Source organism: Bradyrhizobium sp. I1.14.4 (genome assembly GCF_050435825.1).
Lineage (GTDB): Bacteria > Pseudomonadota > Alphaproteobacteria > Rhizobiales > Xanthobacteraceae > Bradyrhizobium.
The window spans coordinates 1-55,159 of sequence record NZ_JBNDLA010000021.1 but is presented as its reverse complement, the minus strand read 5'-3'; the positions used below and the strand labels follow the sequence as shown (position 1 = coordinate 55,159).

General features: G+C 64.7%; 54 protein-coding genes, 1 tRNA gene and 1 pseudogene (1 of these 56 cut by a window edge). 29 read left to right on the top strand and 27 right to left on the bottom strand.

The window, feature by feature from the left end; genetic code table 11:
• A protein-coding gene (gene dapB, locus ABIB78_RS29905) for a 4-hydroxy-tetrahydrodipicolinate reductase (RefSeq protein WP_429031049.1) crosses the window boundary here: on the top strand, window positions 1–589 show its 3' portion. 224 nt of this gene lie to the left of the window's left edge; the window shows 589 of its 813 coding nt (coding positions 225–813); its start codon lies beyond the left edge, outside the window; the stop codon is at window positions 587–589.
• A 46-nt stretch (window positions 590–635) separates the two neighbouring features.
• Entirely contained in the window at window positions 636–1,259 is a 624-nt protein-coding gene (locus ABIB78_RS29900; protein ID WP_429031047.1) for a 2,3-bisphosphoglycerate-dependent phosphoglycerate mutase, read from the top strand.
• A 1-nt stretch (window position 1,260) separates the two neighbouring features.
• On the opposite strand, the gene ABIB78_RS29895 is transcribed toward ABIB78_RS29900, so the two are convergent.
• A complete protein-coding gene (locus ABIB78_RS29895) occupies window positions 1,261–2,157 on the bottom strand; it encodes a methylated-DNA--[protein]-cysteine S-methyltransferase (RefSeq protein ID WP_429031178.1) in 897 nt (298 codons plus the stop codon).
• A 112-nt stretch (window positions 2,158–2,269) separates the two neighbouring features.
• Window positions 2,270–2,830: a DUF2244 domain-containing protein gene (locus ABIB78_RS29890; RefSeq protein ID WP_429031044.1), complete on the bottom strand. Its 561-nt coding sequence runs from the start codon at window positions 2,828–2,830 to the stop codon at window positions 2,270–2,272.
• Between the two features lie 22 nt (window positions 2,831–2,852).
• Here ABIB78_RS29890 and nth point away from each other — a divergent pair, with 22 nt between their 5' ends.
• From nth to ABIB78_RS29860, 6 genes are all read left to right on the top strand, one after another.
• On the top strand, window positions 2,853–3,650 hold the full coding sequence (nth, locus tag ABIB78_RS29885) for an endonuclease III (protein ID WP_429031043.1): 798 nt from the start codon (window positions 2,853–2,855) through the stop codon (window positions 3,648–3,650).
• A 68-nt stretch (window positions 3,651–3,718) separates the two neighbouring features.
• A complete protein-coding gene (locus tag ABIB78_RS29880) occupies window positions 3,719–4,870 on the top strand; it encodes an HlyD family secretion protein (protein ID WP_429031040.1) in 1,152 nt (383 codons plus the stop codon).
• Window positions 4,857–6,485, top strand: a complete 1,629-nt coding sequence (locus ABIB78_RS29875) for an MFS transporter (protein WP_429031038.1) — start codon at window positions 4,857–4,859, stop codon at window positions 6,483–6,485. Before ABIB78_RS29880 ends, ABIB78_RS29875 begins: the two co-directional genes overlap by 14 nt.
• Window positions 6,486–6,650: 165 nt before the next feature.
• Window positions 6,651–7,712, top strand: coding sequence for a type III polyketide synthase (locus ABIB78_RS29870; RefSeq protein WP_429031037.1), 1,062 nt, complete (start codon window positions 6,651–6,653; stop codon window positions 7,710–7,712).
• Window positions 7,709–8,221 (top strand): isoprenylcysteine carboxyl methyltransferase family protein, encoded by a 513-nt coding sequence (locus ABIB78_RS29865; protein WP_429031035.1) that lies wholly within the window; start codon window positions 7,709–7,711, stop codon window positions 8,219–8,221. Before ABIB78_RS29870 ends, ABIB78_RS29865 begins: the two co-directional genes overlap by 4 nt.
• Window positions 8,218–9,786: a DHA2 family efflux MFS transporter permease subunit gene (locus ABIB78_RS29860; RefSeq protein ID WP_429031032.1), complete on the top strand. Its 1,569-nt coding sequence runs from the start codon at window positions 8,218–8,220 to the stop codon at window positions 9,784–9,786. Before ABIB78_RS29865 ends, ABIB78_RS29860 begins: the two co-directional genes overlap by 4 nt.
• Here the strand turns inward: ABIB78_RS29860 and ABIB78_RS29855 are convergent.
• The 3 genes from ABIB78_RS29855 to ABIB78_RS29845 form a co-directional block, all read right to left on the bottom strand.
• Window positions 9,783–10,535, bottom strand: coding sequence for a sulfate transporter family protein (locus ABIB78_RS29855; RefSeq protein ID WP_429031029.1), 753 nt, complete (start codon window positions 10,533–10,535; stop codon window positions 9,783–9,785). The two genes, ABIB78_RS29860 and ABIB78_RS29855, sit on opposite strands and share 4 nt — an antisense overlap.
• 180 nt (window positions 10,536–10,715) lie before the next feature.
• Window positions 10,716–12,128 (bottom strand): MFS transporter, encoded by a 1,413-nt coding sequence (locus ABIB78_RS29850; RefSeq protein WP_429031027.1) that lies wholly within the window; start codon window positions 12,126–12,128, stop codon window positions 10,716–10,718.
• 127 nt (window positions 12,129–12,255) lie between these two features.
• Window positions 12,256–13,179: a LysR family transcriptional regulator gene (locus ABIB78_RS29845; protein ID WP_429031176.1), complete on the bottom strand. Its 924-nt coding sequence runs from the start codon at window positions 13,177–13,179 to the stop codon at window positions 12,256–12,258.
• Window positions 13,180–13,300: 121 nt separating this feature from the next.
• Between ABIB78_RS29845 and ABIB78_RS29840 the strand changes: the two genes are divergently transcribed.
• From ABIB78_RS29840 to ABIB78_RS29830, 3 genes and pseudogenes are all read left to right on the top strand, one after another.
• Window positions 13,301–14,470 carry a CaiB/BaiF CoA transferase family protein gene (locus ABIB78_RS29840; RefSeq protein WP_429031025.1) on the top strand — a complete coding sequence of 390 codons (1,170 nt, stop codon included), beginning with the start codon at window positions 13,301–13,303 and terminating at the stop codon, window positions 14,468–14,470.
• 8 nt (window positions 14,471–14,478) lie between these two features.
• Complete coding sequence (locus ABIB78_RS29835) at window positions 14,479–15,426, top strand: hydroxymethylglutaryl-CoA lyase (RefSeq protein ID WP_429031023.1); 948 nt, start codon at window positions 14,479–14,481, stop codon at window positions 15,424–15,426.
• 45 nt (window positions 15,427–15,471) lie between these two features.
• Window positions 15,472–16,524, top strand: a pseudogene (locus tag ABIB78_RS29830) (TonB-dependent receptor); the annotation flags it as partial.
• On the opposite strand, the gene ABIB78_RS29825 reads toward ABIB78_RS29830, so the two are convergent.
• The gene (locus ABIB78_RS29825; protein WP_429031020.1) at window positions 16,525–18,123 is read right to left on the bottom strand and encodes a glycosyltransferase family 39 protein; all 1,599 of its coding nucleotides are present in this window, start codon (window positions 18,121–18,123) and stop codon (window positions 16,525–16,527) included.
• A gap of 179 nt (window positions 18,124–18,302) precedes the next feature.
• Complete coding sequence (locus ABIB78_RS29820; RefSeq protein ID WP_429031018.1) at window positions 18,303–19,184, bottom strand: YiiX/YebB-like N1pC/P60 family cysteine hydrolase; 882 nt, start codon at window positions 19,182–19,184, stop codon at window positions 18,303–18,305.
• A gap of 198 nt (window positions 19,185–19,382) precedes the next feature.
• Here ABIB78_RS29820 and ABIB78_RS29815 point away from each other — a divergent pair, with 198 nt between their 5' ends.
• Complete coding sequence (locus tag ABIB78_RS29815; RefSeq protein ID WP_429031016.1) at window positions 19,383–20,795, top strand: flavin monoamine oxidase family protein; 1,413 nt, start codon at window positions 19,383–19,385, stop codon at window positions 20,793–20,795.
• A 150-nt stretch (window positions 20,796–20,945) separates the two neighbouring features.
• On the opposite strand, the gene ABIB78_RS29810 is transcribed toward ABIB78_RS29815, so the two are convergent.
• Entirely contained in the window at window positions 20,946–22,637 is a 1,692-nt protein-coding gene (locus ABIB78_RS29810) for a sensor domain-containing diguanylate cyclase (protein ID WP_429031014.1), read from the bottom strand.
• Between the two features lie 108 nt (window positions 22,638–22,745).
• Here ABIB78_RS29810 and ABIB78_RS29805 point away from each other — a divergent pair, with 108 nt between their 5' ends.
• The gene (locus ABIB78_RS29805; protein WP_429031012.1) at window positions 22,746–23,450 is read left to right on the top strand and encodes a YggS family pyridoxal phosphate-dependent enzyme; all 705 of its coding nucleotides are present in this window, start codon (window positions 22,746–22,748) and stop codon (window positions 23,448–23,450) included.
• 52 nt (window positions 23,451–23,502) lie between these two features.
• Here ABIB78_RS29805 and ABIB78_RS29800 read toward each other — a convergent pair whose 3' ends face one another.
• The gene (locus tag ABIB78_RS29800) at window positions 23,503–24,288 is read right to left on the bottom strand and encodes a 2-keto-4-pentenoate hydratase (protein WP_429031009.1); all 786 of its coding nucleotides are present in this window, start codon (window positions 24,286–24,288) and stop codon (window positions 23,503–23,505) included.
• Between the two features lie 165 nt (window positions 24,289–24,453).
• The gene (locus ABIB78_RS29795; protein ID WP_429031006.1) at window positions 24,454–24,993 is read right to left on the bottom strand and encodes a L,D-transpeptidase family protein; all 540 of its coding nucleotides are present in this window, start codon (window positions 24,991–24,993) and stop codon (window positions 24,454–24,456) included.
• A 242-nt stretch (window positions 24,994–25,235) separates the two neighbouring features.
• Between ABIB78_RS29795 and ABIB78_RS29790 the strand changes: the two genes are divergently transcribed.
• The gene (locus ABIB78_RS29790) at window positions 25,236–25,922 is read left to right on the top strand and encodes a response regulator transcription factor (RefSeq protein WP_016841446.1); all 687 of its coding nucleotides are present in this window, start codon (window positions 25,236–25,238) and stop codon (window positions 25,920–25,922) included.
• Between the two features lie 57 nt (window positions 25,923–25,979).
• Complete coding sequence (locus tag ABIB78_RS29785) at window positions 25,980–26,420, top strand: cyclic nucleotide-binding domain-containing protein (RefSeq protein ID WP_429031002.1); 441 nt, start codon at window positions 25,980–25,982, stop codon at window positions 26,418–26,420.
• A 145-nt stretch (window positions 26,421–26,565) separates the two neighbouring features.
• Here ABIB78_RS29785 and ABIB78_RS29780 read toward each other — a convergent pair whose 3' ends face one another.
• The 4 genes from ABIB78_RS29780 to ABIB78_RS29765 form a co-directional block, all read right to left on the bottom strand.
• Window positions 26,566–27,381, bottom strand: coding sequence for an exodeoxyribonuclease III (locus ABIB78_RS29780; RefSeq protein WP_429030999.1), 816 nt, complete (start codon window positions 27,379–27,381; stop codon window positions 26,566–26,568).
• A gap of 235 nt (window positions 27,382–27,616) precedes the next feature.
• Window positions 27,617–28,429 carry an outer membrane lipoprotein carrier protein LolA gene (locus ABIB78_RS29775; protein WP_429030997.1) on the bottom strand — a complete coding sequence of 271 codons (813 nt, stop codon included), beginning with the start codon at window positions 28,427–28,429 and terminating at the stop codon, window positions 27,617–27,619.
• Between the two features lie 100 nt (window positions 28,430–28,529).
• On the bottom strand, window positions 28,530–31,013 hold the full coding sequence (locus ABIB78_RS29770) for a DNA translocase FtsK (RefSeq protein WP_429030994.1): 2,484 nt from the start codon (window positions 31,011–31,013) through the stop codon (window positions 28,530–28,532).
• Between the two features lie 16 nt (window positions 31,014–31,029).
• On the bottom strand, window positions 31,030–32,256 hold the full coding sequence (locus ABIB78_RS29765) for an aminotransferase class I/II-fold pyridoxal phosphate-dependent enzyme (RefSeq protein ID WP_429030992.1): 1,227 nt from the start codon (window positions 32,254–32,256) through the stop codon (window positions 31,030–31,032).
• A 408-nt stretch (window positions 32,257–32,664) separates the two neighbouring features.
• Here ABIB78_RS29765 and ABIB78_RS29760 point away from each other — a divergent pair, with 408 nt between their 5' ends.
• Window positions 32,665–33,438 carry a GGDEF domain-containing protein gene (locus ABIB78_RS29760; protein WP_429030990.1) on the top strand — a complete coding sequence of 258 codons (774 nt, stop codon included), beginning with the start codon at window positions 32,665–32,667 and terminating at the stop codon, window positions 33,436–33,438.
• A 65-nt stretch (window positions 33,439–33,503) separates the two neighbouring features.
• Here the strand turns inward: ABIB78_RS29760 and ABIB78_RS29755 are convergent, their stop codons facing one another.
• From ABIB78_RS29755 to ABIB78_RS29720, 8 genes are all read right to left on the bottom strand, one after another.
• Window positions 33,504–33,908: a GFA family protein gene (locus ABIB78_RS29755; protein WP_429030987.1), complete on the bottom strand. Its 405-nt coding sequence runs from the start codon at window positions 33,906–33,908 to the stop codon at window positions 33,504–33,506.
• A gap of 201 nt (window positions 33,909–34,109) precedes the next feature.
• Window positions 34,110–35,558 (bottom strand): ammonium transporter, encoded by a 1,449-nt coding sequence (locus ABIB78_RS29750; protein ID WP_429030985.1) that lies wholly within the window; start codon window positions 35,556–35,558, stop codon window positions 34,110–34,112.
• Window positions 35,559–35,597: 39 nt separating this feature from the next.
• Window positions 35,598–35,936, bottom strand: a complete 339-nt coding sequence (locus tag ABIB78_RS29745) for a P-II family nitrogen regulator (protein WP_029080945.1) — start codon at window positions 35,934–35,936, stop codon at window positions 35,598–35,600.
• A 320-nt stretch (window positions 35,937–36,256) separates the two neighbouring features.
• The gene (locus ABIB78_RS29740) at window positions 36,257–36,859 is read right to left on the bottom strand and encodes an ATP-dependent Clp protease proteolytic subunit (protein WP_429030983.1); all 603 of its coding nucleotides are present in this window, start codon (window positions 36,857–36,859) and stop codon (window positions 36,257–36,259) included.
• A 38-nt stretch (window positions 36,860–36,897) separates the two neighbouring features.
• A complete protein-coding gene (locus tag ABIB78_RS29735; RefSeq protein ID WP_429030980.1) occupies window positions 36,898–37,251 on the bottom strand; it encodes an SRPBCC family protein in 354 nt (117 codons plus the stop codon).
• Window positions 37,248–37,562: an ArsR/SmtB family transcription factor gene (locus tag ABIB78_RS29730; protein WP_429030978.1), complete on the bottom strand. Its 315-nt coding sequence runs from the start codon at window positions 37,560–37,562 to the stop codon at window positions 37,248–37,250. The genes ABIB78_RS29735 and ABIB78_RS29730 overlap by 4 nt, the downstream gene beginning before the upstream one ends.
• An 80-nt stretch (window positions 37,563–37,642) precedes the next feature.
• Entirely contained in the window at window positions 37,643–38,962 is a 1,320-nt protein-coding gene (locus tag ABIB78_RS29725; protein WP_429030976.1) for an ammonium transporter, read from the bottom strand.
• A 121-nt stretch (window positions 38,963–39,083) separates the two neighbouring features.
• Entirely contained in the window at window positions 39,084–39,422 is a 339-nt protein-coding gene (locus ABIB78_RS29720; protein WP_028335836.1) for a P-II family nitrogen regulator, read from the bottom strand.
• A 308-nt stretch (window positions 39,423–39,730) separates the two neighbouring features.
• Here ABIB78_RS29720 and ABIB78_RS29715 point away from each other — a divergent pair, with 308 nt between their 5' ends.
• Window positions 39,731–40,621, top strand: a complete 891-nt coding sequence (locus ABIB78_RS29715) for a DUF4339 domain-containing protein (protein ID WP_429030975.1) — start codon at window positions 39,731–39,733, stop codon at window positions 40,619–40,621.
• Between the two features lie 4 nt (window positions 40,622–40,625).
• On the opposite strand, the gene tesB is transcribed toward ABIB78_RS29715, so the two are convergent.
• Entirely contained in the window at window positions 40,626–41,486 is an 861-nt protein-coding gene (gene tesB / locus ABIB78_RS29710) for an acyl-CoA thioesterase II (protein ID WP_429030973.1), read from the bottom strand.
• Between the two features lie 186 nt (window positions 41,487–41,672).
• Here tesB and ABIB78_RS29705 point away from each other — a divergent pair, with 186 nt between their 5' ends.
• On the top strand, window positions 41,673–42,893 hold the full coding sequence (locus tag ABIB78_RS29705) for a ubiquinone biosynthesis hydroxylase (protein WP_429030970.1): 1,221 nt from the start codon (window positions 41,673–41,675) through the stop codon (window positions 42,891–42,893).
• Between the two features lie 87 nt (window positions 42,894–42,980).
• Here ABIB78_RS29705 and ABIB78_RS29700 read toward each other — a convergent pair whose 3' ends face one another.
• A complete protein-coding gene (locus ABIB78_RS29700) occupies window positions 42,981–43,178 on the bottom strand; it encodes a Trm112 family protein (RefSeq protein ID WP_018269337.1) in 198 nt (65 codons plus the stop codon).
• Window positions 43,179–43,224: 46 nt separating this feature from the next.
• Window positions 43,225–43,761: a TetR/AcrR family transcriptional regulator gene (locus ABIB78_RS29695; protein ID WP_429030968.1), complete on the bottom strand. Its 537-nt coding sequence runs from the start codon at window positions 43,759–43,761 to the stop codon at window positions 43,225–43,227.
• A gap of 100 nt (window positions 43,762–43,861) precedes the next feature.
• Here ABIB78_RS29695 and ABIB78_RS29690 point away from each other — a divergent pair, with 100 nt between their 5' ends.
• The 6 genes from ABIB78_RS29690 (at window position 43,862) to ABIB78_RS29665 (ending at window position 49,220) form a co-directional block, all read left to right on the top strand.
• Window positions 43,862–44,212, top strand: coding sequence for a hypothetical protein (locus ABIB78_RS29690; protein WP_429030966.1), 351 nt, complete (start codon window positions 43,862–43,864; stop codon window positions 44,210–44,212).
• 11 nt (window positions 44,213–44,223) lie between these two features.
• On the top strand, window positions 44,224–45,030 hold the full coding sequence (locus tag ABIB78_RS29685) for a crotonase/enoyl-CoA hydratase family protein (RefSeq protein ID WP_429030965.1): 807 nt from the start codon (window positions 44,224–44,226) through the stop codon (window positions 45,028–45,030).
• Window positions 45,027–45,449: a PaaI family thioesterase gene (locus tag ABIB78_RS29680; RefSeq protein ID WP_429030963.1), complete on the top strand. Its 423-nt coding sequence runs from the start codon at window positions 45,027–45,029 to the stop codon at window positions 45,447–45,449. Before ABIB78_RS29685 ends, ABIB78_RS29680 begins: the two co-directional genes overlap by 4 nt.
• Window positions 45,450–45,611: 162 nt before the next feature.
• Window positions 45,612–48,146 carry a bifunctional diguanylate cyclase/phosphodiesterase gene (locus ABIB78_RS29675; RefSeq protein ID WP_429030961.1) on the top strand — a complete coding sequence of 845 codons (2,535 nt, stop codon included), beginning with the start codon at window positions 45,612–45,614 and terminating at the stop codon, window positions 48,144–48,146.
• 224 nt (window positions 48,147–48,370) lie between these two features.
• Window positions 48,371–48,655 carry a PepSY domain-containing protein gene (locus ABIB78_RS29670; RefSeq protein WP_429030959.1) on the top strand — a complete coding sequence of 95 codons (285 nt, stop codon included), beginning with the start codon at window positions 48,371–48,373 and terminating at the stop codon, window positions 48,653–48,655.
• Window positions 48,656–48,665: 10 nt separating this feature from the next.
• Window positions 48,666–49,220 (top strand): cytochrome b/b6 domain-containing protein, encoded by a 555-nt coding sequence (locus ABIB78_RS29665; protein ID WP_429030957.1) that lies wholly within the window; start codon window positions 48,666–48,668, stop codon window positions 49,218–49,220.
• 87 nt (window positions 49,221–49,307) lie between these two features.
• Here the strand turns inward: ABIB78_RS29665 and ABIB78_RS29660 are convergent, their stop codons facing one another.
• Window positions 49,308–49,982, bottom strand: a complete 675-nt coding sequence (locus ABIB78_RS29660; protein WP_429030955.1) for an LON peptidase substrate-binding domain-containing protein — start codon at window positions 49,980–49,982, stop codon at window positions 49,308–49,310.
• A gap of 30 nt (window positions 49,983–50,012) precedes the next feature.
• Window positions 50,013–50,933 (bottom strand): thioredoxin, encoded by a 921-nt coding sequence (gene trxA, locus ABIB78_RS29655; protein ID WP_429030954.1) that lies wholly within the window; start codon window positions 50,931–50,933, stop codon window positions 50,013–50,015.
• A gap of 210 nt (window positions 50,934–51,143) precedes the next feature.
• On the opposite strand from trxA, the gene ABIB78_RS29650 reads away from it, so the two are divergent.
• From ABIB78_RS29650 to ABIB78_RS29630, 5 genes are all read left to right on the top strand, one after another.
• Window positions 51,144–51,599: an SRPBCC family protein gene (locus tag ABIB78_RS29650; protein ID WP_429030952.1), complete on the top strand. Its 456-nt coding sequence runs from the start codon at window positions 51,144–51,146 to the stop codon at window positions 51,597–51,599.
• A 160-nt stretch (window positions 51,600–51,759) separates the two neighbouring features.
• Window positions 51,760–51,834: transfer RNA gene (locus ABIB78_RS29645), tRNA-Gly, on the top strand.
• A 274-nt stretch (window positions 51,835–52,108) separates the two neighbouring features.
• Window positions 52,109–52,741, top strand: coding sequence for a DUF2865 domain-containing protein (locus ABIB78_RS29640; RefSeq protein ID WP_429030950.1), 633 nt, complete (start codon window positions 52,109–52,111; stop codon window positions 52,739–52,741).
• A 268-nt stretch (window positions 52,742–53,009) separates the two neighbouring features.
• A complete protein-coding gene (locus tag ABIB78_RS29635) occupies window positions 53,010–54,287 on the top strand; it encodes a PQQ-dependent sugar dehydrogenase (RefSeq protein ID WP_429030947.1) in 1,278 nt (425 codons plus the stop codon).
• A 183-nt stretch (window positions 54,288–54,470) separates the two neighbouring features.
• The gene (locus ABIB78_RS29630; protein ID WP_429030944.1) at window positions 54,471–55,052 is read left to right on the top strand and encodes a c-type cytochrome; all 582 of its coding nucleotides are present in this window, start codon (window positions 54,471–54,473) and stop codon (window positions 55,050–55,052) included.
• The last annotated feature ends 107 nt before the right edge of the window (window positions 55,053–55,159 follow it).

The following is a 55,159-nucleotide window of genomic DNA, read 5'->3' as shown; positions in this document are numbered from 1 at the left end:
GGATTTCACCGTGCCGGCCGCGACCATCGCCAATGTCGCGATCGCGGCCGAGCGCGGCCTGGTCCATGTCATCGGCACCACCGGCCTGTCGCAGTCCGACGATGCGGTGATCCGCAGCGTCACCGATCGCGCCATTGTGGTGAAGTCGGGCAATATGAGCCTCGGCGTCAATCTGCTCGCAGTGCTGGTCAAGCGCGTCGCGCAATCGCTCGACCAGAGTTTTGACATCGAAATTCTCGAGATGCACCACAAGTCCAAGATCGATGCGCCGTCGGGCACCGCCCTGATGCTCGGCGAAGCCGCCGCGGCGGGACGCGGAATCGCGCTGGATCAGCATTCGGCGCGCGGCCGCGATGGCCTGACCGGCGCGCGGCGTGCCGGCGATATCGGCTTTGCCTCGCTGCGCGGCGGCACCGCAGCGGGCGATCACAGCGTGATCTTTGCCGGTCCCTCGGAGCGCATCACGCTGTCGCATCATGCCGAGGACCGCGCGCTGTTCGCGCAGGGCGCGCTTAAGGCGGCGCTGTGGGCGCACGGCAAGAAGCCCGGCATGTATTCGATGACCGATGTTCTCGGATTGAGCGACTGAACCGCTCGACGGGACAAAATCCAGCCAAGCGAAAACGGAATCTGAAATGAGTGATCGTCTTCTTGTGCTCGTTCGTCATGGTCAGAGCGAATGGAATCTGAAGAACCTGTTCACCGGGTGGAAAGACCCTGATCTCACCGAGCAGGGCGTTGCCGAGGCCAAGGACGCCGGCCGCAAGCTGAAGGCGCAGGGCCTGTCGTTCGACGTCGCCTTCACCTCCGACCTCACCCGCGCGCAGCACACGCTGAAGCTGATGCTGGCCGAGATCGGCCAGACCGGATTGCCGACCACGGAAAATCTCGCGCTCAACGAGCGCGACTATGGCGATCTCTCCGGCCTCAACAAGGACGACGCCCGCAAGAAATGGGGCGAGGACCAGGTCCTGGTCTGGCGTCGTTCCTATGACGTGCCGCCGCCCGGCGGCGAAAGCCTGAAGGACACGCTGGCGCGCACGCTACCCTACTATGTCCAGGAGATCCTGCCCGGCGTGCTGCGCGGCCAGCGCACGCTGATCGCCGCCCACGGCAATTCGCTGCGCGCGCTGATCATGGTGCTGGAGAAGCTGACGCCGGAGCAGATCCTCAAGCGCGAGCTCGCAACCGGCGCGCCGGTGGTCTATCGGCTCAATGCCGATTCCACCGTTGCCTCCAAGGTCGATCTCGCGGCGTAGCTTAGTGCAATCCCACCTGGCCGGCTTCCCAGCCCAGCATCGCCTGCTTGCGGGTGATGCCCCAGTGGTAGCCGGTCAGCGCGCCGCTCTTGCCGAGTGCGCGATGGCAGGGCACCACGAACGACACGGGATTGCGGCCGACCGCGGCACCGACGGCGCGCGAGGCCTTTGGGTTGCTGATCTTGCAGGCGATATCGGAATAGCTCACCGCGCGGCCCATCGGAACCTTGAGCAGCGTTTCCCACACCCGCACCTCGAAATCGGTGCCGATCAGGACGACGCGCAGCGGCTGGTCTGCCCGCCACAACCTTGTATCGAACACGCGCTGCGCCAAAGCGGTGGTGCCGTCGGTGTCCTCGACATAGGTCGCATTCGGCCAGCGCCGCTTCATGTCGGCGAACGCGGTTGGCTCGTCGCCGGGATCGGCGAAGGCAAGCCCCGCGAGCCCGCGGTCTGTCGCGATCACGATCGCGGTGCCGAACGGCGAGGGGTGGAAGCCGTAGCGCAACGTCATGCCGCCACCGCCGGTCTTCCATTCGCCGGGCGACATCGCCTCGTGCGTGACGAACAGATCGTGCAGCCGTCCCGGGCCTGAGAGGCCGGAGTCGAGTGCCGCGTCGAGCACGCTGGCGGAATCGCGCAGCAGGTTCTTGGCGTGATCCAGGGTCAGCGCCTGCATGAAGGCCTTCGGCGTCAGCCCGGCCCAGCGGCGGAACAGATGGTGCAGTTCATCCGGCGTGACGGCGGCGGCGTCGGCCATCGCTTCGATGGTCGGCTGCGTGCGCCAATGTTCCGAGATGAACGCGATGGCGCGCCGCACCGAATCGTAGTCGCGCAGCGCGGCGCTCTGGAGGCCCGGCTTGGCCAGGCGCTGGTCATGTATGGCGAGTGTCATCATGGTGTCTGATTTAGGAGCCATGGCGCATCCAAACCACCCGATTTCTGACAAGCATGATCCGGAAAAGTGGAGACCGGTTTTCCGACAAGATCATGCTCAAAAACAAGTTCGCTCAAGCGATGGGGTTGTAAGTCGGGCCGCGTTTCGCGGCGTTGAGCGCCGCCGTCAAGGCTTTGGAGAAGCTAGCCTTTTCGTCCGGACCCAGGAAGCTGCCGACGCTGACCCGGCGGCCCCGGGATACCAGGTAAAGCCGCTCAATGCCGAACTCCTCATGCGAGATCTGTTCGAACCGCACCCAGAGCGGATTGAGCACCCATTCCGCGACATGGCCGCGGTGGCTGATCCTGCGCACCCGCAGTTCCGAGGGCGTGACGGTGATCTCCTCGCTCGCTTTGGCGGTGCGGAAATTGACCTTGAACGCCCAATAGATCACCAGCGCGTCGAGGCAGAAGAAGCCGAAGATCGGCCAGGCGCCCAGCCACCAGAACACCGCGCCGGCGACGAAGCTGACCGCGGTGACGAACGACATCAGCACGATAAAGCCTGATCGGTTCAGCGAGCGGTGCGGCGTCAGCAGCGCCGAGAACAGCTTCGGCTCGGCCCCAGCGTCATCCGCCTCGAGGTCGTTGACCCTGAGGTCTTCGCTGGGATCAAAGTCGTTGCCTGCGGTCATGGCGTATCAGTATATCCGGTTCATGGCCAAAATCATCCGCCCTCAACGCGCCAGCACGTCAAGCGTCCGGTCCGCGCCAAAGAACAAGGCCGCGAAAGCGGCAAAGCCGCTGCCCAAACGCGCGGCAACGAAGGGGGCCAAGAAGCCTGCCAAGAAAACCGCCAAGAGAACCGCAAAGTCAAAGCCGTGGACGGCGGAGGAGGTCTACGAGGCCTTCGACCGGTTCCGCAAAGCCAATCCCGAGCCGAAGGGCGAGCTCGAGCATCTCAATCCCTACACGCTGCTGGTTGCGGTGGTGCTGTCGGCGCAGGCGACCGATGCTGGCGTCAACAAGGCGACGAGGGCGCTGTTTGCGGTCGCCGACACGCCGGAGAAGATGCTTGCGCTCGGCGAAGACAGAGTGCGCGACTACATCAAGACCGTCGGGCTCTATCGCAACAAGGCCAGGAACGTCATCGCGCTCTCGGAAAAGCTGATCGCCGAATTCGGCGGCGAGGTGCCGCGCACCCGCGCCGAGATCGAGTCACTGCCCGGCGCCGGCCGCAAGACCGCGAATGTCGTGCTCAATATGGCGTTCGGCGAACACACGATGGCGGTCGATACCCACGTGTTTCGCGTCGGCAACCGCACCGGACTCGCGCCGGGCAACACCCCGCTCGAAGTCGAGCTCGGGCTGGAGCAGGTGATTCCCTCTGAGTTCATGCTGCACGCCCATCACTGGCTGATCCTGCATGGCCGCTATACCTGCCTCGCCCGTGGGCCGCGTTGCGAAGTGTGCCTGATCAATGATCTCTGCCGATGGCCGGAAAAGACCGTCTGAGGCATGATCGTCATCATGTGCTAAGTGGCGAGCCCGGCGTTCGGCGCGTGTGATTGAGGGAGTGTGGTGTGGCAGAGCAGGTTCAAGATGGTCCGTCACAAGCCAGCCAGACAGCGCCTGCTCCGACCGCGGCGCCGGCAAAGCCGCAGCCTGCGGCAAGCGGCTTTTGGGGCCGCTTCGCAATTCCGCTGTTTGCGGTGCTCAGCGCGCTGGTGTTCGTCGCGGTGGCGACGACGCATTGGGACTCCTGGGTCGGCAGTGCCACGATCCAGACCACCAATGACGCCTATGTGCGCGCCGAGCTGACCCAGCTGTCCAGCCGCGTGTCCGGCGAAGTGCTCACCGTCGCCGTATCCGATTTCCAGCGCGTCAAGACCAGCGACCTGTTGGTGCAGATCGACCCCGCCGACTACGAGGCGCAGGTTGCACAGGCCGAGGCCGGCGTGGTCGGTGCGCAGGCCGCGCTCGACAACCTCAACAACCAGGTCGAGCTGCAATACGCGACCATCGCGCAGGCCGAGGCCTCGCGGCTATCCGCGGAGGCGCAGCAGACCCTGGCGCGCCAGGAGGAGGAGCGCCAGCAGTCGCTGTCGCAAACCGATGCCGGCACGCGGCAGCGGCTCGAGCAGGCGACCGCATCTTACGCCAAGGCGGAGGCCGATGTGCGCGCCAGCCGCGCGGTGATCGCAGCGCAGCGCCATCAGCTCGAGGTTCTGCAGGGCACCAAGAAGCAACGCGCCGCCGATCTCGACGCCGCCAAGGCGCTGCTCGCGTCGGCCAAGCTCAAGCTCGGATATACCAGGATCGTCGCGCCGTTCGACGGCGTCACTGGCGAGCGCCAGGTGCAACCGGGTGACTACGTCAACATCGGCACCAATCTGATCAATGTCGTGCCGCTGCCGAACGTCTATGTGATCGCCAACTATAAGGAAACCCAGCTGACCAACGTCAAGCCGGGCCAGCCGGTCGAGGTCACCGTAGACACATTCTCCGGCCAGACGTTGCGCGGCGTCGTCGAGCGCATCGCGCCGGCAAGTGGATCGCAATTCGCGCTGCTGCCGCCCGACAACGCCACCGGCAATTTCACCAAGGTGGTGCAGCGCATCCCGGTGCGTATCCAGTTCGACAAGGGCCAACCGCTGCTCGAGCGCCTGCTGCCGGGCATGTCGGTCGTCACCCGGATCAACACCGGCGAGGCGGTCGCCAATGGCGGAAAGTGACGACCGTAACCGCGGTCCGGTCTCGCGCGGCGACGTCGCGCGCTATCCGCTGTTCGCCGTCGTCGCCGTGCTGCTCGGCGCGTTCCTGGCGAATTTCGACAGCCGCCTGACCTCGGTCGGCCTGCCCGACCTGCGTGGCGCGTTCTCGCTCGGCTTCGACGAGGGCGCCTGGCTCTCGACCGCGGCCATCGGCTCGCAGATCTTCGTCGCGCCCGCGGTGGCCTGGCTCGCCACCGTGTTCGGCCTGCGCCGCGTGCTCGGGATTCCGAGCCTGATCTATGCCGTGGTCTCGCTGACCATCCCGTTCGTGCACGACTACACGACGCTGATCCTGCTCAGCATCGCCCACGGCATGCTGCTCGGCACCTTCGTGCCGGCGACGCTGATGATCATCCTGCGCAACCTGCCGATCCGCTGGTGGCTGCCTGCGATCGCGATGTATTCAATCCGTGTCGGCTTCGCGCTGGACTCGTCGAGCTCGCTGGTCGGATTCTATGTCGAGCACCTCGGCTGGCAGTGGCTGTACTGGCAGGGTGTGGTGGTCGCGCCGCTGATGGGATTGATGGTGTATCTCGGCACCCCGAATGAGCCGGTCAATCGCGACCTGCTGCACCATGCCGATTGGGGCGGCATGCTGCTGCTCGGCGCCGGGATGTCGATGGTCTATGCCGGGCTCGATCAGGGCAACCGGCTGGACTGGCTGTCGTCGGGCACCGTGATGGCGCTGCTGGTCGGCGGCGGGATCTTGATCATCGCCTTCATGATCAACGAGACGTTGGTGCGCCGGCCCTGGGCGCATTTCAACGTGCTGTTCTCGCGCAATATCGGGCTCTCGCTGATCGTCATCCTGCTTTACACGCTGACCAGCCTGTCGAATTCGTCGCTGGTGCCGAACTTCCTCGGCACCGTCGGTTCGCTGCGGCCGGAGCAGTCAGGCGTGCTGCTGTTTACCCATGGTGCGCTGCCGATGTTCGTGCTGGTGCCGATCTCGATTGTCCTGCTCCGCCACCTCGATCCGCGCGTTGTCGTGGTGCTCGGGTTCTCGGCGTTCGCAGCGGCCAATCTCTGGGGCACGCAGCTGAGCCATGTCTGGGCGCGGGAGGATTTCATCGGCATCGTCCTGCTCACGTCAGTGGGGCAGGCGTTCACGCTGCTGCCGATCATCATCATGGCGCTGTCCAATTCCGATCCGTCGCGAGCGACCGCGTTCGCGGCCTATATCCAGATCATGCGGCTCGGTGGCGCCGAGATCGGCATCGCATTGATGGGCACCTGGCTGCGGGTCCGCGAGCAGATCCATTCGAATTATCTCGGACAGCATGTCCAGAACGGCGATGTCGACGTCGTGAACCTGTTAAAGCGGTTGACCGGTGAATTTTCCGGCCACGGCATGGGGGCGGCGATGGGGCGGGCCGTCGGCACGCTCGCGGCGCTGGTGCAGCGCGAGGCCAACACGCTCGCCTATATAGACGGCTTCTGGCTGTGCTTCTGGCTCGCGATGCTGGCGCTGGTCCTGGTCGCCCTGATCACGCGCGCGCCGCAGGGTCCCTTGTCACCTGTGCCGCTTGGCTTCCTGAAGACCGTGATGCGCAAGCCAGACGCCGCCGCTTCCTGACCGACGCCTGCATCATCTGATTTGCGCAAGACGCGGCATCGAGATCGCGACGGCTCGCTGCCGCGAGGTTCAACTTTTAGTGAATGCGGGACGCCACTGACGGCGTGGGTGTCTGAAATATTTTGCTCATCGCGTGGTTCCACAAGCGGGGGAATTGGAGCCACGATGACAGATCTAGAGCAGACGGCCGCGCTTGTTTCCATGGCGACGGCGGTTCCACCGCATCTATTTCATCAAGGGCAAGTCCTGCAGGCCGCGCGCAACCTTCTCGCCGATCGCTATCCCGAATTCGAGACGCTCTCCAGCCTGTTCGCCAACACCGGCATCCAGCGTCGCTACGGCGTCAAGCCGATCGAATGGTATCTCGAGCGGCGCAATTGGCCGGAGCGGACGCTGGCGTTCCTCGAAGGCGCGGAAGCGCTGTTCGTCGACGTCGCCCGTAAGGCGATTGCGCGTGCAGACCTAGCCGGCAGCGATATCGATATCGTCGTTACGGTGTGCTCGACCGGAATCGCGACGCCGACACTGGAGGCGCGCGTCGCGGGTAAGCTCGGCCTGCGGCCGGACGTCTCGCGGGTGCCGGTGTTCGGCCTCGGCTGCGCCGGCGGCGTGTCGGGCCTGTCGATCGCGGCGCGGCTGGCGGAAGCGCGGCCCGGTACGAACGTGCTGCTGGTTGCGCTCGAGCTCTGCACGCTCGCGGTCCGGCACGATGAGCTCACCAAGGCAAACATCGTTGCCGCCAGTCTGTTCGGCGACGGCGCCGCCGCGATCGTGCTGCGCGCCGGGGACGGCGGTGCGACGCGGATCGAGGCGGCGGGCGAAAGGCTGTGGGCGGATACGCTCGACATCATGGGCTGGACGGTCGATCCGGAAGGGTTCGGTGTCGTCTTTCAGCGCACCATTCCAGCTTTCATCCGCGACAATCTCGGGCCGGCCGTTGCAGAAATTCTGGTGCGGATGGGTCTGACGGCCGGTGATATCGACCGCTTCCTCTGCCATCCCGGCGGCTCCAAGGTCATCGCCGCGCTGGAGCGGGCGCTCGCGCTCGATCAGGGCACGCTCGATCACGAACGCGACGTCATCGCGGCTTGCGGCAACATGTCGGCCCCGACGGTGCTCTTTGTCCTCGAACGCGCCTACGCCAAGGGATTGCCGCCGCGCTCGCTGCTCACCGCGCTCGGGCCGGGCTTCACGCTCAGCTGCGTTGCGCTCAGGCACACGGCGTGAGCACCGCTTCGATCATCCTTGCGCTGGTCTGCTTGCAGCGTCTCGGCGAGCTCGTGCTGTCACGCCGAAACACGGCGCGGCTTCTGGCGCGAGGCGCGATCGAAGTCGGCGCCGGTCACTACCCGCTCATCGCGCTGGTTCACGCCGGCTGGCTGACCGCGCTGTGGATCTGGGGCCGCGACCAGGACGTCAACCAGGCCATGCTCGCGGCCTTTCTGGTGCTGCAAGGCTTGCGGCTGTGGATTCTCGCCGTGCTCGGACCGCGCTGGACCACGCGGATCATCGTGTTGCCGGGCGCACCTCTGGTCGCATCCGGGCCTTACCGGTTTCTCCCGCATCCAAACTATGCCGTTGTTCTCGGTGAGATCGCGCTGCTTCCGCTCGCGCTGCATCTGCCTGGGTTGGCGTTGATTTTCACCGTGCTCAATCTCGCGGTGCTTGCGATCCGAATTCGCGCCGAGAGTCGTGCTCTCTCGGTTGCGGACTGGCCGCGCGTCAGCACGCCATGAGCGACCGTACGGATCACCCAACGGACAGCCCATCGGCTGCGACCTGGGCCGGCTTCCTCCTGATGTGCCTCGGCATGTTCATGGCGATCCTCGACATCCAGGTCGTCGCGACTTCGCTGCCGACAATCCAGCGCGCGCTTGCGATCTCGCCTTCCGCGATGAGCTGGATCCAGACCGCCTATCTGATCGCCGAGGTGATCGCGATCCCGCTGACCGGCCTGTTCACCCATGTGCTGTCGTTGCGATGGCTGTTCGTCATCGCCGTGAGCCTGTTCACCATCACGTCCGTCGGCTGCGCTTTCAGCGGCGGATTTGCCGTGCTGTTGATATTTCGCGTGTTACAGGGATTTTCCGGTGGCGTCCTGATCCCCGTGGTGTTCTCCGCTGTGTTCACGCTGTTTCCGGCGCGCCTTCATGCCGTGGTGACCACGATTGGCGGCGTCGTCGCGGTGCTTGCACCAACCGTTGGACCTGTCGTCGGCGGCTGGATCACGCAGACCTGGTCGTGGCCGTGGCTGTTCCTGATCAATCTGGTTCCGGGAACGATTGCGGCCGCGCTCACATCGTTGCTGCTTCCGACGGAAGGGGTACATCTCCGCGCGTTCTCCAGGCTGGACAAATGGTCGCTCGTGCTGCTCGCGGCGGCACTCGCAAGCTTCATGATCGGCCTGAAGGAGGCGCCGCAGCGGGGTTGGCTCTCGATGCTGTGCACAAGCTTGCTGATCGGAAGCGTTGCCGGGATGGCGCTGCTGGTCTGGCGCACGCTCCGCGCGGCGTATCCGATTGCGCAATTGAGCCTGTTCAGGCGGCGTTCGTTCGCGGTCGGTTGCGGCCTGAGCTTCTGCCTCGGCATCGGCCTGTACGGATCGACCTACCTGATGCCGGTCTTTCTCGGTTTTGTCCGTCGCCATGACGCCTTCGAGATCGGCACCATCATGCTGGTCACGGGAGTTGCGCAGCTTATCGCCGCGCCGCTTGCGACAATCCTTGAGGGCCGCGTCGGCGCGCTTGTATTGACCGGTACAGGCTTCGCGTTGTTCGCGCTCGGTCTCGGATTGAGCGCCTTCCAACCCCGTACGGCGGATTTCGGCGAAATGTTCTGGCCGCAGATCGTGCGCGGCCTCGCGATCATGTTCTGCCTGCTGCCGCCGACGCGCATTGCGCTGGGCGCCCTGCCGGACGCGGAAGTTGCCGACGCCAGCGGACTGTTCAACCTGATGCGCAATCTGGGTGGCGCGATCGGGATCGCTCTGATCGATACGATCCTCTACGGCCGGAGCTGGAGCTATGGCGAGGATCTTCGAGTGCGCTTGCTGGCAGGGGATGTCACCGCGGCGCAGGCGATCGGGCTCGATCCGAAGTTACTCCTCGACCGTCTGCCGGGTTTGCCAGACGAGGCGACAGTCGCGTTTATCCGGCCGCTAGTCGAGCGGGCATCGCTCGCGCTCACCGTCAACGAGGCATGGGCGATGCTTGCTTGCGTGGCGCTGGTCGGGCTCCTGCTGGTGCCATTGGCGCGCGATCCGGCGCCCGCATCGCCGCTGGTGCCTCCGGATGCGAGCTAGACCGAGGGCACGTTGCTTCGCTGCGCGGGCTCGATCAGCTCGCGCCGCGGGCCCGACAGCCGCTTGTACATGTGCACCATGAAGGCCATGCCGAACAGCGGCGTCGCCAGATTGACGATCGGGATCGAGACGAAGCCTGCGATGAACAGGCCTGCGGTGAACACCGTCGCAGCATTCTCCTTGCGCATCGCCTTGGCGTCCGCCGGCGAGCGGAACCGCATCGCCGCGAGCTCGAAATATTCGCGGCCCAGCAGCCAGGCGGTCGCGATGAAGAAGATGATGAAGCCCGCGCCCGCGAACAGCACGAACGGCAGCGCGACCAGATAGACCAGCACCGTCAGTAGCGCCGTCTTGACGCCCTCGATCGTCGCGAGCGTGACGGGCAGCGCCGTGCCGGGATGGTCGGCCGGATAGTGCTCGCGCTCGACATGATCGGCGACGTCGTCGACAAACAGGCTCGCCACCAGCGAAGTGATCGCGGGCATCAGGAAGATGCCGCCGAGCACGACGCCAAGGCCCGCCGAGATCGAGATGACCCAGGACAGCACGTGCAGCGTGGAATGGAAGTTGGGACCGAGCATGCCTTCGGCCCAGATCTCGCCATAGTCGGCAAACCAGCTCAGCAACCGCTGCAATCCGATTGCCAGCACGGTGATCAGCACCAGCGCAAGCAAGATCGAACGCCACAGGATCGTGCGCATCGGCGGCGACAGGATTTGCGAAAGCGCCTTGACGGCGGCGTCGAACATGACTGGGTTACCTCTGCCAAATGACGAGCGAGAGGTAGACGCCCAATATGGCTTCGGCAAGTGCCGTTCGTGTCGCGGTTAGAGCGTTTTCGAGCGAAGTGGATACCGGTTCGCGCGAAGAAAACGCGTCAAAAGAGATCTGGAGCATTTCGGTTCTGATCTAATCAGGACCGAAATGCTCTAGGTGTCCAGCGGCTTGCCGCGGACCGCGGGTCCCCAGACACCGATGGCAATGATCACGATGACCATCGCCGCGGTGATCAGGCCGAACACCCCGCTGACGCCGGCGTCCTTCAGCATGAACGCCACGATAAAGCCGGAGAAGGTCGCGCTGAGGCGGCTCATCGAATAGACCAGCCCCGCGGCGCGGGCCCGGATCGCGGTCGGGAACACCTCGGTCTGATAGGCGTGGTAGGCGTAGGACAGCGTCATGTTGGCCCCGGTCACCAGCACGCCGCTGGCGATCAGCAGCAGGGGCTCGGTGAGCTGCGCGAACGCAAGGCCGAACGCCGAGATCGCGGCGGCGGCGCCGCAGATGATCCATTTGCGCTCGAAGCGGTCGGCAAAGGTTGCGGCCAAGAGAGGCGCGAGCGGATAGGCGAACGCAATGATGAAGGAATATTGCAGGCTCTTGGTGACGTTGATGCCCTTCTCGACCAGGAGCGCCGGAACCCAGTTGGAGAAGCCGTAGACGCCGAACGCCTGACAGAAATTGAAGATCATGAAGAGCACGACCAACGAAACGTAGGGCGGCCTGAACAGGTCGGCATAGCCGGTCTCGACCGGCGCGCGTGCCGGCACCATCGCAACCGCGGGGACGGGGCGCGGAGCGGCCGTACCTGATGCAGCCTCGAGCGTCCGCATGATCTTCTCGGCCTCGGCAACGCGGCCATGGCGAGCCAGCCAGAGCGGACTTTCCGGCACGTAGAGCCGCAGCACCCAGATGATCATGCTGGCGGCGGCGCCGATCAGCACCACCCAGCGCCAGCCGTCGATGCCGTAAGGCGTCAGCGGCACCAGCCACCAAGACAATGCGGCGACGATCGGCACCGCCGACAGCATCACCGCCTGGTTGATCGCAAATGCCCGGCCGCGCATCCAGCTCGGCACCAGCTCGGTGATGTAGGCGTCGATGGTGATGACCTCGATGCCGATCCCGATTCCGGCGATGAAGCGCCACAGCAGCAGGCCGCCAGGGGTGGTCTGGCACGCCATGACTACCGACGCCGCGCTGTAGAACAGCAGCGAATAAGTGAAGACCACCTTGCGCCCGTAGCGATCGGCGAGGAAGCCGAGGCAGAAGGTGCCGATGAACAGGCCGGCGAAAGTCGCCGCGACGAAGGCGCCGATGCCGGAGAAGCCGAAGAAAGCCTGCGTCGTGGTGGTCATCAGCCCGCTGCGGGCGAGGCCCGGCGCGATATAGCCGGTGAAGAACAGATCGTAGATTTCGAAGCAGCCGCCGAGCGAGAGCAGGATCACCAGCCGCCAGACATAGCCGGAGGCGGGCAGCGCCTCGAGTCGTCGCGAGATCTCGTCCGGCCCGCTTGTCGTGCGGGCATGCTCGATCGCAGAGCCGACGTCGATGGCGCTCATTCCGCTCCTCCCCGGGTGCTCCAACGGCAGCCCTTCTTGGGAAGGCGTACCGGTCAGGTCATGTTTGGCAGCCGGGAGCCAGAAATCCAGACGAACATATCGAAGGAATCGTTCGATATTTTCGATGTCAGATGAGGAGCGTCGCCTCCCAGGCGCCGCGGCCCACCTGGTCTGCGACCAGAGCGCGGATCAGCCGGCACATTTCCTCCATGACATAGGTCATCGGGCGGTTGCGCAAGCGGCAGAGATAAAGCGTGCGGGTCAGTTTTGGCTCGACGACCTCGCGCGCGACCAGCAACCGTGCCTTCAACGGCTCGCTGACGAAGTGCGTCGTCGCGATCGTGCAGCCCAGGCCGGCGGTGAGCGCGCCGATCATGCCGCTGGTCGAATTGAGATGCATGATCGCATTGGCCTCCAGCCGTTTCAGCGGTACGGGATCGTCCAGCAGCGCACGCGCCGACAGCCCGTGCCGCAGCAGGATCAGCGGCAGCTGCGCGACCTCCTCGAAGCTGATCGGGATTTTCTTGCCGATCAGCTTCTCGGTGCCGACGCAAAACATCTGCTCCTCCAGCACCGGCTCGGCGATCAGGTCCTTGTCCGACGGCGGGTTATAGACCAGCGCGAGATCGACCTCGGAGCTCATCAGATGCAGCAGCGTCGCGCCGGAAAGACTCTCGGTCAGCGACAGCTTCAGGTTCGGATATTTCGCCAGCACGGTGCGCATCAGCGGCACGCCGATCGCCTTCATCCCGGAATTGGCCATGCCGATCGAGATGTCGCCGGCAATAGCGCTGCCGCCGTCCTTGATCTCGCGTTCGGCCGCCGCCATCGCGCGCAAGATGATGCGGGCATGCTCGTAGAGCCGCTCGCCCGCCGCGGTCGGTTCCATGCCGCGCGGCTTGCGGTCGAACAGCGGCGTGGCGAATTCCGCTTCGAGATTGGCGATGTGGTGGCTGAGCGCGGATTGCGCGACATTGGCCTGATCCGCCGCCCGCGACAGGTTGCGCTGCTCGTAAACCGCGATGAAATAGCGAAGCTGGCGCGAATCCATGAAGGTCGAGCGTTCTAGAGCCACGAATGCACTATTCGACAGATTATATTTTTCAGATAGCGTGTGGAAGCCTAACTTGCGCCGATCACTCAAAACGAGCGCAACGAGCACGGAGAAATCGATGACCGGGAGCGGACTGCCGCTGGAAGGCGTGAGGGTCGTCGAGATGACCCACATGGTGATGGGGCCGACCTGCGGGATGATCCTGGCGCAACTCGGCGCCGAGGTGATCAAGGTCGAGCCTCCCGCCGGCGACAAGACCCGCTCGCTCGGCGGCATGGGCGTCTCGTTCTTCCCGCTGTTCAATCGCGGCAAGCGCAGCACTGTGCTCGATTTCGCCAAGCCCGAGGACCGCGACACGATGCACCGGCTGCTCGCCAGCGCCGACGTGTTCCTGGAGAATTTTCGCGATGGCCAGCTCGACAAGCAGGGTCTTGGCGCCGCGGAGCTGCGCGCGAAGTATCCGCATCTCATCATCGCCGGCCACAAGGGGTTTCTCTCCGGCCCCTACGATCATCGCCCGGCGCTCGACGAGGTCGTGCAGATGATGTCGGGACTCGCTGCGATGACCGGCACGCGCGACAAGCCGCAGCGCGTCGGCTCGTCCGCCAACGACATCATGGGCGGCATGTTCGGCGTGATCTCGATCCTCGCCGCGCTCTATCAGAAGCGTGGCGGCAACAGGAACGGCGCCGACATCCGCATCGGCCTGTTCGAGAATTGCCTGTTCCTGGTCGCGCAGCACATGGTCGAGTACGAGATGACTGGGCGCAAGCCGCGCTCGATGCCGGAGCGCGAACACGCCTGGCCGATCTACGACATCTTCGACGCCGCCGGCGGCGATCGCATCTTCATCGGGGTCGTTACCGAAGGTCATTGGCAGAGCTTCTGCCGCGAGTTTGGTCTAACGGAATTCGCCGACGATCCGACGCTGCGCTCTACCACGGACCGCATCATGGCGCGGGACCGGATCATTCCGCGTGTCGCCGAGGTGATCAAAGGCTGGAACGTGGCCGATCTCTCGGCCAGGCTCGACGCGCTCAACATCTGCTTCTCGCCGATCAATCGGCCGGAGGATCTGCTGCAGGACCCGCATGTGCTGCGGCCCGGCGGACTCGTCAACAACGTCAATGCCGACGGCAAGCCGTTCCGCGTCCCCGCCCTGCCGCTCGAATGGAACGGCCGCAATATCGGCGAAGGCCTGAAAGTGCCGGTGCTGGGCGCCGACACCGACGAGGTGCGCGCCGAGCTCGCACAACGCAATATCTCATCAACCGGAAATGCTGCGTGAGGCTGACCATGACCCGCGTCCACGACATCTATCCCAGCGACAAGGTAATCCTGCGCGAAGTCGGCCTGCGCGACGGCCTGCAGCTTGTGAAGACATTCCCGTCGACCGCTGCGAAGCAGAGTTGGGTGCGCGACGAATATGCCGCCGGCGTCAGGCATTTCGAGGTCGGCTCGTTCCTGCCGGCCAAGACCTTCCCGCAATTCGTCGATGTCCGCGACGTGGTCGCCACCATCGCCGCGCTGCCCGGCGCGCATGGCGTCGCGCTGGCGCTGAACGAGCGCGGCGTCAACGAGGCGCTGGCCTCCGGCGTCGCCGAGATCGCCTCGGTGGTGTCGGCGACCGAGGAGCACAGCCAGGCCAATGCCAATCGCTCGCGCGAGTCTGCGATCGAGAACATCAAGCGCCTCTGCGAGCTGCGCGATGCGAGTGCGCACAAGCCGGTGGTCAATGCCGCCATCTCGATGGCGCTGGGGTGCTCGATCGTGGGTGCCGTCGATCCCAAGGAAGTGTTGCGTCTCACCGAGCAGCTCTATGAGGCCGGCGTCGACATGGTCGCGATTGCCGATACCGTCGGCTATGCCGGGCCGAAGCAGGTCGGCGAGCTGACCCGGGGCGCGGTGAAGATCGCCGGTGCCAAGCCGGTCTGCGTTCATCTGCACGACACGCGCGGCATGGGCATCGCCAACGCCTCCGCCGCGCTCGACGAGGGCGCCCGCGTGCTCGACGGCTCGCTCGGCGGCCTCGGCGGCTGCCCGTTCGCGCCGGGCGCCACCGGCAATGTCGTGTTCGAGGATCTCGTCTTCCTCTGTGAGAGCAAGGGGTTTCCGACCGGCATCGATCTTGATCGGCTGGTTACGGTGCGCGCGATCCTGAAAGCCGAGATGCCGAACGAGCAGCTCTATGGCGGCCTCGCCCGCGCCGGCCTGCCGCGCGGCGCCAAGGCGAAGGCGGCGTAGCTCGTCAGCCAGACCGACCGGCGCACCGTCTATGGCCTTGATGTCAACCACGCCGTCGATGTGAGCGTCGGCGGCATCGATACCCAGACCCGGGTCGGCGTGCAGACCCGCTACGACAACATCAATGTCGGCCTGTTCAAGACCGCGCAGCGTGAGATCCTCTCCATCGTGCGCAACGATCAGGTGCAGGAGGGCAGTGTCGCGCTGTGGGCCGATACCACGGCGCGCTGGACCGACTGGCTGCGCACCACGGTCGGGATCCGCGAGGATTATTTCGCAGGTCACGTGCTGAGCGACACGCCGCAGAATTCCGGCAACGAGCAGGCGGCGATGACGAGCCCGAAGGCTGGCATCGCGCTCGGTCCCTGGGTCAAGACCGAGTTCTACGGCAATGCCGGCTTCGGCCTGCACTCCAACGATATCAGGGGTGCGACCATCACGGTCGATCCCAACGACAAGGTTAGGCCCCTCGATCGGGTGCCGCTGCTGGTGCGCTCGAAGGACGCCGAGCTCGGCATCCGCACCAGGGCGATCGACGGCCTCACCTCGTCGTTCGCACTGTTCGTGCTCGATTTCGATTCCGAGCTGCTGTTCGTCGGCGATGCCGGCACCACCGAACCGAGCCGGCCGAGCCGGCGCATGGGCGTCGAGTGGACCAACCAGTACAGGCTGCTGCCGTGGATGAGCCTCGATTTCGATCTCGCCTACACCCGCGCGCGCTTCACTGATTTCGATCCGGCCGGCAACTACATTCCGGGTGCACCTAGCTGGGTCGCCAGTGGCGGCGTCACCTTCGGCCGCAAGACCGGGTCGTTCGGCAGCCTGCGCGCCCGCTATTTCGGTCCGCGTCCACTGATCGAGGACGATAGCGTCCGCTCGCTGTCGTCGTTTATCGTCAACGCCCGCGCCGGCTACAAATTCGACAACGGGATGCGGCTGCAGCTCGACGTCCTCAATCTCTTCAATGCACAGACCGACCAGATCGAATGCTACTATCTGTCGCGGTTGCCGGGCGAACCGATCGACGGCGTCGCCGACCGCCACGTGCATCCCGCCGAGCCGCTTGCCGTCCGGCTGACCCTGGCGGCAACGTTCTGATCAGTCGTGGGCGCGTCGGCTCGAGCTGAAATCCTCGACATCGGGGTGCGCAGCGGGTGTTTCGCGGTAGGGCGGAACGATCAGCATTACGACCCGCCGAGTCTGGCCGGGCCTGCCCAGCAGCGTCGCCTGGGCATCGAACTCGGAGCGAATGACGTCGGTCGCGCGCAACGTTATGCGTTGCATCCAGTTCAGGCAATCCAGCTGATCGGCGAAGCACAGTGCGGCCCAGCCGCGATCGAGCGTGGTCTTGCGCGGCAAGCCCCAGGTGTACTGATAGGCAAACGGCCGCGCGTAGAACGGGTGGTCCGGACTATAGAAGGCCGTAGCGAAGGCGAGCGCGTCGTCGCCGCTGACGGCGGCAAGCGGCGTTCCGGCGACGTCGCGCCATCGTGCGGTCAGCTCCGCCGCGACCGCGTGGTAGAAGCCGCGCCCTTCGCCATAGCCATAGAGGTTGCGATAGTGCGCATGGAGCGGGGCGCCGCCGCCGATCGCGAGAACAGCGATCCCCGCCACCATGACGGTCAGGTTGACCGTATAGAAGCGCTCGATCGGATAGCTCGTGCCGCACACGATCAGGACGATGAACAGGAACAGGCCCTGCACCGCCCAGAGCGAGGGTAGGTCGGTGCCGACCGCAAGCGAAACGATCATCGGAAACAGGATAGTCCCGATTGCGACCAGCAGCAGCAAGCGGAGCCCGGCGCTCATCACGCCGAAATCCGCCGGCAGCCGCGCCAACCGCGGGCCGGCCATGAACACCCAGGTCACGGCCGCAACCGAGAGCGCCGCGATCAGCCCCAGGATGAAATAGAGCACCTCACTCAGCGCAGCGACATGGTCGGCGCCGGCATGCGCAAGCGCATAGTCGAACGTGGGCGCGCCTGTCGTCGCGAGCCAGCGCAGATGCGGGCCAAGCACGAGCATTCCTGCCAGCGTCGAGATCCAGGGCGAGGCCGACAGCAGGTAGCGGCGGCGATTCGGATGCAGCACGGCCGCGAAGACAAAGCTTGCGACCAGAAAGACCGAATAATATTTGCCGAGCATGGCGAGCGCGCCGGCCGCGCCGGCCGCGATAGCCCAGCCGAGCCGCCTTGGTGCGTCGAACGCACGCAGGAAGCAGTAGGTCGCCAGCGGCCAGGATGCCAGCAGCACCATGTTCGCGTTGAAGCGCTGAGCGTGGAATTGATAGACCGGCAGCAGCATCGCCAGCAGAAGGACGATCACCCGTTTCTCACCGCGGACAAAGCGGCGCGAGATCAGGTCGACGGTCCACAGCGCCACGGCTGCGTTGACCATCGCCATCAGCTGCAGCGACCAATCGGTCAGGGGGAAGACCGCAGTCCATCCCCGCGCGATCCAGCCCATCAACGGCGGATGCTTGGGATATCCCCATGCGAGGTGGCGGCCGAGCGTCCAGGTCTCGAGCACGTCGGGATGCAGGCCGGCGCCGAGATAGGCGATGACAAGATACACCGTCCAGATCGCGACAAAGAGGGCGAGCAGAAGCGGAATCGACCAGCCGGTCTCGATTCCCTCCAGCCAAATGATGAACGGACGGCGCCACCGCGCCGGATCTTTCTCCGACGCTGCAGCCATCGCCGAGAAATCGATGATCGAAAACACCGTAAAACTACCGAATGAGAGCTAGCCTGAAGCGCGTGCACCCTAGTGATGCAACAGCAAGAACTCAACGTCGAAGCCGGACGACGAGACGGGTTCCAGATCGTGGTTGACGCGGCCGACGCTCGATGTGTCGGGCCCGACATCGATGCCTGTCACACCGGCGCAGTCTCTGCCGTCGTCACTTCCGCAGCCGGAAGCGTCGCCTCTTCGTCAATCGTTTCAGGAACGAGCGGCGGCGACTTATATTCTGGAAACACACCGAATTCGCCCGCTACCTCCTGGAGCGGCTTCTGCTTGTCGGCCCAGTGCAGCGCTGTGTAGTCAAATCCGTGTACGATGGTGGGTTTGACGATTTCGAAATAGGGCGAGATGTCGAAGTCGCGCGGCATGTAGAGCGAGGAATCGCGGATATGCAGGATCTCGCGGCGCGCCTTGCGGCTGGCGGCGCGCGTGATCTTCGGCAGGATCGGATAGCGCACGGCGTCGAACGCCTGCGCGATCAGTGCCGAGCAGATGATCTTGGTCGGATCGCCGGAGCCGAATGCGATCATGCGGCGCCGCCAGCGCTGCGGGATCGGCAGCGGAAACAGGTAGCGCGCGAGATCGACGATGTTCTTGGTGTCGTAGCCGAAGCCGATGCGGTTGATGGCGTAGCGGCACACGGTGGTGCGGTCCTCGAAGGACAGTCCGACCGGCCGGCACAGGCGGGTGTGATAGGCGAGATATTTCGACAGCGGCGCCGAGGTCACGCCATCGCCGATATTGGCCTCGATCAGCACATGCTGTTCGCCGTCAGGCTCGAACGCACCCTCGATCGGTCCGACAAACAGCGCGGCGTGCGACCAGGTCGATTGCGTGAGGTATTTGATGATGCCGGAAATGCGGTTGTTGCCTTCGACCAGCAGCACATCGCCGGGTTGCATGATGCCCCGCAGATGGTCCGGATCGCTCGGCGTGAACGGCTCGTAACCGGGGACTTCCTTCTGCAGGTACCCCGCGATCCATTTACCGACGGTATCGAGCACTACGCCCATGGATTCCCCCCAGCGGTTCTACGACCGCTTCGTTTGACTTAATCATGGTCGCAAGCCGTTGCAATTTAGTTCATGCCATCAGCGGATCAATCATGATTGATTTACCATGACGGTTGCTGCGGTCGGTGAGATGCGGCACAGTTCGCGAAGCGTTCCCGTTCTCTGCAAGTCCCCGGAAACCATGCCAAAAGCTATGTCATGACAGTGACCCGCCGCGATTTCCTGTCGGGGTCCGCAGCTCTCGCGCTGGCGCCTGCGCTCGGCGGCCGGGCTGTTGCTGCGCCGCTGCCGCGCGAGGCCGACATCGTCGTGATCGGCGCCGGTGCCGCGGGCATTGCCGCGGCGCGACGGATCGCAGCGGCGAACCGCAAGGTGATCGTGGTGGAGGCGTCCGGCCAGGTCGGCGGCCGCTGCCAGACCGATGCATCGACATTCGACGTGCCGTTCGACCGCGGCGCGCGCTGGATGCACAATCCCGAAACCAATCCGATGATCCGGCTGGCGCGCTCCGCGGGCCTCGACATCGTCACGGCGCCCGCAGGCCAGAAGATCCGCATCGGGCGGCGTTACGCTCGTCCCGGCGAGACCGAGGAATTTTTGGCGGCGCTGGTGCGCGCCAATCGCGCCATCGACGACGCCTCGCGCAAGGCCGATATCGCCTGTGCCGCTGCGATGCCGAAGGATCTCGGCGATTGGACCGGCACCGCGGAATTCCTGCTCGGCGCCAATTTCAGCGGCAAGGATCTGAAGGATCTCTCGGCCGCCGACAAGGCCCGCGCGCAGGATCGCAACACCGCGATCGCGTGCCGGCAGGGGCTCGGCGCATTGATCGCAAAGCTCGGCGAGCAGCTGCCGCTGGCGCTGTCGACGCCGGCGCAGCGCATCCTGTGGAGCAATCGCGACGTGACGGTCGAGACGTCCTCCGGCAAGATTGTCGCGCGCGCCGCCATCGTCACGGTGTCGAGCAACGTGCTCGCGAGCGGCAATATCAAGTTTGCGCCCGAGTTGCCGAAGCGCGCGCTCGACGCCTCGGCAAAGCTCGGCCTCGGCAGCTACGATCGCATCGCGCTGCAGATCCCCGGCAATCCGCTCGGGCTGTCGCGCGATGACGTCATCATCGAGCAGAGCAATTCGACCAAAACGGCTTTGCTCTACGGCAATATCGCCGGCTCCTCGCTGTGCACGATCGACGTCGCCGGATCGTTCGGCCGCGACCTGTCCGCGCAGGGCGAGAAGGCAATGTCCACCTTCGCGGTGGAATGGCTGACCAGGCTCTATGGCAGCGAGGTCGGCGCCGCCGTGAAGAAGACCAGCGCGACGCGCTGGAATGCATCGCCGTTCATCCTCGGCGCGATGTCGGCAGCAGTACCCGGCGCGCAATTCTCCCGCAGGATCCTGACCGAGCCGATCGGTGCGATGTATCTCGCGGGCGAGGCCACGCATGAGACGCTGTGGGGCACCGTCGATGGCGCCTGGGAGAGCGGCGAGCGCGCCGCGGATGCCGCGCTGCGCAGGATCGGCGGGGTGAAGGATACGACGCCGGAGCCTGCAGCTCCCGCCGCAAAACACAAGCGCCGCGCGCCGCCGCGCTCCGCCGGACCGATGAATTGATGGTCGGGTAAGATCAGATTTCGTGAACCGCATTAGTCCGGGTTCTCGACTCAAGATGTCAAACAACGTGGTGTCGTCACCCGCGTCCGCGATTGCGGACGTGCGGCGTGCGCCTTCGGCTAATCCGCCCTCCGGACCTGCTGCGTCTCGCTAGCTCGCCAGCGCCATCCCCGCTTCATCCAGCGTCTGCAGGAATCCGTGCTCGATCACGGCATTCCTGCCGCGGCGCTTGGCGGCGTAGAGGGCGGCGTCCGCGGCTTCGATCAGATCGCCGGGGCGCTGGGTCTCGTTCGGCTTGGTCGTTGCGACGCCGACGCTGACCGTCACGACGCAATAGCTCGAGGGCGCATGCGGCACGGCGAGGCCGAGCACCGCGGTGCGCACGGTCTCGCCGATCGCCAGCGCATGCGCGGCATCGGTGTTCGGCAATAGCAGACAGAATTCCTCGCCGCCATAGCGGCCGGCAAAGCCCATCGTGTCGGCGGCGATGGCGGCCAGGGTTTCGCCGATTCGCGTGAGGCAAGCGTCGCCTTCGGGATGGCCGTAAGTGTCGTTGTAGAGCTTGAAGTGATCGACATCGATCATCATCAACGACAGCTCGCAATGATATTGCTGCGCCCGCATCCATTCGAGATCGAGCCGGCTCTGGAAGCCGCGGCGGTTGGCGAGGCCGGACAGCGCGTCGATCGAAGCCATCACGGTGAGACGATCGTTGGACGCGACGAGCTCGCGCTCGCGCTGGCTGAGCTGCGCCGCCATCGCGTTGAACGCGCGCGCCAGCGGCACGAATTCCGACGGCAGCTTGTGCTTGGCGACGCGCGCCGACCAATCGCCCTCGCCGAACCGCCGCGCCATGCCCGTCATCAGCTCGATCGGGTGGATGACGAGCCGCTCCGCGCCGACGAGCGCACCCAGCAAAACGAAAAGGCAAACGAAACCGAGCTGCAGATAGGCGGTGCGGATCTCGCGGTTGATCGCCGCCGTCACCTTGGCTTCATCCATGCTGACGATCAGCCGGGATTGCGTGCCGGCGATGCGGGCGAAGCTCAGCGTGCGCTGTGCGCCGTCGGACGCCGTGAACGACACCGAGCCGGACGGCTCGTCGTAGCTCAGCGCCTTTTCCGCAATCGCCGACATCAATGGGATGTTGTCGAGCGAGCGGCCGATCAGGCTTGCCTGATCAGCGGGTGCTGCGACCACGACGCCGGTGCTGTCGACCAGCACGGCCGACATGCCGGGCTGACCGCCGAGATTGGCCATGATCTGCGACAGCCAGTCGATGTTGATGCCGGCGACGACGACGGAATCCAGCTCCGGATTGATCGCGGCCACCGGATAGGCCGCCATCATCATCGGCCGGCCGTTGGTCCTGCCGCGCAGATAGTCGCTGAACACGAAGCCGCGGTTGTCCTGCGCCTTCTTGAAATACTCGCGGTCGCCGAGATCGAGCCCGACCTGGCTGTTGAGCGTGGAACACTGCACCAGTCCGTCCCTGGAGACGAACATGATGCTGCGGATCCATGGCAGGACCGTCGGCAGGCTGGCGCGCAGCACCTCGCAGCTCTGCGCGATGCCGCTGGCGGCGCGGATATAGGCGGCGGATTTCAGCATAGTCTCGACCGAGGAGACCACCTCGCGCTGGGTCTCGGCGGCGTGCGCGGTGAGGTTGGCATAGCCGGCCGCGGCCTGCGCGATCTGCTTGCTGCGGGAATCTTCCAGCGTGCGGACGCGGTCGAGCATCAGCGGGGCGACCAGCATCAGCGCAAGCAAGGCCAGCCGGGCACGAATTCCCAGAACCTTCTTGAGTCTGACCCGGTTGCGGTTGAAAGTGACGCCCGACATTCTATTCCCTTGCCCGTGCGCAGGGTAAAATGAAGGGCTTCAAAAAGCCTTTCCCGAATTTGGTAAAATTCGAGCCAACCCCCGCACCTGTCAGAGAACGGCACAAGCATGACACAAAGCCCGACCGCGCCGTTATCGGCTGATTCACCACACGGCCTCGCCGCCGTGGAGCAGGAGATCGCGCATGCCTGCAAGGAAGCGCGGCGCGACCGCGCCTCGGTGACGCTGATCGCGGTGTCGAAGACCTTCGCGGCCGATGCAATTTTGCCGATTATCGGCGCCGGACAGCGCGTGTTTGGCGAAAATCGCGTGCAGGAGGCCAAGGGCAAGTGGCCCGAGTTAACCCGGGCTAACCCGGGACTGAAGCTGCATCTGATCGGGCCGCTGCAGTCGAACAAGGCCAAGGAGGCGGTCGCGCTGTTCGATGCGATCCATTCGGTCGACCGCGCGAGCATTTGCGAAGCGTTAGCCAAGGAAATCAAATCTCAGCAGAAGCACCCGGAACTGTTTGTCCAGATCAATACTGGCGAGGAGCCGCAGAAGGCCGGCGTCGCGCCGCAGGACGCCGATACCTTCATCGCGGCCTGCCGCGAGAAGTATGGCCTTCAGATTTCAGGACTGATGTGCATCCCGCCGGTCGACCAGGCCCCGGCGCCGCACTTCGCGCTGTGCGCCAAGATCGCCGCGCGCAATGGGCTAAAGAATCTGTCGATGGGCATGAGTGCGGATTTCGCGGTGGCGATCCAGATGGGCGCCACCCACGTACGGGTGGGGTCGGCGATCTTCGGGACGAGGACGGTGCCGCATATCTAACTGTCGTCCCTGCTTGCGCAGGGACGACAGCGGTGTGCAGCGAGCGCACCACCTACGCGAACCTCACCGACACCTTTCCAATCGCGCCGAAATCGGCCGCGAACACGTCGCCGGCGGCGATCGGCAGCGGCGGATGGCAGGTGCCTGTCGTGACGACCTCGCCTGCCCGCAACGTCAGCCCGAGCGTGCGCAGCTCGTTGGCGCACCAGGCGAGGGCTGCGCGGGGATCGCCGAGCACGTTCTTGCCGTGGCCGGTATAGCGCTCGCCGCGCAGCGCGATGGTCGGGCGTTCCTCGACCAGATCGATCGCGCGCCAGTCCGCCGACGTTGCAGGTCCAAGCACGAACAGATGCGCACAGGCATTGTCGGCGATCAACTGCGCCTCGCCGGCGGATGCGAAATCGGCGAAGCGCGAATCCGGAATCTCGATCGCCGGATGCAGCGTGCCCACCGCCTCGAGCACCTCCTGTACGCTGTAGGGCGTTGTGCGTGGCACCAGATCGCGCGCCATGCGGAAGGCGAATTCCGGCTCGCCGACGCGCATCTCGTTGCCCTTCATCGACGCGGTGCCGCCGTCTGCGATCAATGTTTCCGCGAGGATGCGCCCGGCGAGTGGTCCCGCGACATTGATGTGCTTCTGGCCGGCCTCGCTGGTCGCCGCGATCTTCCAGCCGAACAGTTTTTCGCGCGACGTCTTTTCCAGCGCGGCCTGCACCGCGTAACCCTCGGCGCGGTTGCGCGGCCGCATGGCGCCATCGAGCGCGCCGAGTTTTGTTCCCGCGTGCCAGTGATCGTGCAAGACCTTGGCGGCGGCGGCGATCTGGTTATTGTCGAGCATGCGATTTCGTCCCTGCGGGAATTTTTTGCGTTGCGCACGATCTCAGCACAGGCACGTCGCGTTTGTCGCGTGGGAAAACCGATGCTCAGCTATTCGAACAGGCCAGAGCGTTTTCGAGCGAAGTGGGTACCGGTTCGCGTGAAGAAAACGCGTCAAAAGAAAAGGCTACCCGATGATGATCCTGGTCTGCGGGGCCATCCGCCGCAACAGCCGCAGCATCGAGGCCTTGGTCATCGAGACGCAGCCCGCGGTCGGCGCGAAATTCGGCCGCGCCAGATGCAGGAACACGGCGCTGCCGCGGCCGGCGACGCGCGGCGCGGCGTTGTGGTCGATTTCGATGATGAAGTCGTAGAGATGATCCTCGCGGGTCAGGCGGTCGCCGCCCTGCTCCCGGTCGAGCCGGACAGGCTGGTTGTAGTGGCGATCGGCGGGATCCTCGCACCAGGCGTCCTCGCGGCGGATCGGCCGGGTCGGCAGGAAGGTCAGGGGACGCCGGTGCCGGTCGGCGCGCCACCAGAGCTGCCTCGGATGGAAGACGCCGCGCGGCGTGCCGCCGTCGCCCTCGCGCTTGTTGGCAAGGATTCCGCCTCGTCCGAGCGCGACGGGAACGGTCCAGCCGTCGGCCGTCAGCCAGCCCCGGCGCGGGTCGCCCGCGGCGTTGCGGACCTCGATCAAGGAAAGCGGGCGATCACGTTTCGCCGTCATATAAATGATTGAAATAGCTGCTCTTTCCTTAAGAATCGTTCCAGACTGAACTTGCCTTGGAGGGCCCGAACATTCTATCTCCCGGCATTACAGGACATTCACGTCCTGCCCCGCCGGATTTGAGGTAGAGTGCGCTGCCTTGTGAATCGGTAACAATCGCCTACCTGAGCATATATCCAGCCGACGTTACGGCCGTAAGCGCTGTCCGCTTCTGACCGCCCCGCCCCCGAAGGATTGTACCTATGGCCAATGCCCGCAAGATCTTGATCGTGGATGACGATACCGATCTGCGCGATACGCTGGTCGAGCAGCTGTCCCTGCACGAGGAATTCGAAGCCTCCGCAGTGGATACCGGCGCCAAGGGCGCCACTGCCGCCAAAGCCAATTCCCCCGATCTGGTCTTGATGGATGTCGGCCTGCCCGACACCGACGGCCGCGAAGTGGTTCGTTCGCTGCGCAAGGGCGGCTTCAAGGCCCCCATCATCATGCTGACCGGCCACGACACCGATTCCGACACCATCCTGGGCCTGGAATCCGGCGCCAACGATTATGTGGCCAAGCCGTTCCGCTTCGCGGTGCTGCTGGCCCGCATCCGGGCCCAGCTGCGCCAGCACGAGGCCAGCGAGGACGCGGTGTTCTCGGTCGGCCCCTACTCGTTCCGGCCCGGCTCGAAGATGCTCACCGGCGCCAATGCAAGGAAGGTGCGGCTGACCGAGAAGGAAACCGCGATCCTGCGCTTCCTCTATCGCGCCGGCCAGATGCCGGTCTCGCGAGAGACCCTGCTCCAGGAAGTCTGGGGCTACAATTCCGGTGTCACCACCCACACGCTCGAAACCCACATCTACCGCCTCCGCCAGAAGATCGAGAAGGATGCCGCCAACCCGGAAATCCTGGTGACGGAAGCCGGTGGCTACAAGCTGGTGCCGTGATACGCTTTGCGCTCAACGATTCGTGAAATCGAGGCGCACCGCGGTTACCGGCCCTGAATGTCGATCGATGATGACGTAGCCCTGCTCGAGCGGGTCCCGACGATGCGTTTGTTGGGCGAGGGCTCCTTGCGCATGCTGGCGATCGGCTCCGAGCAACGTGATTTCAACGCGGGCGAGGTGCTGTTCAAGGCCGGCGACGCCGCCGATGCCGGCTATGTCGTGCAGCGCGGTACCTTCCGGGTCGAGGAAGGCGGCGCCGAGATCATCGCAGGCCCCGGCGCGCTGATCGGCGAGCTCGCACTGATCGTCGCGATGAAGCGGCCGTCGACCGCGACCGCGCTGGAGCGCGGCTCCGTGATCCGCGTCGCGCGCAGCCTGTTCCAGCGCGTACTGGAAAGCGATCCGGCCGCAGCCCGCCGGCTGCGCGACGAACTCGCGCTGCGCACCAGCCAGCTCGCGAGCGACATCCTGATCGCAGGCGGCAAGCTGAGCACGTAATTCCGCGTCGTCCCGGACAAGCGAGCATCGCGAGCGCGATCCGGGACCCATACGCCGCGGCCCATCTTTGGGCACAAGGGTCGACGGCTTGCCAATTTCGGAGCCCTGTGGTTATGGGTCCCTGCTTTCGCAGGGACGACAGCGACTAAACCTCCATCACCGCCGTGACAGGCACGTGGTCCGACGGGCGCTCCCAGCTGCGAGCGTCGCGGGTGATCTTGAAATCGTTGACGTGATCCTTCAGCGCGCGCGAGACCCAGATGTGATCGAGCCTGCGGCCGCGGTCGCCGACGGTCCAGTCCGCCGCGCGGTAGCTCCACCAGGTGTAGACCTTTTCCGACATCGGGATCCGCTCGCGCGCGATGTCGAACCACTCGCCATGCGCCTGCGCGGCGAGCAGCTTCTCGGTCTCGACCGGCGTGTGCGAAACGACCTTCAAGAGCTGCTTGTGCGACCACACGTCGTTCTCGTGCGGCGCGACGTTGAGGTCGCCGACCAGGATGTGGCGGTCGTCGCCGCGCGGATGCAGCGGCTCGCAGGCCTTCATCTCGTCGAGGAATTGCAGCTTGTGCTCGAACTTCGGATTGAGCGCGGGATCGGGAAGGTCGCCGCCGGCCGGGACGTAGAAATTATGCAGCACCAGCGGCTTCGAGAGCTGCGCCTTCTCGCCGAAGGACACCGAGATGTGCCGCGAATCGATCTTGTCGCAGAAGGTCCGGATGTCGGTCGTCTCGAACGGCAGGCGCGAGACGATCGCGACGCCGTGATAGCCCTTCTGTCCGTTCAGCGCGACGTGCTCATAGCCGAGCCGCTTGAAACGCTTCAGCGGAAACGCATCGTCGATGCACTTGGTCTCCTGCAGGCACAGCACATCCGGCCGCGCGCTCTTCAGGAATTTTGCGACGATGTCGATGCGCAGGCGCACCGAGTTGATGTTCCAGGTGGTGACGGAGAACCGCATGAGAACCGCGTCTTAGCACGGTTCTCGCGGCGGATTTCAATTGTCCACAGGGGGACTCCTACCTCGCCCCGCTCGCAGGGAGAGGTCGGATCGCATGCAAATGCGATCCGGGCGAGGGGGACTCACGGCGAACTCACGTCTCTCGAATTTGCGGAGGCAGCCTCTCACCCCGACGCTCTAACAGCGAGCTTCGCTCGTCTCGACCCCGCAAGAGCGGGCGAGGGAGAAGGGTAGGCTAACCCGGCGAAGAACCCGGATAGGTCGTGAAGTCGATCCTGAACAGCCCCGGATCGGGCTTCTGCGTCGCGTCGAGATTGTAGACGGCGACTGTGGTGTCGTAGCCCTGCGGATCGGTGACGGTCCATTGCTTGAGCTTGCCGTCCTTGGCGCCGATCATCAGCAGGAAGCGGCTGGTGCCGACCAGCGCCTGCTTCTCCTCGATCGTGATGCTGACGAACACGTCGTCGGCGGTAACGCTGATGACGTTGGTGTCCTTCATCAGGTCGATGCGGTCCGACAGCAGATAGCGCAGCGGGGTCTGCGACAGCGGATAGACGTCCTGGGTGGCGAGCCTGCGGTCGCGCACTGCGACCGACGAGCCGTCGGCGATCACCTCGATCGTGCTCGGGTCGTCATATTCGAAGCGCAGCTTGCCGGGCTTCTGGATGTAGAAATCGCCCTTGGTCTTGGTGCCGTCGGGGCCGACCTGGACGAAATTCCCGACCAGGGTCTGCAGCGACGACAGATAGGCCGAGACCTTGGCTGCCTGTGCCTTCTGGTTGGCGTCGAAGGTCTGGAAGATATTGGCGGGGACGTTGCGGCGCGGATCGGGAATCACCGGGTTCGGCGGTGCCTGGGTGGCGCCCGTGGTCGTCGGACCCTTGTCCGCATTGCTCTGCGCGCCGGCGTCCCTGGCCTTCGGCGCAGCCTTGGGTGCGGATTTCGGCGCCGGCGCATTCTGCTGCGCGGTTGCGCCGCCGGCGATCGCGGCGGTGACGAGAAGAGCCAGCGCGGTGCGCGTGCCGCGGTCAATGAGGTATTTTGCCATCAGATATGTCAGGTCTCTGTTCGACGCTCGTCCCGCTTGGCCGGATTCTAACCCGCCTCTTCCGAGGGAGATATGGTTTTTCCGTGATGGTCGTCCCCGATCAGAACTGGCCTTCTTCCTCATCGACCAGGATTTCGCGTTTTCCGGCGTGATTCGCCGGGCCGACGATGCCCTCAAGTTCCATCCGCTCCATCAGCGAGGCGGCGCGGTTGTAGCCGATCTGCAGCCGGCGCTGGATGTAGGAGGTCGACGCCTTGCGGTCGCGCTTGACGATCGCAACCGCCTGCGTGAACAGATCGCCGCCGCCGTCGCCGCCCATGCCGGTGGCATCGAACACGGCGCCGTCCTCGTCGGTCGGCTCTTCCGCAGTGACGGCTTCGAGATATTCCGGCTGGCCCTGCGTCTTGAGGTGACGCACCACCTTCTCGACTTCTTCATCCGACGCAAACGGGCCGTGCACGCGGCTGATGCGGCCGCCGCCCGCCATGTAGAGCATGTCGCCCTGGCCGAGCAGCTGCTCGGCGCCCATCTCACCCAGAATGGTGCGGCTGTCGATCTTCGACGTCACCTGGAAGGCGATGCGGGTCGGGAAGTTCGCCTTGATCGTGCCGGTGATGACGTCGACCGACGGACGCTGCGTGGCGAGGATCACATGCAGGCCGGCGGCGCGCGCCATCTGCGCGAGGCGCTGCACCGCGCCTTCGATGTCCTTGCCGGCGACCATCATCAGGTCGGCCATTTCGTCGACGATGATGACGATGTAGGGCAGCGGCTCGAGGTCGAGCTTCTCTTCCTCGTAGATCGCCTTGCCGCTTTCCTTGTCGAAGCCGGTGTGCACGGTGCGCGTCAGCTCCTCGCCCTTGCCCTTGGCTTCGACCAGGCGCGCATTGTAGCCGTCGATGTTGCGCACGCCGAGCTTGGCCATCCGCTTGTAGCGCTCTTCCATCTCGCGCACGGCCCATTTCAGTGCCACCACAGCCTTCTTCGGATCGGTGACGACCGGCGTCAGCAGGTGCGGGATGCCGTCATAGACGGACAGTTCGAGCATCTTGGGGTCGACCATGATCAGGCGGCACTGATCCGGACGCAGCCGGTAGACCAGGCTCAGGATCATGGTGTTGATCGCGACCGATTTGCCGGAGCCGGTGGTGCCGGCGATCAGCATATGCGGCGTGCGCGCGAGATCGATGATCACAGGATCGCCGCCGATCGTCTTGCCGAGGCACAGCGGCAGTTTCGCAACCGAATCGATGCTTTCCTTGGCGACCAGCAGCTCGCGCAGGTAAACCTTCTCGCGATGCGCGTTCGGCAGCTCGATGCCGATCGCGTTGCGGCCGGCGACCACGGCGACGCGGGCCGACAACGCGCTCATCGAGCGCGCGATGTCGTCGGAAAGCCCGATCACGCGTGACGACTTGATGCCGGGCGCGGGCTCGAGCTCGTACAGCGTGACCACCGGGCCCGGGTTGGCCTTGACGATCTCGCCGCGCACGCCGAAGTCCTGCAGCACGCCTTCGAGCGCGCGCGAATTGGTTTCCAGCTCCGCCTTGCTCAGTGGCTGGCGGTCGCTGGCCTTCGGCGCACTGAGCACCGAGACCGACGGCAGCTCGAACTTGTCGGAGGCCTTCTTCTTGACGCGCGGCTCGGCCTTCTTGCGCGGCGCGCGGGCGGCGGGCGCTTCCTCCTCGTCCTCCTCGTCCTCGTCGCCCTCGTCGTCGTCGAAGGCCGAGGCTTCGTCGTGATCGTCGTCTTCGGCGGCGGGCGCAATCGAGGGCGCCGAGCGGCCGCCGCCGATGTTGGGCTCCTGGCGCTCGAACGCCGCAGTACGGCCCTGCGATCCGCTCGACACCAGCGATTTGTAGGCGGTGGTGAACAGCCAGCCGAGACGCGCTTTCGCGCTCATCAGCGCATGGAACAGCCAGCCCAGCGACACCGAGCTGCGGTCCTCGTCGTCCTCGACGAACGGCTCGTCGTCATCCGAGATCGGCGTCAGCTCCTCGTCCTGCTCCTTGGCGCCCCAGCCGCAGGCGAACAGGAAGCTTGCTGCCATCGCGATGAACAGCACAAGGCCGAGCACGAGACGATAGACGAAGCCGGGAGGGCCGAACACCACGGCCGGCGCGCGCAGCAGCGCATCACCGACCACGCCGCCGAGTCCGGTCGGCAGCGGCCACGCGGTGTTGTGCGGCCAGCAGCTGGCGAAACCCGCCGCGATCACCGTGCACAGGATCCAGCAGCCGAGCCGCAATGCCTCGCGGTCGAACGGGCGATGCGTCAGCATCCGCCAGCCCCAGACCGCGACCGGCAGCAGCAGCATGATCGCGCCGAGGCCGAGAATCTGCATCAGGAGGTCGGCGCCGATCGCGCCGGGATAGCCGAGCACGTTGCGGATCGCGCGCGAGGTGGCGTGGCTCAGCGACGGATCCTGCACCGACCAGGTCATCAGCGCCGCGGCGATGGCGCCTGACAGCGCGATCAGGCCGAGCCCGGTGAGTTCGCGCAGCCGTCGCGCCAGCGCCTCGCGCAACGAGAGCGGCAGATGGCCGACCAGGGGGATGACACGTTCGATCGCTGGCATACTCAATCTTCGCGCTTCGCGATTAACCCAGGGTTTCGACCAGGCGATGCATCGCCTCGGCCGTCGATTCACTGTCGGAGACCAGCGCAAGGCGGATATAGCCCGCGCCCGGATTGGAACCGTCGTTCTGCTGGCGCGCCAGGTAGCTGCCGGGAATCACGCGAACGCCGGCATCGCGATAAAGCCTGACTGCAGCCGCCTCGTCGCCGCCGCGTTCGGAGACGTCGAGCCAGACGCAGAAGCCGCCAGCGGGACGCTTGTAGCTGTAGCGGTTGCCGAGGATCTGGTCGGCGAAATCGAACTTGATGCGATAGAGCCTGCGGTTCTCCTCGACATGCGCCTCGTCGCTATAGGCGGCGACCGCGACATGCTGCAGCGGCACCGGCACCTGCGGTGCGGCGACGTTGCGCAGCTCATGGAATGCGGCCAGAAACTTCCTATCGCCCGCGGCAAAGCCGACGCGCAGGCCCGGCAGGTTCGAGCGCTTCGACAGCGACTGGAACGCAACGACATTGCTGAAGTCGGGACCGGCGCATTCAAGGATGCTGCCCGGCGCCTCGCGGGTGTAGATCTCCGAGTAGCACTCGTCGCTCAGGATGATGAAGCCAAAGCGGTCGGCGAGCGCTTTCAGCCGCGTGAAGTAGGCGCGCGAGGCGACCGAGCCTTGCGGATTCGCGGGCGATGCGATGAAGAACGCGACGGTGCGCGCCAGCGTCGCCTCGTCGATCGAATCAAGGTCAGGCAGAAAACCGTTGGCGAGCGTGGTCGGCAGGTAGACCTGCTCGCAGCCGGCCGCGCGGGCACCGGCGCCATAGGCCGGATAGAATGGATTCGGCATCAGGATTGCCGGCCGTCCCTTGCGGGCCGAGACGGTGCGCGACGCCGTGATCGCGGCAAAGAACAGCCCCTCGCGGCTGCCGTTCAGCACCATCACCTCGCTCTCCGGATCGACCGGCCGCGGTAATTGGAACCGGCTCGATAGCCAGGTCGCGACCGCGCAGCGGAACGGCTCGATGCCCTTGGCGATCGGGTAGCGGCCGAAATCGGCAGTGTATTTGGCCAGTACCGGCCCGACGAAATCGGGCACGGGGTGCTGCGGCTCACCTAATGACAGCGTAATCAAGGGCTTGGCGGGCTGATAGGGCGCCAGCAGCTCGGTCGTGCGCAGAAAAGGGGAACGCTCGGCCTGGCCGGCGGATGCGACATCTTCGGCGCCTTGCGCCAAGCCGGATGAGGCGGTCATTGCCATGTTCGAAATGCCAGTACTTTCACTGCGGTCGGAGGTGAGGGGGCCCGACCGTAAACCGATCAAATCACCATAGATAGGGCGAGGTTAAGACGCGATTAACCATCGGCGGCGCGGCACGATCGGCTTCCGCTGGTGGCCGATCGCCGATCTATCCAGCGCGGAAGAGCGCTTCACGCTAGCTGTTGCTGGCCGGCATCCTTGAAAGCTATTTGCGCGACTGCGCCTCCTTTGAGCTGCCGGACGAGGAAGTCCTGGTCGACTGACAGGGCTTGCCGTCAGTTCCGCGCATTCGAGCGATCCGCTTTACCCGCAATTAACGCCAGCGTCCCGCAGCACGAATCTCTTCAGCAATTGGCAAGACGACTGGAGCGAATGATCCTGCGTCTTACAAGGGCGTGCAGACGGAAAATGGCCATCAAGATCGAGACACGCGGCGATGTTCTGCGCCGCACCGGCAAGGTCATGGTCATTGCCGCCGGCATGACTGCGGTGATGTCGTTCACGATCGGCATGCTGGTGTTCGGCCGCGACCTGGCGGCGCCGATCACGGTCGGCCAGATGCAGGCGTTCGGATTGACGGCCGGCGTGTTCATCTCGATCGCGCTCAGCGGCGCGATGTCCTTTCGCGCAGGCCTATTGATGCTGGAGCTCGCGCACACCCGCCGCGAGCTCGCCCAGATCTCGCAGACCGATCAGCTGACCGGCCTGCTGAACCGGCGTGGCTTCGATGCCGAGGCCGCTGCCGCACTCGACAAGGCGCAGGCCGATGGTGCGTCAGTGGCGGTGCTGATGTGCGACATCGACCATTTCAAGTCGATCAACGACCGCTACGGACATGAGATCGGCGACAAGGTGCTGGTCGAGATCGCCGACGTGCTGCGCCAGTTCGCGATCCGGCATGGCGCGCTGGTCGCCCGCTACGGCGGCGAGGAATTCGCAGCGGTGCTCGCTGGCCTGAGCCACGAGCAGGCTGCGCACGGCGCCGAAGAAATCCGCCGCGATTGCGCGGCGCGGACGATCCTCGACGGCCTGACCCAACTGCCGGTGACGATCAGCATCGGCTTCACCGTGAAGGACTCTGGCTTCGATCTCGGCAGCCTGATGCGCACCGCCGACCAGGCACTCTACGCCGCCAAGCGTCACGGCCGCGACCGCGTCGAGCAGGCGCGCGACGCGGCCTGAGCTTGTCGTTTGGCCAGTCGTTCTCACGACTCGTCAAGCCCGGCCATGACGGATGTGGCGGCGCTTCACCGTGCCGGCAGCTTCTCGAACGACGGCTTGCCCTCGGGGACATGGTGGAAGGTCTGCTTGTCGCAGGTGTAGATCGTCATCTGCGGGCTGAACACACTGGGGTCGTCGAAGGTGCCGACCTTCAGGATGGTGGCGGGCAGGCCCGGCACCTTGGTCACGAGATGGGTGCCGCATTCCGGGCAGAATTCGCGGGTCACGGCGCGCTCGAGATCGGTGCGGGTGAACTGCTTGGGTTCGCTGGCGGTGTATTTGAAGCCGGTGGCCGGCATCGCCATGAACATGTTCGGCCCGCCGCCCGTGATGTACTGGCATTCGCGGCACAGGCATTGCGCCGCCATCATCGGTTCGCCCTCGGCCTGATAGCGCACCTTACCGCAATAGCATCCGCCTTCGACCTTCATGACGTTCTCCCGTTTTTGTTGTCTGTAGCCTGCCATTCCACGATGGCGGGCAATTCCGGCAATATTTTCTCAAACCGCCGAAAAAAGAAAGGGGCTCCAACTTGCGCTGGAGCCCCTCAACGGCCCGGACATTGCCGGGTATGTGCCCGGACCGTAGTTCTGGGAACGACCGCTTGGGGAGGTCGCGCCCCGGGAGAACTCTTACATGTTGTAGGCGCGCTCCGTGTGCTCGGTGATGTCGAGGCCTTCACGCTCGGTCTCGACGTTGGCGCGCAGGCCGACGATCACGTCGACGATCTTGTAGAGGATCGCCGAACCGACGCCCGACCACACCAGCGTGGTGCAGACGCCCCAAAGCTGCGAGATCATCTGCGCCGTGAAGTCGTAATCGGCGACCTTCGGCGGGATCGCGGTGTAGTCGATGATCCCTGCGCCGCCGAGCGCCGGGTTGACCAGGATGCCGGTGCCGAGCGCGCCAATGATGCCGCCGACGCAGTGGACGCCGAACACATCGAGCGAGTCGTCATAGCCGAGCGCGTTCTTCACGACCGTGCAGAAGAACAGGCAGACCACGCCGACTACGAGGCCGAGCACGATGGCGCCCATCGGACCGGCATAGCCGGCCGCCGGCGTCACCGCGACGAGGCCCGCGACCGCGCCCGAGAGCGCGCCGAGCAGCGAGGGATGGCCCTTGATGATCCATTCCGCGAACATCCAGGCCAGCGCCGCCGCGGCCGTGGCCACGAAGGAGTTGGTCATGGCGAGCGCAGCGCCGCCATTGGCTTCGAGGTTCGAACCGGCGTTGAAGCCGAACCAGCCGACCCAGAGCAGCGAGGCGCCGATCATGGTCATGGTCAGCGAGTGCGGAGCCATCAGATCCTTGCCGTAGCCGGTACGCTTGCCGATCAGCAGCGCGCCGACCAGACCGGCGATGCCCGCGTTGATGTGCACGACGGTGCCGCCGGCGAAGTCGATCGCACCCTTCTTGAAGATCCAGCCGGCGTCGGCGTTGATCTCGTCGAGCTTGGCCTGCGCCGCGGTCTTGGCCGCGCCGTCAGCCGCAGCGGCAAGCGCCTTGGCGGCATCCTGGATCGCGTCCGGGCCCGGCCAGTACCAGACCATGTGCGCGATCGGGAAGTAGATCAGCGTCACCCAGAGCGGGATGAACAGCGCGATCGCCGCGAACTTCATGCGTTCGGCGAAGGCGCCGACGATGAGGGCCGGCGTGATCGCCGCGAAGGTCATCTGGAAGCACATATAGATGAGTTCCGAGATGTTGGCATCGACCGAGAAGGTCGCCGCTTTCGAGTCCGGCGTGACGCCCATCAGGAAGGCCTTGGAGAAGCCGCCGATGAAGTCGGAGCCGCCGGTGAAGGCGAGGCTGTAGCCGTAGAGGGCCCAGAGCACGGTGACCAGGCAGACGGTGTAGAACACCTGCGCCAGCACCGAGAGCATGTTCTTGGAGCGGACGAGACCGCCATAAAACAGCGCGAGGCCCGGGATGGTCATCAAAAGCACCAGCACCGTCGATGTCAGCATCCAGGCGTTGTCGCCCTTGTTGACGGTTGGCTCAGCGTAGGCGGCGGTCGCGGCGAAGAGGCCGACTGCAAGGGCCGCCAGTCCCGCGCCATAGGGACGCTTGAACGTCATGTTATTTTACTCCTGAGGTCTTAAGGTTTGAGCGCGAAATCAGAGGGCCGCGGCATCGGCCTCGCCGGTGCGGATACGCACGGCGTGCTCGAGGCTGATGACGAAGATCTTGCCGTCGCCGATCTGTCCGGTCTTGGCGGCGGAGGTGATGGCGTCGATGGTCTTGTCGACCTGATCGGAGGCGACTGCGACCTCGATCTTGATCTTGGGCAGGAAGCTCACCGCATATTCGGCGCCGCGATAGATTTCCGTGTGGCCCTTCTGACGGCCGTACCCCTTGACTTCCGTCACCGTGAGACCGTGAACGCCAATGGCGGTCAGGGCGTCACGGACCTCTTCCAGCTTGAATGGCTTAATGATCGCCATAACAATTTTCATGAGTCCTATCCCCGCTTGGGCCCGGCGCAAACGGACGCCGGGAGTTTCGACTGAGGTTCACCACGCGGAGGACATCCACTACGCGGGCACAGCCGGGACCCTTAGAATCAAATGCCGTGCCAGTCGGCCGGACTTCGCTAATGGATTATGAATCCGGATGTTTTCCCGCTTTGCGGGAGAACGGCGCTCCTGCGCCATTCCGTCGCGCCTAAAATATGATCAGACCTGTCTAATTCGTATGCAGGTCAGGGTCTGGACACAATTCTGCTCAGCGGCGGGGCAGCGATAGGTATTTGAATAAGGTATTGCCAGGCCGTTAGCTAGGCGGCATCCCGGGCTGCAAAAACCTTGTCGATCAGTCCCCAATCGAGCGCCTGCTCCGCCGACATGAAGTGATCGCGGTCCAGCGTTCGTTCCACATCGGCTTCGGAGCGCCCGCAATGCTGCGCATAAAGCCGGATGATGCGCCGCTTGGTCGCCTGCATCTCGGTGGCATGGATCAGGATATCGGACGCCTGACCCTGGAAGCCGCCGAGCGGCTGGTGCACGTGGAGGCTGGCGTTCGGCAGCGCCGCGCGGTGACCGGGTTCGCCGGCCATCAGCAGGAACGATCCCATGGAACGCGCGGTACCCATGCACAGCGTATGCACCGGCGCCTTGATGAACTGCATGGTGTCGTACATCGCAAGGCCGCTGGTGACCACGCCGCCATACGAGTTGATGTAGAGGTTGATCGGCTTGTTCGGGTTGTCGGCCTCGAGGAACAGAAGCTGGGCGCAGACCAGTCCGGACATCGCATCATTGACCTCGCCGTTCAGGAAGATGATGCGTTCGCGCAGGAGCCGGGAATAGATGTCGAAGGACCGTTCGCCGCGCGCCGACTGCTCGACGACAACAGGGACGAGTTGCATCATGTCGCGCATCGGCGACCTCCCATGTCAGTAGATGATGAAGCTTGTGATCAGGCCGCGCGCATCAGGCAGCGGCCATTGCTGTTGGCTGCGCGCGGCCGCCTTTCGCGGTCGTCGCAGGCCTCCTGAATGATGCGAAACCGGGTGCCGCCGGCCTCGTTCGGCTCGATCCGGAAGGTGACGTGGCTTTCGCGAAATGGCGGCTCGGAATCGCGGAGCCGGTAGCGCACCTCTTCGCCTGCGATCGATGATAGGGGTTCAGCACCCGCGAGATCGGAACCCGGAAGCCAGCGTTCGCGCAGGGCTGGAATGGTCACGGCGCGCCATACTTTCTCGGGCGGTGCGTCGAGGTCGTATTCGATCACCAGAGCTGCGTCTGTGTCAGGCTCGACTGTATCGCTCATTGATCCATGTCCTTCAGGAGGTCGGAGAGCGCTTCGATGCGCTTCGGCCAATAGGCGCGGTAGCGGGCAAGCCAGGTCCCGATGCTGGCGATCCCGTCCGGGTCGACTTCATAGTTCACGAAGCGGCCCTGCCGCTGCTCGCGCACCAGCCCTGCCGCGCGGAGCACCGCAAGATGCTGCGACATCGCCGGCTGGCTGATCTCAAGTCCGGCGCGCAAGGCGCTGGCGTTCAGGCTGCCGTCGGCCAGCTTCTCGAAGACCTTGCGGCGGGTCGGATCGGCCAGCGCCTTGAAGATATCGGTGTCGACCATGGTAACACATAAGCACGTGCTTATGTGTTCTGCAAGCCTGAACTGGCGGGACCTTCAAAAGGGACCGGGCGCCGGATGTCTTACTGCAACGCCTCGCCATGCTGCGAGATATCCAAGCCCTCGAGCTCCTGCTGCATCGAGACCCGGAGAGGCACGAAGGCGCTGACCAGCTTGAGCAGCACGAAGGTGACGCCGCCGCACCAGACCAGCGTGGCCACGACCCCGTAGAGCTGGATCAGGAGCTGCTTCGGATTGCCCTCGAGCAGGCCGGACGTGCCGCCGATCGCGGTGACAGCGAAGATGCCGGCGAGCAGCGTGCCGGTCAGGCCGCCGATGCCGTGCACCCCGAACACGTCGAGCGAATCGTCATATTGGAAGCGATGCTTCAGCCAGGTACAGGCCCAGAAGCAGACCAGGCCGGCGATGACGCCGATGACGACGCCGTGCCACGGCGCGACGAAGCCGGATGCCGGGGTGATGGTGCCGAGCCCTGCGACCGCGCCCGAGATCATGCCGAGCACCGACGGCTTGCGGCGCGTCGCCCATTCGATCGCGCCCCAGGTCAGCGCGCCGGCGCAGGCCGCAAGATGAGTGGCGGTGATCGCCATCACCGCACGCGAATTGGCTGCAAGCGCGGAGCCGCCATTGAAGCCGAACCAGCCGACCCAGAGTAGCCCGGTGCCGACCACGGCCAGCGACAGATCGAACGGCGACAGATTCTCGTTGCCATAGCCGTGCCGGTTGCCCATCACCTTCGCCGCGACCAGACCGCTGATTCCAGCGGACAGGTGCACGACGAGACCGCCCGCGAAATCCAGCACGCCCATCGAGGCGAGGAAGCCGCCGCCCCACACCCAATGCGCCAGCGGCACATAGGCGAAGATGAACCAGCCGATCGAGAACAGCACATAGGCGGAGAACCGCATGCGGTCGGCGACCGAGCCTGCGACCAGCGCCACCGTGATGATCGCAAACGTCATCTGGTACAGCATGAACAGCGCTTCGGGGATGGTCTTTGCCGCCGGATTGACGCTGTCCATCGTGATGCCGGCCAAGAACCAGCGGTCGAGCGAGCCGAGCCATGGACCGTCGCCGACGAAGGTCAGCGAATAGCCGAAGGCGACCCAGAGGATCGAGATGATCGCAACGGCCGTGAGGCTCTGCGCCATCGTCGCCAGCACGTTCTTCTTGCGCACCATGCCGGAGTAGAACAGGGCGAGCCCCGGGATCGTCATCATCAGCACCAGCGCGGTCGCGACGATCATCCAGGCGGTGTCGGCGGCGTTGATGCCGGAGTTGGCCGTCGAATCTTGCGCGAACGCCGGCGTGTCCCACGCCAACAGGATTGCAGCAGTGATCGGCGCAGCTGATATCGCTGCACGAAGAGCTCGTGCCCCCATCATCATTCCCCGGCGTGTCGTGGTTTCTTGGTGTGTGGTTTTGGCGTGCGCCGGCGTCGTTGCCGGCGACGATCTCGATCTTTTGGTTGGAGCGTGATCCTTCCGGATCATGCTCCAAGGCTCAGAGCGCGTCGTTGTCGGTCTCGCCGGTGCGGATGCGCAGAGCGTGGTCGATCGGCGTCACGAAGATCTTGCCGTCGCCGATCTGGCCGGTGCGGGCGTGCTCGGTGATGACGCTGACCGCCTTGTCGGCGAGCTCGGTATCGACGGCGATCTCGATCCTGAGCTTGGGCAGGAAGTTCACGACATATTCGGCGCCGCGATAGATCTCGGTGTGGCCCTTCTGGCGGCCATAGCCCTTCACCTCGGTCACGGTCATGCCGTGAACGCCGATCGCAGTCAGCGCCTGGCGTACCTCATCGAGCTTGAACGGTTTGATGATCGCGACGACGAGTTTCATGGTTCAGGCCTTCATTCCCTTGAGGTTTTCCGTGTGCACCGGTCCCCGGGGGCGGCACTTGCCGCCTCCCGAAGCGACAATTTGCCATCTCGAGCCAGTGTTTCGCGCCCGCCAAATCTGGCAGCTTTCTGGGCAAATGGCACAAAAAAGTTGCAGGTTGAAGCGGAAAACATGCGCAGCGCGTGAGCGCCGTCACTGTACGGAATGGAAACGCTCGGCCACAATGTGGCTTTCCCACCCGGCCGGCGGTCCTGCTGGCTCGTTTCGCCTACCGCGTGTCCACACGCGCGCGCCTGAGGAAACAAGAAATGTCGAACCGAAACTGGTTTTATGCATCCGAAGGCCAGCAAAAGGGCCCCCTGCCTGAAGCCCAGCTCCGCGACCTGATCACCCGGGGCATGGTGGGGGCCGATACCCTGGTGTGGACCGAGGGCATGGCCGGCTGGCAGAAGGCCGGGGAGATTCCAGGCCTTGTGCCGAGCGCCGGCGCGCCGCCGGCGTTCCCGCAGGCCGGCGGACCGCCGCCCGTGACGGCATCCGGAAGCTATAGCGGAGGCGCGCTGTCGGCCGATTTCCCGATCTGGGGCCTGTTCGGACGCAGCCTGCTGATGTTCATTGGCCAGATTTTCGTCATCCCGGCGCCGTGGACGGCGACCAGCCTGTATCGCTTTGCTATCCCTTACATCCGCGTGCCGGGCCGGCCGCATCTCGCCTTCACCGGGCAGCCGCTCGACATCTGGTACGTCTTCATCGTGCTCGGTCTTCTGACCTACGCCGGCGCGGCCAACAGCAACATCGTCACGCTGCTCTCGCTGCTGCTGCAGGGCTTCCTGAGCTGGATGATCGTTCGCTGGATCTTCGGCTGTCTCAGCTCGAGCGGCCAGGACCTGCCGATCTCGTTCAAGGGCAGCCCGGCCGTCTATGTCGGCTGGTACGTGCTGATGGTGATTGCGGCCATCACCATCATCGGCTGGGCCTGGGTGCTGACCGCATGGATGCGCTGGATCTGCCGCAACGTCGAAGGCACGCGCCGCGAGGTCACCTTCAATGCATCGGGGCTCGAGGTGCTCTGGCGAACCATCGTGTTCTCGATCGGCTGCGCCTTCCTGATCCCGATCCCGTGGGTGCTGCGCTGGTACGGCAACTGGTTCATCTCGCAATTCGCGCTGACCGAGCGCGGCGCCTACGCGGGAAGCTGAGCGGCTACTTGCGCTCGCGGACCGAACCTTCTTGCGCGACGGACGCCACCAGCGTGCCGTCGGGCTTGAAGATCAGGCCGCGGGTCAGACCGCGGCCCGACTGCGCGCTCGGCGAATCCTGCGCGTAAAGCAGCCATTCGTCGGCGCGGAACGGGCGGTGAAACCACATCGCGTGATCGAGGCTCGCCGGCATCATGCGCCTGTCAAATAGCGTACGGCCGTAGCGCGCCATCACCGCGTCGAGCAGCGAGAAATCCGACGCGTAGGCCAGCGCGCACAGATGCAGCGCCGGATCGTCGGGCAGCTTGGCCGCGGTACGGATCCAGACATGGATGCGGCCATCGTCGATCTGCTGGCCGAAATAGCGGCCGAGCTCGACCGGGCGCAGCTCGATCGGCCGGTCGCTCTCGTAGTAGCGGCGGATGAAGTCCGGCATCTCCTTGAACATCGGCTGCTTCGACACTTCCTCCGCGGTCAGCTTCTCCGGCGGCGGCACGTCGGGCATCTTCTCCTGATGATCGAAGTTGCTCTCCTCATCGGAATGGAACGACACCATGATGGAGAAGATCGCGTTGCCGTGCTGGATCGCAGTGACGCGGCGAGTGGTGTAGCTCTTGCCGTCGCGCAGCCGCTCGACCTGGTAGATGATCGGGATCTGGGGGTCGCCGGGCAAGATGAAATAGCAATGGATCGAATGCGGCAGGCGGCCCTCGACGGTGCGGCAGGCCGCGACCATCGCCTGGCCGATCACCTGGCCGCCGAACACGCGCTGCCAGCTCGTCTTCGGGCTGTTGCCGCGGAACAGATTCACCTCGAGCTGCTCGAGATCGAGGATGGACAACAGGTCGATCAGGCTCTTGGACATCGGTGGCTTCCGGTTGGTTAAACCCGTCCTTCCGGGGCGATGCGCTCGCATCGAACCCGGAATCTCAAGATCCCGGGTTCACCGCGTGCCCCGGAATGACTGCTGGGCTTGTTTCTGTCCCCTGTTTCGCCCAGCTATTATCAGGTAGCAAGCACAGTCTGAGAGCGTAAAGCGCAAGGGACGGGCATGCCGGCACAGCGAAGTATTGTGATCTGCGGGGGCGCATTTGCAGGGTTGGCGCTGGCCGTGGCGTTGCGCCAGGGGCTTGGACCGGACATCCCGGTCATCGTGGCCGATCCGGCGCTCAGCCAGCGTCCGAGCCGCGATCCGCGTGCGACCGCGATCGTGGCGGCCTGCCGGCGGCTGTTCGAGACCCTCGGCGTCTGGGGGCAGGTGGCGCCGACGGCGCAGCCGATCACGGACATGGTCGTGACCGATTCCAAGCTGGAGGACGCCACGCGTCCAGTGTTCCTGACCTTCGCCGGCAACGTCGCGCCCAGCGAGCCGTTCGCCCATATGGTCGAGAATCGCTATCTGATCGATGCGCTGGCGGCGCGCGCCGAGGCCGAGGGCGTCGAGCTGCGCGCCACCGCGGTGTCGAGCTTCGAGTCGCGCCCCGACGGCGTCAGCGTGCGGCTTGCCGACGGCACGGATGTCGATGCCAGCCTTCTGGTGGCCGCCGACGGCGCGCGGTCGAAGCTGCGTGAGCGTGCCGGGATTGCGACCCACGGCTGGGACTATGATCAATCCGGCATCGTGGTCACGGTCGGGCATGAGCGCGAGCATCACGGCCGCGCCGAGGAGCATTTCCTGCCCGCAGGTCCGTTCGCGATCCTGCCGCTGACCGGCAATCGCTCCTCGCTGGTGTGGACCGAGACGCGCAAGAACGCCGCGCGCATCACCGCGCTGAGCGAAGCGGAATTCCACGCCGAGCTCGAGCAGCGTTTTGGTTTGCATCTCGGCGAGATCAAGCCGCTCGACAAGCCGCGCGCGTTTCCGCTCGGCTATTTCGTCGCGCGTTCGTTCATCGCCGAACGCCTCGCATTGATCGGCGACGCCGCGCATGTGATCCATCCGATCGCGGGGCAGGGGCTTAATATGGGCCTGAGGGATGTCGCCGCGCTGGCCGAGGTCGTGGTCGATGCGGCGCGGCTCGGCATGGACCTCGGACAGGCCGACGTGCTCGAGCGCTATCAGCGCTGGCGCCGCTTCGACACGATGGCGATGGGTGTTGCCACCAACTCGCTCAACTTCCTGTTCTCCAACGAATCGACACTGCTGCGCACCGTGCGCGATATCGGATTGGGCCTCGTCGATCGCGCGCCTCCGCTGAAGAGCATGTTCATCCGCCAGGCGGCGGGACTGTCAGGCGAGGTGCCGCGGCTGTTGAAGGGCGAGGCGCTGTAAGCCTGTCGTGGCGCCGTAGCCCGGGACTAGTATAGTCGCGGTGAGACTTTCCCGGATTTCGCTTTCGCTCCATCCGGGCTACAGCTCTCAATCGATCTTCCTCGCTTCTTCCGGCAGCATGATCGGGATGCCGTCGCGGATCGGATAGGCGAGTTTTGCGGACCGCGAGATCAGCTCCTGCCGCGCGGCGTCGAATTCCAGCGGTCCCTTGGTGATCGGGCACACCAGGATTTCGAGCAGTTTTGGGTCGGCGGTGCTTTCGAGATGGTCGGTCGTCGAATTCATTGCGGTCTCCGGCTACTCGTCATGTACCACATCCAAATATGCGCTGTCAGCGCTTGGCGATCCGCAGCAGCTCGTCGATTGCGGCCTGCTGACGCGGCTTCGGCAGCGCCTGCTCGGACAGTGCGTAGCCGACGAATGCCCAATAGAAGATCTGCGCGCGGCCGCGCGCCACGTCGTCACCGAATCCAGCTTGCCGGAGCAGGGTCTCGATATAGCCGATCCGGCGCTGGTCGACTTCGAGCACCGCAGCGCGCGCCGCGGCATCGGCGGTGGCCCAGCTGCGCACCGCGCGTTCCAGCGCCAGTCGCGCCGAGAAGGCCCCGCGCAGCAGCAGCGCCAGCGCCTCGTCGCCTTTCGGGATCGTCTCGAGCTCGGCAATCACCTGCTCGGCGGCGACATCACGCCAATGGTTGAGGATCGCGCTGCGGTAGGCGCCGATGTCGGCGAAATGCCAGTAGAAGCTGCCGCGCGAGACGCCCATGGCCTTGGCCAGTGGCTCGGCCTTGAGCGCCGTGTAGCCGCGCCGCGCCAGCGTCTTCAGGCCCTGATCGAGCCAGTCCTTGGCTGAGAGCGGTTCCGTCATGGTTCCCCGTCCGCGCCGCGACCATACACAAGTGTATTGACAGGCGCCAGCGGTCGATGCCATATCCCGTATCCATACAGTACTGTATGGAGACGTTGCGATGCGTGATCTTCTGCTGCAAGGCGCCGGAATCATCGCCATCCTGGTCAGCCTGATCCATGGCGTTCTCGGCGAGACCAAGATATTCGCACGCGCCACCATCGAACCACCGCGGCTGCGCCTCTTGCTTCGCCTGGTCTACCAGGCCGGCACGGTCGCCTGGATCGGCGGCGGTGTGTTGCTGGCCGCCGCTCCCGCGATGGCCTCCGACCCGGCGCGGCACTGGATCGTGGCGACGCTCGCAGTGGTTTTCGGCTTCGCCGCGCTTGCCAACGCGCTGGCGACCCGCTTCCGTCATTTCGGCTGGATGTCGATGAGCGCAGTCGTGGCGCTCGCCGCCGCCGGCTATTAGCGAACGCAGCCATGACGACCGATCGCATCAGCCTGAGCATCGCCAATGGCGTGGCCGACGTCCGGCTCAACCGTCCGGACAAGCTGAACGCACTCGATCCGGCGATGTTTACCGCGATCGCCGAAATCGGCGCGCAGCTCGCGGACGACCCAAAGCTCCGCGCCGTGGTGCTGTCGGGCGAAGGCCAGGCCTTTTGCGCCGGCCTCGACATCGAGCGCCTGGTCGCGACGACGGAAGGCGAGTCCATCCTGCCTTTCGTCGATCTCGGCCAGCGCACCCACGGTATCGCCAACTTCGCTCAGCATCTGGTGTGGCTCTGGCGCAAGCTGCCGGTGCCGGTGATCGCCGCCGTCCACGGCATCGCGTTCGGCGGCGGCTTCCAGCTGATGCTCGGTGCCGACATCAGATATCTCGCGCCGGCCACGCGACTTGCCATCATCGAAGCCAGATGGGGGCTGGTGCCCGACATGGCCGGCACGCAGCTGATGCGCCATCTCGCGCGCGAAGACGTGGTCCGCGAATTGACCTACACCGCGCGCGTCTTCTCCGCGGAGGAGGCGCTTGGTTACGGCTTCGCGACCCGGATCGTCGAAGACCCGCGTGTCGCTGCGCTACAGACGGCGCGCGCGATCGCTGATCGCAGCCCCGATGCAATCCGCGCCGCCAAGCGGCTGCTCAATCTTGCAGCCGACTGCGATGCGGCGACCGGGCTCGCAGCCGAAACGGCCGAACAAAAGAACCTGCTCGGCACGGCTAATCACATCGAGGCCGTCAGGGCGAATCTCGAGCGACGACTGCCGCGATGGAGTTTTGCATGACCGCTGGCCCGGGATTCGATCTGGAGCGTCTTGTTGCGACCAATGCATCAGCGGCCTTCAACCGGCTCGCCGGCTTCGAGGTGGTCTCTGCCGGTGCTGGCCAAGTGGAGCTGCGCATGCGCTGGCGCGACGATCTCACCCAATATGCGGGACATCTGCACGCCGGCTTGATCGCGGCCCTGCTCGACACCGCCTGCGGCTTTGCCGCGGCGTCGCTCGCCGGCTCCGTCACTGCATCGCATTTCTCGATGAATTGCCTGAAGCCCGCGGTGGGCCGCTGCTTCATCGCCAAAGGCAGCACACTGCGCGTCGGGCGCCGGCAGGTTTTTGCGCGCGCGGAACTGCTTGCGGAGAACGAGCAGGGCGAGATGTCGCTGGTCGCAACCGGTGAAACCGTGCTCGTTCCGCTCGCAGGCTGAACTGCCCGGAGGGCCGCATGGCTGCGATATTTATGGGGCCATCAATTTCCGTGCGGAATCGGCTTACGCGCGGATAACCATGCGACCAAAAGTTGCAGAAAATTATCGAGAATACCATTCAATCGGCCTAGCTTGTCCGAACGGGCAACCATGGACCGGCGCATGTTTCGTGTTTTGACGTGTCTTTCAGGTGAGCATGACTGGCGGCTGGTTCTGCTCGCCGGACTGGTCTGCTTCGTCGCCAGCATTGTTGCCGTCAACATCTTCCATCGCGCGATCGCTTCGCAGGCGAGGACGCGGCTGATCTGGATTGCGATCGCGGGAGCCGCGATCGGTTACGGGATCTGGGCAACGCATTTCATCGCCATGCTCGCCTACGAGCCGGGCGTGCCGACCGGCTACGGTATCGTCCTGACCGCGCTGTCGCTTGCCGCGGCGATGATGCTGACATCCGGCGGCCTCGGCCTTGCCGCCAGCGACCCCAGCCGCTGGCGTGCGCCGGTCGGCGGCGCGGTGATCGGAGCCGGCATCGCCAGCATGCACTATCTCGGAATGTGGGCGCTGGAAGTGCCGGGCCACGTGGTGTGGTCGCTCGACCTCGTGGTGGCGTCCGTCGTGCTCGGCATGCTGTTCGGATACGCCGCGCTTTCGATCGCGGTCCGCCATCAGGATCGCTGGATGTCCCTCGTCGCAGCACTGTTGCTGACGCTTGCGATCGTCTCGCATCATTTCACCGCAATGGGCGCGGTCGAGATCGTGCCGGACCCGTTGCAGGCTCCGGCGGCGCTGTCGCTGTCTCCTGCCTTCCTTGCCATCGTGATCGCGGGCGTGGCGCTCTCGGTGCTCGGGATGAGCCTGGTTGGCGTGCTCGCGGATCGCCGGTTGGCGCTGCGCACCCGCCGCTTCGAGGAGATCATCAGCCAGCTTTCGCTGGCGCGGCAGCAGGTCGAGGTGTCGCAGAAGGAGCTGGAGGAACAGAGGTTCCGGCTGGATACCGCGATCAACCACATGGGCGAGGGTCTCTGCATGTTCGATGCGGAGAAGCGCCTCGTCGTTTGCAATGATCGCTATGCCAAGATGTACCGGCTGCCGCCCGAATTGCTGATGCCCGGCACGTCCCATCGCGAGATCATCAGGCATCGGATCGCCAACGGCATCCTCAAGGGCGAGACCAGCGACAGTGCGGCGACGCAGGTGCTCGCGACATTGAATGCGCTGCCGGCCGGCGAGATCAGCAGCCGGGTCGACGAGCTTGCCGACGGCCGGCTGATCTGCGTGACCCGGCAGCCGATGCCCGGTGGCGGCTGGGTGGCGACGCATCGCGACGTCACCGAGCAGCGGCGCTCCGAGGCCAAGATCACCCATATGGCGCAGCACGACGCGCTGACCGATCTGCCGAATCGCGTGCTGCTCAAGGATCGGATGGAGGACGCGCTCTCCGGCAGCCGGTGCGGCGGACCGAGCCTTGCAGTGCTGATGCTCGATCTCGATCGCTTCAAGGACGTCAACGACACGCTCGGGCATCCGGCGGGCGACGCGCTGCTGAAGTCGGTGGCCGCGCGGTTGCGCAGATGCGTCAGCGAAACCACGCTGATCGCGCGGCTGGGCGGCGACGAGTTCGCGGTGATCGACTATGTCAGCGATCCGGTCCCGGAAGCGGGTTTGCTCGCCGAGAAGATCAGGAAGGCGCTCAGCGAGCCGATCGATCTCGGCGATCATCGGGTGACCACCACGACCAGCATCGGCATTGCGATCGCCCCGCGCGACGGTACCGATTCCGACGAGATCCTGCGCAGTGCCGATCTTGCGCTCTACTCGGCCAAGAGCTGCGGGCGTGGCTCGTTCCGTTTCTTCGAGCCCGAGCTCGATCGGCTGCTGCAGGCCCGGCGCAGCCTCGAGCGCGACATGCGCAGCGCGCTCGCCAACGGCGAGTTCGAGCTGCACTATCAGCCGTTCATCAACGTCGCGAGCGGCGAGACCTGTGGCTTCGAGGCGCTGTTGCGGTGGCTTCACCCGCAACGCGGCATGGTGTCCCCGGCGCAGTTCATTCCGCTGGCGGAAGAGACCGGCCTGATCGTGCCGCTCGGGGAGTGGGTGATGCGCACCGCCTGTGCCGAGGCCGCCAAATGGCCTGATGACCTCAAGATCGCGGTCAATCTGTCGCCGGTGCAGTTCAGGAGCCCGGAATTGGTCTCGGTGATCGTGCACGCGCTGGCGAGGTCGGGCGTTTCGCCTGACAGGCTCGAGCTCGAAGTCACCGAGACGGCCATCATCCAGGACAGCGAGGCGGTGTTCGCGGCCCTCAGCCAGCTGCACGATCTCGGGGTGCGGATCGCGCTCGACGATTTCGGCACCGGTTATTCGTCGCTGAGCTTCCTGCAGAAGTTTCCATTCGACAAGGTCAAGATCGACCGCAGCTTCGTGTCCGAACTCTCCGGAGCAACGGACGAGTCGCGCAGGATCGCGCGCGCGATCGTTCGCTTCGCCGTCAGCCTCGGCAAGACGACGACGGCCGAAGGCGTTGAAACGAAGGAGCAGCTCGACATCCTCCGCGCCGACGCCTGCGTGGAAGTGCAGGGCTTCCACTTCAGCCCCGCAGTCCAGAGCGAGAAGGTCGCACAGATGATCGGTGGGCGGACTATGGCAAGCCCGCAACGCCCAGCGGTCCGTCGCGCATTGGCGGGTGCCGCTTCCTGACCGCGGGCGCGCGTCAGCCGATCGGACACGTGTGAGGCGTAAGGCCGCAGCAGGCAGTGAGAACCAAATTGCGCATGGAGACCAAAGCGGTTTTCGCGACCGTTAGAATTCCTCTAAAGCATGGCCATAAACGCGCTTCCTTGACTTGGCAATCACCTCAGTTTTGTTCACGCATGTGCTCGGCGCGATGGCGCTAAGGGCGTGATCGGAAACGGAGGGGGGAGATGCGCGTGAGAGTGATTTTGACTGCGCTGCTTGCAGCGTGCGTTCTGGGGCATTTGGGATCGGCGGCGTTCGCCGACGGCTACAAGAATTGCACCAAGCTCGACAAGGCGTCGTGGAAGCCGGCAAGCGATGCCGAAGCCAAGGCCAAGGCTGCCGGCTACGAGGTGCGCCGGTCGAAGGTCGAGGGCTCCTGCTACGAGGTGTACGGCGTCAAGGAAGGCAAGCTCTACGAGCTGTTCTACAGCCCGGAGGACCTTAGCCTGAAGCACACGATCGCGAAGTGAAGCGGGCGCGATGACGGAGGCGGCGCCTGGCGCCCGCGGCGCAACCACCGTGCAGGTCTGGGACCTGCCGCTGCGGCTCTGGCACTGGGCGCTCGCCATCCTCGTCCTGGTCGCCTGGGTGACGCCCAGCGTCCATGACCGGCTGCACCGGCTGGCGGGCTATGCCGTGATCGCCCTGCTGGCGTTCCGGCTGATCTGGGGCTTTGCCGGAACGCGCTATGCGCGTTTCGGCAGGCTCGGCGTCCGTCTGCGCGCCGCGCCGCGCTACATCTGGAATCTCCGCCGCGGCGTCACCGGGCACTATATCGGGCTCAATCCCGCGGGAACCGCAATGCTGGTGGCGCTGCTGCTGATGCTCGCGGTCTCGGCGGTCACAGGTGCAATGGAAGTCACCGTGACCTTCTTCGGCGTCTGGTGGGTCGAGGACACCCACGCCTACGCTTCGGATGGGGTCATCATCCTGGTCGGGCTGCACGTGCTCGGCGTCATCGTGGTGGGATTGCTGCAGCGTCAAAACCTGGTGCGCGCGATGTTCACCGGACGCAAGCAGCTTCGCAAGCGGTGACAAGTGGCTTCTTCTTTGGCACGATCTCCGCGCAAATGCTCTGCGTTTGTCGCGAGGGAAAACCGCTTCACACTTTCCGAATCAGGCCTACTGCACCGGCGGGTCGCCCGAGGTGCGTTTCTTGGCGAGGTCCATCTCGGTGACCGCGATCAGGATTTCGGCGCGGGTCTTCAGGTCGGGCGCTTCGAGCATTGCCTGCTTTTCGGCCGGACCATAAGGCGACATCATCGCCAGCGCATTGACCAGCGCCTCGTTGGGCGCGGATTCGATGCCCTCCCAGTCGACCTTCAGATTGTTGGCGTCGAGGAAATCGGCGAGCACTTCGAGCAGCGCCTTGCGGTCGACGGCCTCCTCGCCCTTGCGCGCGGTGAAGTCGCCGGCGAAGGAGAAGAAGTCGACCTTGCACTGCCGGTATGGCGTCTGCACGGCAAGCTCTTCGACCACCTTGAAGCGTGCGACGCCGGTCAGTTCGAGGATGTAGCGGCCGTCGCCGGATTCGGCGAGCTGGGTGATGCGGCCGACGCAGCCGACGCGGAACAGCACCGGCTTCGCCTCTTTTTGCGAATGCGCCACGTCGGGCTGGATCATGCCGATCAGGCGGTGACCGTCGCGCAACGCGTCGTCGATCATCGCAAGATAGCGCGGCTCGAAGATGTTGAGCGGCATCTGGCCGCGCGGCAGCAGCAGCGCCCCCGGTAGCGGGAACACCGGGATGACCTCGGGGAGCTCGCCGGGCCCGCGATATTCGGCATTGATCGGCATCTGCGGTCCCGCTGCTGTGACGGGCGTGCTTTACGAGAACAGGATGGTCGACAACCGCTTGCGCCCCTCGACGGTTGCCTCATCGGTGCCGCCCCACGCCTCGAAGAACTGCACCAGCTGCTTGCGCGCGCCGTCGTCATTCCACTTGCGATCACGCTTGACGATCGCGAGCAGCTGCTCGGTCGCCTCGACGCGCTTGTTCATCGCATTGAGCGCGGTCGCGAGATCGAACCGAGCCTGATGATCGAGCGGGTTTGCGGCGACTTTCTGTTCCAGCTCCGCGATCGGACCGACCGACTGCGCCTGTTCGGCGAGATCGATCGCCGCCTGCACCGCCTTCACCGCGGCGTCGTTGCGCTTGGATTCCGGAACCATCGCGAGCGTCTGCTTGGCCTGCTCGACCGCACCCGAGGTAACGTAGCATTTGGCGAGGCCGGCGAGCGCCGCGATGTTGGTGGCGTCGTGCGCCAGCACGTCGGCATAGATCTGCGCAGCCGCTTCGGCATCGCCCTCGGCAAGCACGGCGTCAGCCTCGGCCAGGATCTCCGCGAGATTGGGCTCGCCGGGGGCCGGCACGCCCTTGGTGATCTTCTCGATAAAGGCGTTGATCTGGCTCTCCGGCACCGCGCCCATGAAGCCATCGGCGGGCTGGCCGTTAACGAACGCGATCACAGCCGGGATCGACTGTATGCCCATCTGACCGGGGATCTGCGGATGCTCGTCGATGTTCATCTTGACCAGCTTGACCCGGCCTTTGGCATTATTGACCGCCTTCTCCAGCATCGGCGTGAGCTGTCGGCAGGGACCGCACCACGGCGCCCAGAAGTCGATCATCACCGGCTGACGGCGTGATTCCTCGATGACGTCCTTGACGAAGGTCTGGGTCGTCGTCTCCTTGATCAGATCGGGCGCTGCCTGGGGCGTGGGGCCGCCCTGCTCCATTATCGTCACGTTGTCCTCGCCTGCTTCTGAGGTCGGAAATCCGGGGGCGTTCTAGCACGCCCGGCACGGCACGTTCAGCCGTTCTGTCAGGCTAAATGGCGGTCAGCCAGCAAAATTCAATCGCTTGCCGTCCGGCCTTGTTCCATCAGAGATCGGGTGGGTTCAGGCCCCGGAACGGCCGATCATGGGCGATCCTTGATGGCAACAGGGGGACCGCCAATGGCAAAAGCCTATTACAGCACCGTGTTCGAGCAGCCGGCCGGCGAGGTCTGGAAAATCGTCCGCGATTTCAACAACTACCCGGTCTGGGTCCATGGTGCGGGGACAAGCGAGATCGAGGACGGCAAATCCGGCGACACCATCGGCGCCGTGCGCAACGTGCTGTACCGGGAGCGTCGGATCCGGCAGCGGCTGCTCGCGCAGTCCGATGTGGACCGTTTCCAGACCTACGAATTTGCCGACACCCCGACCCTGCCGGTGACGGATTTCAGCGCCACGCTGCGGGTGACGCCGGTGGTCGACGGCGACCGGGCCTTTATCGAATGGTCGGCGGTGTTTGATTGCGATGCTGCCCGCCGCGCCGAACTGGCGCAGACGCTGGCCGGCTGGTTCGAGACCTGGCTCGAATCGCTCCGGGACGAGATGGCTCTGAGGCCAGTTCCGGCGGAACGGTAAAAAGAAATCGGCGGACGGGTCGATTTCGGTCGATTCGAGGTCGATTTTTAAGGAAACCGCGCGATTTCGTGAGGTTCGGACCGCGCTCTTGTGTTGCATTCACAGACAGCTTTTGGCATAGCTCTGCCGTTGCCGGCGAGTGATCGCCGCCATTTCGGATGCGGGTGTAGCTCAGTGGTAGAGCACGACCTTGCCAAGGTCGGGGTCGAGGGTTCGAGCCCCTTCGCCCGCTCCAAAACATCTCGCTGACCGAGCTGACAGTCTGATGAAGGCCCGCCCATTGGTGCGGGCTTTTTTGCTGTTCCGGCCGTGCCGCGATCCCGGGGTCAAGATGCCGCGTCCGGCGATGGCCGTTTCCGGTTTTGTTAATCGTCAAACGGTGCATTCTCAAAACTGATAGAAATCTATGGTTGTGTCGGCCTCGAAATGGCTGCCGCGCGCCATTCGTTGCGGCAAGCACGTGAATGATGTCGATCAGCTGGACGCCAGATCCCGGGTTGAACCGCCGCTTGGCTCGCGCATGCGTTGCAGCGCTGGTCGTGCTCGTCGGCAATTGGGCAGGTTCGCCGGCATCGGCGCAGCAATTGCCGAGCGACTCGGCATATGCGCCGGCGCCCAGCCTTTTTCCCATGCCCGGCTTTGAGCAGGCACCTGGCTTTGAGCCCGCGCAACGGCCGCGGCTTCGGGTCTACATCACGACGCGATTGGAACGGGGCGGCCGGCAGAATTTCTGCGTCAGGACCTGCGACGGCCGTTTCTTTCCGCTGCCGCGCATGAGCGAGGCGGCGGATATCAGGACATGCGAGGCGGCCTGCCCGGCCGCCGAGGTGAAACTGTATTCCGGCTCCGATATCGACGGCGCCAGAACCGAGCAGGGCGAGACCTACAAGACGCTTGCAAATGCATTCCGCTTCCAGCGCGAGATCGTGCCGCAATGCTCGTGCAGCGCCGGCACATCGACCGGCCTGTCGCCGATAGCGATCGAGGACGACATGACGCTTCGGACCGGCGACATCATCGCCGCCGATGACGGCTTCAAGATCGCGGCGATCTCCAGCGGGCAGAGGCGCAGCGTATTGTTCAGGCCGCTGCCGAAGGCCAAGGCGCAAGCGCTCGGTCTCGCGCGCCTCTCGTCGCGATAGCAGCGATCGCGAGCGTTAGCTTCATTCGAATATTACGTTGCGGTGCAGAATGCCTTATTCTCAGGCAGTCCTCGCAGGAAAATTTCGTCTCAAATCTCGTCTCAACTTGTTTTGACGCAGCGCACACCCGCGCATGCGCTTTTCAGCGTCGATGGATGTGCTACCATTTTGCCGTCTGACCTGCCTCACAGACCGCCACCATCATCTCTCAGGGCGTTCAAAATCAATAACAGGCAAGCTGCAACGGCTTGCATAGGGGAGTGACGCGATGAAGTCGGCTTTCAATCGATCAATACTTGCGTTCGCGGCGATTGCGCTGCTGGCGGGGACAACCTTCGCCAATGCGCAGCAACAAACAGACAAGAACCGTGCGCTGAAGAAATACGAATCCGGGACCAAGGAATTCTGGACCCATCCGCCGGATGACTGGTTCCTCGGCGACGAGACCGAAGCGCAGAAGGGCTTAGCCCCGCCGTCCGGTCCGCCGACCGGCGCGTCCGACGCCGAACTCGCCGCGATGATGAAGAAGATCAAGCTGCCGCCGGGCTTCAAGATCGAGGTCTATGCCTCGAACGTGCTCGCCGCGCGGCAGATGGCCTGGGGCGACAAGGGCACGCTGTTCGTCGGCTCGTTCGGCCTCGGCAACGTCTATGCGATCAAGGACAACAACGGCAAGAAAGAGGTCAAGACCATCCTGAAGGGCCTCAACATGCCGACCGGCCTCGCGTTCCGCGACGGCGCGCTCTACGTCATCGCAGTCGACAAGCTGATCAAGTACGACAATGCCGAAGCCAATCTCGACAATCTCGGCAGCGGCAAGGTGGTGTATGACGACATGCCGTCCTATGCGGCGCATGGCTGGAAATACATCGCCGTCGACAAGGATGGCTGGTTCTACGTTCCGTTCGGCCCGCCCTTCAACATCGGCATCCCGCCGACCTCAGTGTCGCAGATCCGCCGCGTCGATCCCAAGACCGGCAACGCGGAAATCTATGCGCTCGGCGTGCGCAACTCGGTCGGCGGCGACGTCGATCCGCGCACCGGCAAGTACTGGTTCACCGAAAATGCCCGCGACTGGATCAGCGACGATCTGCCGAGCGACAAGCTCAACATGATCTCGAAGATCGGTGAGCACTTCGGCTATCCCTACTGCCACCAGGGCAATCTGCCGGACACCAAGTTCGCGATGGGTCACAAGTGCTCGGAGTTCACCCCGCCGGTGTACAATCTCGGTGCGCACGTGGCTCCGCTCGGCATGAAGTTCTATACCGGCAGCCAATTCCCGGCCGAGTACAAGAACAGCATCCTGATCGCCGAGCACGGCTCCTGGAACCGGCACAAATACCAGGGTGGCCGCATCGTGCGGATCACCGCGAGCCCCGACGGCAAGAATGCCAAGCAGGAAATCTTCGCCTCCGGCTGGATCGAGGGTGACCAGGGCTATCTCGGCCGTCCCGCCGATATCCTGCTCGACAAGGATGGCTCGATCCTCGTCGCCGACGACTGGGCCGGTGCGATCTATCGCATCAGCTACAGCAAGAAGTAACGGTTGAAGGCTCAAGAGGCTGCGGTGGCCACGAGGCGGCCGCAGCCTCTGTTGTGATCGGCCGCGGAACCACCTCGTCATGCCCGGACTTGATCCGGGCATCCATCCAAATCAAGAAACCCTTTTTCAAGCCAGATGGATTGCCGGGTCGAGCCCGGCAATGACACGCGGAGAAAACTTTCAATGCGCCTTTTGTCATTCGGAATGCTGTTCGCGTCGGCGCTGGCGATGACCTCCCTTGCCCAGGCCGCCGACGTCGCCGCGGGCAAGGCGAAGGCCGAAATCTGCGCCGGTTGCCACGGCGACAATGGCCTCTCGCAGACCGAGAACATTCCCTCGCTGGCCGGCCAGCTCGACCAGTTCATTCAATGGCAGCTGGTGTTCTTCCGCGCCGGCGCGCGCAAGAACGAGCAGATGCAGCCGATCGTCGAGCAGCTCGACAACGACGACATCCGCAATCTCGGCGCCTATTTCGCCTCGCTGACGCCGTTCAAGGGCGGCAAGGACGACAATCCGGAATTGTCCGAGAAGGGCAAGCAGGCCGCGGCCGGCCGCCGCTGCGCCTCATGCCACGGCGACGGCTTTGCCGGCACCAAGGCGGTGGCCCGCATCGCCGGCCAGCGCGAGGAATATCTCGTCAAGGCGCTGCACGACTACAAGTCGGGCGTCCGCTCCGGCGGGGCGCAGGCCGCAATGGCCGACGTCGCCTATCCGCTGAGCGACGAGGAGATCACCGCGCTCGCGCATTATCTGGCGCATTTGTAGCCACAAAGAAGGTCGTCGTCCCTGCGAAAGCAGGGACCCATATGTGGACGGCCCCCGTGGCACAAGAGCTTTTTGAGTAGATCGGATCGCTTGCATCCATATGTCCG

Coding starts and splice junctions, on each gene's coding strand:
- ABIB78_RS29780 (WP_429030999.1), bottom strand. CDS start 27,381: ATGCGGTTCTCCGTCACCACCTGGAACATCAACTCGGTGCGCCTGCGC.
- ABIB78_RS29815 (WP_429031016.1), top strand. CDS start 19,383: ATGACAGTGACCCGCCGCGATTTCCTGTCGGGGTCCGCAGCTCTCGCG.
- ABIB78_RS29670 (WP_429030959.1), top strand. CDS start 48,371: ATGCGCGTGAGAGTGATTTTGACTGCGCTGCTTGCAGCGTGCGTTCTG.
- ABIB78_RS29750 (WP_429030985.1), bottom strand. CDS start 35,558: ATGACGTTCAAGCGTCCCTATGGCGCGGGACTGGCGGCCCTTGCAGTC.
- ABIB78_RS29705 (WP_429030970.1), top strand. CDS start 41,673: ATGCCGGCACAGCGAAGTATTGTGATCTGCGGGGGCGCATTTGCAGGG.
- ABIB78_RS29700 (WP_018269337.1), bottom strand. CDS start 43,178: ATGAATTCGACGACCGACCATCTCGAAAGCACCGCCGACCCAAAACTG.
- ABIB78_RS29870 (WP_429031037.1), top strand. CDS start 6,651: ATGACAGATCTAGAGCAGACGGCCGCGCTTGTTTCCATGGCGACGGCG.
- ABIB78_RS29730 (WP_429030978.1), bottom strand. CDS start 37,562: ATGGTCGACACCGATATCTTCAAGGCGCTGGCCGATCCGACCCGCCGC.
- ABIB78_RS29690 (WP_429030966.1), top strand. CDS start 43,862: ATGCGTGATCTTCTGCTGCAAGGCGCCGGAATCATCGCCATCCTGGTC.
- ABIB78_RS29745 (WP_029080945.1), bottom strand. CDS start 35,936: ATGAAAATTGTTATGGCGATCATTAAGCCATTCAAGCTGGAAGAGGTC.
- ABIB78_RS29695 (WP_429030968.1), bottom strand. CDS start 43,761: ATGACGGAACCGCTCTCAGCCAAGGACTGGCTCGATCAGGGCCTGAAG.
- ABIB78_RS29795 (WP_429031006.1), bottom strand. CDS start 24,993: ATGACGGCGAAACGTGATCGCCCGCTTTCCTTGATCGAGGTCCGCAAC.
- ABIB78_RS29850 (WP_429031027.1), bottom strand. CDS start 12,128: ATGAGCGCCATCGACGTCGGCTCTGCGATCGAGCATGCCCGCACGACA.
- ABIB78_RS29775 (WP_429030997.1), bottom strand. CDS start 28,429: ATGGCAAAATACCTCATTGACCGCGGCACGCGCACCGCGCTGGCTCTT.
- ABIB78_RS29860 (WP_429031032.1), top strand. CDS start 8,218: ATGAGCGACCGTACGGATCACCCAACGGACAGCCCATCGGCTGCGACC.
- ABIB78_RS29675 (WP_429030961.1), top strand. CDS start 45,612: ATGTTTCGTGTTTTGACGTGTCTTTCAGGTGAGCATGACTGGCGGCTG.
- ABIB78_RS29715 (WP_429030975.1), top strand. CDS start 39,731: ATGTCGAACCGAAACTGGTTTTATGCATCCGAAGGCCAGCAAAAGGGC.
- ABIB78_RS29785 (WP_429031002.1), top strand. CDS start 25,980: ATGTCGATCGATGATGACGTAGCCCTGCTCGAGCGGGTCCCGACGATG.
- ABIB78_RS29900 (WP_429031047.1), top strand. CDS start 636: ATGAGTGATCGTCTTCTTGTGCTCGTTCGTCATGGTCAGAGCGAATGG.
- ABIB78_RS29840 (WP_429031025.1), top strand. CDS start 13,301: ATGACCGGGAGCGGACTGCCGCTGGAAGGCGTGAGGGTCGTCGAGATG.
- ABIB78_RS29630 (WP_429030944.1), top strand. CDS start 54,471: ATGCGCCTTTTGTCATTCGGAATGCTGTTCGCGTCGGCGCTGGCGATG.
- tesB (WP_429030973.1), bottom strand. CDS start 41,486: ATGTCCAAGAGCCTGATCGACCTGTTGTCCATCCTCGATCTCGAGCAG.
- nth (WP_429031043.1), top strand. CDS start 2,853: ATGGCCAAAATCATCCGCCCTCAACGCGCCAGCACGTCAAGCGTCCGG.
- ABIB78_RS29660 (WP_429030955.1), bottom strand. CDS start 49,982: ATGCCGATCAATGCCGAATATCGCGGGCCCGGCGAGCTCCCCGAGGTC.
- ABIB78_RS29800 (WP_429031009.1), bottom strand. CDS start 24,288: ATGCTCGACAATAACCAGATCGCCGCCGCCGCCAAGGTCTTGCACGAT.
- ABIB78_RS29895 (WP_429031178.1), bottom strand. CDS start 2,157: ATGATGACACTCGCCATACATGACCAGCGCCTGGCCAAGCCGGGCCTC.
- ABIB78_RS29680 (WP_429030963.1), top strand. CDS start 45,027: ATGACCGCTGGCCCGGGATTCGATCTGGAGCGTCTTGTTGCGACCAAT.
- ABIB78_RS29765 (WP_429030992.1), bottom strand. CDS start 32,256: ATGGCAATGACCGCCTCATCCGGCTTGGCGCAAGGCGCCGAAGATGTC.
- ABIB78_RS29635 (WP_429030947.1), top strand. CDS start 53,010: ATGAAGTCGGCTTTCAATCGATCAATACTTGCGTTCGCGGCGATTGCG.
- ABIB78_RS29835 (WP_429031023.1), top strand. CDS start 14,479: ATGACCCGCGTCCACGACATCTATCCCAGCGACAAGGTAATCCTGCGC.
- ABIB78_RS29755 (WP_429030987.1), bottom strand. CDS start 33,908: ATGAAGGTCGAAGGCGGATGCTATTGCGGTAAGGTGCGCTATCAGGCC.
- ABIB78_RS29720 (WP_028335836.1), bottom strand. CDS start 39,422: ATGAAACTCGTCGTCGCGATCATCAAACCGTTCAAGCTCGATGAGGTA.
- ABIB78_RS29790 (WP_016841446.1), top strand. CDS start 25,236: ATGGCCAATGCCCGCAAGATCTTGATCGTGGATGACGATACCGATCTG.
- ABIB78_RS29820 (WP_429031018.1), bottom strand. CDS start 19,184: ATGGGCGTAGTGCTCGATACCGTCGGTAAATGGATCGCGGGGTACCTG.
- ABIB78_RS29735 (WP_429030980.1), bottom strand. CDS start 37,251: ATGAGCGATACAGTCGAGCCTGACACAGACGCAGCTCTGGTGATCGAA.
- ABIB78_RS29890 (WP_429031044.1), bottom strand. CDS start 2,830: ATGACCGCAGGCAACGACTTTGATCCCAGCGAAGACCTCAGGGTCAAC.
- ABIB78_RS29725 (WP_429030976.1), bottom strand. CDS start 38,962: ATGGGGGCACGAGCTCTTCGTGCAGCGATATCAGCTGCGCCGATCACT.
- ABIB78_RS29740 (WP_429030983.1), bottom strand. CDS start 36,859: ATGCGCGACATGATGCAACTCGTCCCTGTTGTCGTCGAGCAGTCGGCG.
- ABIB78_RS29845 (WP_429031176.1), bottom strand. CDS start 13,179: ATGGATTCGCGCCAGCTTCGCTATTTCATCGCGGTTTACGAGCAGCGC.
- ABIB78_RS29825 (WP_429031020.1), bottom strand. CDS start 18,123: ATGGCTGCAGCGTCGGAGAAAGATCCGGCGCGGTGGCGCCGTCCGTTC.
- ABIB78_RS29685 (WP_429030965.1), top strand. CDS start 44,224: ATGACGACCGATCGCATCAGCCTGAGCATCGCCAATGGCGTGGCCGAC.
- ABIB78_RS29665 (WP_429030957.1), top strand. CDS start 48,666: ATGACGGAGGCGGCGCCTGGCGCCCGCGGCGCAACCACCGTGCAGGTC.
- ABIB78_RS29760 (WP_429030990.1), top strand. CDS start 32,665: ATGGCCATCAAGATCGAGACACGCGGCGATGTTCTGCGCCGCACCGGC.
- ABIB78_RS29875 (WP_429031038.1), top strand. CDS start 4,857: ATGGCGGAAAGTGACGACCGTAACCGCGGTCCGGTCTCGCGCGGCGAC.
- ABIB78_RS29650 (WP_429030952.1), top strand. CDS start 51,144: ATGGCAAAAGCCTATTACAGCACCGTGTTCGAGCAGCCGGCCGGCGAG.
- ABIB78_RS29805 (WP_429031012.1), top strand. CDS start 22,746: ATGACACAAAGCCCGACCGCGCCGTTATCGGCTGATTCACCACACGGC.
- ABIB78_RS29855 (WP_429031029.1), bottom strand. CDS start 10,535: ATGTTCGACGCCGCCGTCAAGGCGCTTTCGCAAATCCTGTCGCCGCCG.
- ABIB78_RS29810 (WP_429031014.1), bottom strand. CDS start 22,637: ATGTCGGGCGTCACTTTCAACCGCAACCGGGTCAGACTCAAGAAGGTT.